This is a genomic window from Acinetobacter sp. 226, from assembly GCF_048147925.1.
In the GTDB taxonomy this organism is placed as follows: Bacteria; Pseudomonadota; Gammaproteobacteria; order Pseudomonadales; family Moraxellaceae; genus Acinetobacter; species Acinetobacter pecorum.
This window is the reverse complement of record NZ_JAYWYX010000030.1, coordinates 1-42376: the sequence shown is the minus strand read 5'-3', so window position 1 is coordinate 42376 and position 42376 is coordinate 1. Positions and strand designations below refer to the sequence as shown.

The following is a 42376-nucleotide window of genomic DNA, read 5'->3' as shown; positions in this document are numbered from 1 at the left end:
ACTGGTGCGATCTCGCTTAAAGAAGGCGTGGAAATGGTTATGCCTGGTGACAACGTTGAGATGTCAGTAGAGCTAATCCACCCGATCGCAATGGACCCAGGTCTACGTTTTGCGATCCGTGAAGGCGGCCGTACGGTTGGTGCTGGTGTAGTTTCTAAAGTAACTGCATAATCACTTGATTGAAAAAAAAGCGCTCCTTTGGGGCGCTTTTTTTAATTCTTATTTTTATAAAACCAAAAATAAATTGTCTGACAAATTTATTTAAAGCTGTCCTTAACTGATATTGGCCTGACCTAAACAGCGCTTATGTAAAAAAAAATCCCACGTAATATACAGATAAGAATATGAATATTACATTTTCAGGCCTGGACGGGCTTGATGGGAGTAGTCACATGAACGCTAAAGTAAATATTACCAATCGTGCGGGTGCAAGTTTTCCAGTTCGTCGCATGAACTTCGATTTTGATGCTGTACCAGAATACTGGATGAATGGTTCAGCCGGTCTTACTCATTTTATGACGGCATTATCTGCACTGTTTCCAGCAGGTGAAAAGTTTTTTATAGATTCAGTCCGCGCGGTGCGTAAACATCCTTCGATTGCCCACAATGAAGCCTTACAAAAAGAAATTTCCGCCTTCATTGGTCAGGAAGCGATGCATACTCACGAGCATATCGGCTTTAATGCTTCTGCGCAAAAGTATGGTCATGATGTCGATACGCTTGATCATTACACCGATAAAGTCATTCAAACAACGCGAAAGTTCATGGCAAAGTTGGCTAAACCTGTGGGTATTAGCCAGGAAATGATAGATTTAACCGCGACAACAGCACTTGAACACTTTACCGCAACCATCGCCTCACAGCTGTTAACCAATAGCCATATTCAGGAACTGATGACAGATGAGACCATGAAAACCATGTGGTTATGGCATGCAGTCGAAGAAAATGAACATAAGGCAGTCGCTTATGATGTCTTTGAGGGGGTTTTTGGCAAAGGCTTAAAAGCATATGCACTGCGTACGTCTTCCTTGGTCATCGCAATGGCCACCTTATTTGTGGTGCAAAGCTATTTCCTTGCACGATTACTCAAACAGGATCAGCAGCTCAATCTTGAATCCTTGAAGGCCATTTATAGCTATGCCTATAGTCCTTCCAAAGGCATCATTACCGGCATGGCTAAGGAAATGCTGATGTATTTTAAACCGGGATTCCATCCGAATGATCATTATACAGATCAACTGCTGGCGGGCTGGAAAGCAAAATTGGGTATTTAATAAAGATGAAGAGTGAAGAGCGACAGGAATCGCTCTTTTTTTTGCTCGATTTTTTTTATGAAGTTTCTATAATGCGGAGGTTGAATCTATATAAGATGAACGAAGATGATTCGTTTGATGCAAGCAGCGGATGTAGAGGCCGTTGTAAAAATTGAAAGATTGGTCCAATCACATCCTTGGACCTTAAAGCAGTTTCAGGATGCAGTGACTGCTTATCAAAGTACCGTGATTGAAGTGCAAGGGCAGGTAGCCGGATTTTGTATTTTACAACCGGTGCTGGATGAAGCCAATTTATTGCTGATGGCGATTGATCCGGCACAACAGGGCCAGGGCCTGGGCTATCAGTTGCTGGAGGCGTCAGTGGCGATGCTGAAAAATAATCCGGTGCAGATTTTCCTGGAAGTACGCGAGAGTAATCAGGCTGCGATCAAGCTATATGAAAAATCAGGCTTTCATCAGATTGATCTGCGCAAGAACTATTATCCAAATGCCAATGGCAGTCGTGAACATGCCATCATTATGGTCAAGGCATGTACGGATGATTTTGCCAGCCTGTTTAAATAAGAGAGACGGACCATCTTATTTAATAATCTGGTGATTCCATCCGCTAGGTAAGGTCGTCATTAATGAGTGTCCCAAATGCTGAATCTCTGTGGCACTCAAGGCATGATTTAAGCGTCGCCATTGTCCATCGATCAGTAATTCAAGCGGCAGGTATTGGGATTTGTAGTTCATCTTGGCTGAATGTGGAACCCAGTAGCCCAGATAAACAAATTTCAAACCAAGCTTTTGTGCATGTTCAATCTGTTTCAAGATTGCAAATGCACCCACTGAACGGCGATTTTCATTTGGGTCAAAGAAAGTATAAACGGCCGAAATGCCATCATCCAGCAGGTCGCAGGTGGAAACGCTGATTAAACGCTGATCCTGCCATAATTCCAGAAAGAAGCTATCAGTACAGCTTTGCAATAAAAATTTTTCAAACTGATCGCGAGTCGGAGGGAACATGTCGCCATCTGCGTGACGTTCGTTTATGTAGCGTTCATACAATGCATAATGTAAATCACCCGCCTGCTCTGGAGTGGTAATTTTCATCACCAGATCTTGATTACGTTTCCAGGCTTTTTTTTGTGAACTGTTCATGCGAAATTCAATAACAGGTACGCGCGAAGACAGGCATTGACGGCAAAGATGGCATTCAGGGCGATAGACGAAATCACCACTGCGGCGGAAACCGGTACGCGACAGCTCAGATAAAGTCACCACATCAATACGATGTGCAGGATCCAGAAAAACCATGCGCGCCGACTTATTGGGCAGATAGCTGCAATCATGCGGCGGCGTAATATAATACTGTAAATCGTTCAGTAGGGCCTTGGGCTGATAAGAGTTCATAACAACTACCCTCTGTTATTTTCATTCACTTAATCGCGCGTTTTGCGCTATTGTTTTACTTGAAAATACACCTTCCTGATACTTTTTCCAATCAATCGCCGGCTTTTTTACGATATCTTGTAACGAATTAAGATAGGCTTGGCGAGAAAGTGTACAGGCACCCAGACTTAACAGATGATCATTGACCAGTTGGCAGTCAATCCAGGGCAGCTTATTTTCTTGCCCAATCAACATTAAAGTGTAGAAAGCCATTTTAGAAACATCAGTTTGTGTACTAAACATGGACTCACCAAAACAGCCCTGACCGATGGTCACACCATAAAGTCCACCTACGATGCGATTTTCATCCCAGACCTCAATGCTATAGCCGTATCCTGCTTCAAACATGTCGCAATAGCCTGCGATGATATCTTCACTGATCCAGGTATCTTCAGCATAAGCACGAGGCAGGGAGCAGCAACGGATTACCCTTTCAAAAGCATGGTTGACTGTAATTTTATAATCCTGCTTTTTCATATTGCGTAGCAGGGATTTGCTTGGATGGTAATCTTCGGGGCGAATAATGCAACGCGGTTCCGGACTCCACCAGCAAATCGGATCACCTTCTGAAAACCATGGAAATAAACCATGCGTATAGGCTTCAAAAAGTGTGGAAGGGGAGAGGTCTGCACCAATACAAATCAGGCCTTCACCTTCAGGATCAACCTCGAGCGGATTGGGAAATATATACTGTGAAGGAGGAAGGAGATGCATGCAAAAATCCGATCTTTAAATAGGCTATTTTTATCATACATAAAAAAACCGCCCAAGATGGACGGCTTTTTATAGTTGCTGCTTAGTCCAGTTTGCCCATCGCATCAAGATATTTATCTGCGTCCAGCGCAGCCATACAGCCTGAACCTGCAGAAGTAATGGCCTGACGGTAAATACTGTCAGCAATGTCACCAGCTGCAAATACACCTGGTACAGAAGTTTGTGTTGCATTGCCTGCTGTACCGCTTTGCACTTGGATATAACCGTCACGAAGCTCTAACTGGCCTTCAAACATGCTGCTATTTGGCTTATGACCAATTGCGACAAACATGCCGGTCACGTCGACATTTTGAGTCGAGCCATCCAGGGTTGACTTAATACGCACTGAGGTTACGCCGGATTGTGCATCGCCCAGGACTTCATCGACCTGATGATTCCAGATAATACTGATCTTGCCTTCTTTTTCTTTAGCAAATAAATGCTCTTGCAAGATTTTTTCAGAACGTAATGAGTCGCGGCGGTGAACCAGGGTTACGTGAGAGGCAATATTAGATAAATACAACGCTTCCTCCACAGCTGTATTACCACCACCTACGACCATCACTTTCTGGTTTTTATAGAAGAAACCATCACAGGTCGCGCAAGCGCTGACACCTTGACCCATAAAGGCGGCTTCAGATTCCAGGCCGAGGTATTGGGCAGTTGCGCCGGTACAGATGATCAGGGCATCACAAGTAAACTCTTCCATATCACCTTTTAATACGAACGGGCGCTGGCTAAGATCCACTTCATTGATATGGTCATATACGATTTCAGTGCCAAAGCGCTCTGCATGGGCCTGCATACGTTCCATCAAGGCTGGACCGGTTAGGCCTTCAGGATCACCCGGCCAGTTATCTACTTCTGTTGTCGTGGTAAGCTGACCGCCCAGTTGCAAACCTGCAATCAGGGTAGGTTTCAAGTTTGCCCGCGCTGCATAGACTGCTGCACTATAGCCTGCAGGACCAGAACCTAAAATAATCAGTCGTGAGTGACGTGCGCTCATCAGCTGTATCCTTTTTTATTTAGAAATTTATTGAATTATACGTGAAACTGTATAACAGTGGTGTGAGATTAAAGTCGATATTATTGATCATTGAAATCGATTTGGGCTATATAGCATAAGTAACATTGTGCTTGCACAATAGTGCATCTTTTTTTATAGAACAGGTGCATAATATATAGATTATTGCGTCGCTTTTTTTAAGTATTAAAGCAAAAGAATATTCATGAAGAATTGGTTACAGGACAGTATATGACAGCGGTGTCGAGTGCCTATGCACAGCGCTTAATAATGACATTATTTTTAGTCTCATTTGGGATTTATCTGTTTCTTGCAACAGTGACCTATACGCCATTTGATCCGGGATGGATGCACATTTCCAGTGATACACAAACCGTTTCGAATGCGAGTGGGGTTGCGGGTGCCTGGATTGCAGACCTTTTGTTTGGCTTTCTCGGTTGGGCGAGTCTGCTGATTCCTGTCTATCTGTTTATGGAAGCAATTCAGGTCTGGTGGCCGCGCAGCTTCCTGAACCGGCCATTTCGCTATGCTGCCCAATTCTTCCTGTTACTGACCACCTCAGCATTGCTGTTTTTATTCTGGCAAGTGCCTGCTGATACGCTGGATAATTCTTCCGGCGGTATAATTGGCTATGAATTAGGTCAGAGTCTGGAACAACTGCTGACAGTATATGGTGCAGCATTCTTCCTGCTGGTGCTTTGGGTAGTGTTATTTACCTTGGCGTTTGGGGTGAAGTGGAACAAGACCTGGAGCAGCCTGAAAGCAACGCCTGCTTATTTACAAGACCTGTTTTACCGCAATGTGCCTGAAGGCATGTCTGACTTTGACCGTACTGCACCTGTTGCAAAAAAAGAGCCAGTCAATACTACGAAAAAAGTAGCGGTTGCAGTCACGCCTGCGCCTGAGCATCAACTGGTAGAAATAGATCCGGTAGTGCGTGATCAGGTGGCTGAACGTCTATTTGATGATTTTGCCGATAAAGAATCCCAGCAATCCCGGTTCGATGACGATATTCCTGAAAATGTGCAGCAGGTTGCTGAGGAGCCAGTCGAAACATTTAAAAAAGCACAGCAAGAGCCACCACAGTCTGATCGTGTGGTAGCAACAGGGCAGATATGGCGTGCCTTACATTCTACTGAGGATCAGCGCCATAAACAGGATATTGATGCCTTACTCAAAGCAGCCGAAGAGGAACAGCTTAACTCTTCTGTATCGCCTTTAGCTGCAGAACAAGCTGTTTCAGCGCAGGCGCCTTCTCAAACCAGAACCACATCTGCGCCACATACAGGCCTGGACTGGGATGATGATGAAATCTTTGACGAGCTTCTGGCTGCGGTTCCACAGGGCAAGACAGCGACGGATGTGCATAGCCCATTCAATCCGGTAACGGCTGAAAAGACCTCAAGAATTGTAGAGGATATGGTAAATGTTGCTCCGGCTATGGCTGCTATGGCAACGGCACATGGGGTGAAAAATAGCGCATTACAGGCCGATCTGGATGACCTGGGTGATTTGCTGATTGAGGAAGATGAACCAAGGCAACCGGTACGTGCATCGAGTTATGCGCAATCTTCTGCTTTTGTACAGGCCCCGATTCAGCATCAGGGTATAGAGCAGGCTAAATCTGCCACTTCGGCCAGCAATGCTGCAGTCCGGGAAGCATTATCCAAAGAAGATTTTATTGAAGCCTGGCATGAAACTGCTGGCAAGCCACAGGATGAAGACGAGTTTGATTTTGATGCGCCTTTAACTGATGCATCAGGACGTCCGATGTCACGTGCCATGCAGGTGGCAGAGCGCCGTAAAGATTTATCACCGCTTCCAGGTCTGGATTTACTGGATGAAGTCGATCCAAATAAAAAAGTGAATTTTACCGAAGAGCAGCTGGCACGTTTATCTGAACTTCTTGAAATCAAGTTACAAGAATTCAACGTCAAAGCCAAGGTGGTAGAAGCACAGCCAGGTCCAGTCGTGACACGTTTTGAACTAGATCTGGCGCCAGGGGTAAAAGCTTCTAAAGTGACGAATATTTCGCGTGATCTGGCACGTTCGATGTCGATGGCATCGGTGCGTGTGGTTGAAGTCATTCCAGGCAAGCCGTATATCGGAATTGAAGTACCAAACAGTACCCGTGAAATGGTCCGTTTAATCGAACTTTTGACCATTCCCGCCTTTACTGATCCGAATAGTATTCTCTCTATGGCAATGGGTAAGGATATTTCCGGTAATCCGGTAATTGCTGATCTGGGTAAAGCGCCGCATATGCTGGTGGCAGGGACCACAGGTTCCGGTAAATCGGTGGCGGTCAACTCGATGATTCTATCGATGTTGCTGAAATATACCCCAGATGAATTGCGTCTCATTCTGATCGATCCAAAGCAGCTGGAACTGGCAAACTATAATGATATTCCACATTTGTTGACGCCTGTAGTCACCGATATGAAAGATGCGGTCAGCGCATTGAACTGGTGTGTCAATGAGATGGAACGTCGTTATAAGCTGATGTCTTTCCTGAAAATCCGTAAACTGAGCGACTATAACCGCAAGGTGGAAGAGGCGATTGCCAATGGTGAAGACCTGATCGATCCAACCTGGAAAGCTAGCGATTCTGTTGTGGGTGAGCGTGCGCCGCGTTTGACGCCGTTGCCTTCTATTGTGATTGTCGCGGATGAGTTCGCGGATATGATCATGCAGGTGGGTAAAAAAGCCGAAGAAATGATTACCCGTCTGGCACAAAAATCACGTGCGGCCGGTATTCATTTGCTGCTTGCGACCCAGCGTCCCTCAGTAGATGTAATCACCGGTTTGATCAAAGCCAATATTCCAACACGTGTCGCATTGCGGGTTAACTCCAAGATCGACTCGCGTACTATTCTGGATGCGGGTGGTGCAGAAGACTTGCTCGGTCACGGTGACATGCTGTTCTTGGGTCCGGGTAAAATCGAACCTGAGCGTGTGCATGGCGCTTTTATTGCCGATGACGAAGTCAACCGGATCTGTGATGCATGGCGTGAACGTGGTTCACCAAATTATGTCGACGAGATCCTGACGCCATTTGATGAAGAGCCATCGAGCCGTGGTTTTGAAGACGGTGGCGACGGTGGATCAGACCGCGATGCGCTGTATGACCAGTGTGTTGCTTTTGTTTTGGAAACCCGTAAGGCTTCTACTTCATCCTTGCAACGTAAATTCAGTCTGGGCTATAACCGTGCTGCACGGATCATCGACCAGATGGAAGAAAACGGCATTGTCAGTGGTATGGGTGCTAATGGCAAACGCGAGATTCTGGTTTAGTAGTCTAGCTTCAATAAAAAAGCCTGCTTTGAAAGCAGGCTTTTTTATGTATTTTTGACTCAGGCAAACTTTGCCAAGACATCCAGAAACTCGGCACTTTGACGTGGGTAGGTGGCAATCACGTCATGAATGCGTTGGCCTTCCGGATTGGTTGCATTGACATTGCGGCCATCAGCAACAAATTTCGTCAACAGGCGTTCATAATCGAATGGACGCATATGTTTGAAAGCATGATACAGCACATGAAAATCCGCATTAACACCTGCAGGAGGAAGCTGGTTCAGGTAGGCAAATACACGCTCATCTGACCATTCTTCGTTAAAAGTTGCTGGTTGAGATAATGCCATCGCAATTTCCTTGATCTAATGTAGTTTTTTCGGCATGAAAAAAGGCAAAATATGAGTACGCAAGTGACAATGTCTTTAAAACGACGTTGTCTAGGCGAAGTCTCGTTACTCGTCTTGCGACTGGGTAAAGCAGAGCTTTATGACCAGCCTACTCGAAGCAAGTTTCTCGCCTTGCGGCCGGGTAAAATAATACTTGGTATATCTAGCTTACTCGCAGCAAAGCTTCTCGTCTTGAGCCTGAACAAAGCAGTGCTTTGTTCAGGCTCATATTTTGCCTTGAATCAATTTGCTTGACCAATCAAAAATCAGATTATCGTTCTTCAGGTAAATTGATATTCATTTCAAGCATTTCAATATTGGCTTCCGAACGTACCGACATTTGAATATGCTGCTCATCGACACCGCGGACATAACGATTGACCACCTGCATGATTTCAGTCTTCATCTGGTCAATTTTGTCTTGGCTCAAACGACGACCCAAGCCTTGTTCGGATGCAACGATGACCTTCAAACGGTCTTTAGCAGTCCGTGCACTTGATGGTTTATCCTCGCCACTAAAAAGTTTACTCCAGAATCCTGCCATGTCTACGCTCCAAATAGTCGTGCTAACCAGCCCTTAGGTTTCACCTCGATATGACGGTAAGGACGCTCTTCTCCAAGGAAGCGCGCAACCAGGTCATCATAGGCCTGACCAGCTGCAGCTTCAGTGAAATTAATCACTGGCTTACCTTCATTCGATGCCTGTAAAACGCTTGGACACTCAGGAATAACGCCTAAGGTTGGTACACGTAAAATATCCTTAGAAATATCATCAATGGTCAACATTTCCTGTTTATCGGCACGTTCCGGATTGAAACGGGTAATACACAGGTGCTTACGAATGCGACCTTCGTTTTGTTCTACTTTTTTTGTTTTGCTATCGAGCATGCCAATGATACGGTCAGAGTCACGTACTGAAGAAATTTCAGGGTTGGTCACAATGATCGCTTCGTCAGCATGGTACATGGCCAAAATAGCACCACGCTCGATACCGGCAGGTGAATCACAAATAATATAGTCAAATTCCTGCGAAAGCTCATCCATTACGCGTGCCACACCTTCATCGGTTAAGGCATCTTTATCACGTGTTTGGGAAGCAGGTAAAATATATAAGTTTTCAATATCTTTATCGCGAATCAGTGCTTGTTGTAATCGTGCTTCGTTATTTAAAACATTCACAAAATCATAAACTACACGGCGTTCACAGCCCATAATCAAATCAAGGTTACGTAAACCTACATCAAAATCAATAACAACAGTTTTGTGACCACGTAGGGCTAAACCTGTTGCAAAAGATGCACTTGTTGTAGTTTTACCTACACCACCTTTGCCTGACGTTACGACAACAATTTTCGCCACCGAATCCACTCCTGTTATGGTTCAAATCCCCTGTTTAAAATGGGGTTTTTGGTGTTTATTTATACATTAAAATTGTAGAGCTTCAAATACAAGCTCTAGTTGATCATTCAAGTAAATATGCACTGATTTTTTAACCACATGAGGTGGAATGTCATCCGCCACACAATAGGTTCCTGCAATCGAGATTAGTTCTGCTTCGAGGTTATGGCAGAAAATGCGTGCTGCAGTATTACCGCCAGCACCCGCAATCAGGCGACCGCGGGCACTGCCATAGACATGGATGTTACCCGATGCAATGATTTCTGAACCGCTGTTAAGACCGGCATTGAGAATAATGTCGCCATTATGTTGCACAATACATTGACCGGTACGCAGAATTTCATCATGGTATGAGGTGATGTGGGCAACGATTGGAGGCGCAGATGTTTGCTCATTATCCTCTGCAGCAGGTTCTGGCTTAACTTCCACGACCTGCTCTTTGGTGGCTTTAATTTCTTCTAGCTGGCGGTCAGGTGGCAGTACCGGGAACTGAATGGCACGCGCCTGATCGCCAAGTAAGCCTTCAGTTACGGCCATAGGCTGTACATCCAGACTGATTAACAGCTGGATTAATGCAATGAGTTCCTGTTCAACTGAACTTTCAATGACTGCCAAAGTGCCGGGTGGAAATGCTGCTTGTAATTTTGGGCTAAGTTGCTGGCGGATTGCATCATGATCATTGGTATCTAGGCTAATGCGTATCGCATTGACCATTCTGCCTTTTATCCGTATATCAGCCATAATTCTTCCTTAAATACTTCTGACGTGCTGGTTTTGTGTCGAAGCAATGTTGTAAATAGTGCAAATCCTAGAACAAATTGCAGTAATTCTCTAGCGATCTCAGTTATTTTTTTATGCGAACAGAACCGGACGGATTGATCCGATTCTGTACTTTAAAATTTACTTATCTATTGAGCTCTGATTTTGCTCATGTTCTTCTAGAATCTGCTGCCACTGTTTGACTTTTACCTGTTTTCGGATTGCTTCAAGTGTTTCAAAAACAGCCGATTCAACCAATTTATCAATATGTGGATTATGTTCAATCTGTATCTGGCTGATTTTATCTGAAATTAGGGTAAAAGTCGGATTTTCTTTTGTACCTGTATGGGTAAACGGCTCAATCAGGCCCTGAGTAATATTTTCGCCCAGGCGTTGACCAATACTTTGAATTTGCTGTTCAATCCGGCTGCCCACAATTGGAATCAGACGCAGCAGCTGAGTAAGTTCTGGAGTTTCTTCAATCGCCTGATTCACTACTTGTCCAACATTTTTAGCGATCATGGAACGTTGTGACTGTAGTTCCTTGCCTAAAGACTCCTGCAAGATATCTGCCAAGGCAATGGCCAGTAATTTACGGTGATGTTCCACCAAATCATCAATTAACTGTTTATGTGATGTGCTTGTGGTCAGTTCACGCTTGATACCGTCCAGTACGGTCAGGACCACCCGGCTGGAAAGCTCTTCCATCAGCATGTTGTAATAAAAATTGCCCTGGCGGTACCAGCGAGCGGGAATCACTTTATAACCATGGCTATGCAGGTTATAGCCAATCGCCACTGCACGCAGCAGACGCAGAAAACGCAACTGCGGGAGAATGGCTAAAATTTCATACCAGTGCACAAAAGGGAAGAACCACCAGCGTCGGTGATGACGCAGGACAATCGCAATGACCCAGCGTGCCAGTAATTCACAGATCAAAAAAGTGGTAAACCAGCCCTCGGTAATGATGACCCAAGGGCGTAATTCAGTTTTATAAAACTGCAATATTTCAGGTAAACGAATGAAGTCAAACAACCAGTGACCAAAATCGCTCATTAAAATGGCATTGGCACTGAGACAGAACAGGTTGATGATAATTAAAACCATCATGAAAATGTCGTAAATCAGTGCAATTTTCCAGCCCCAGGTTCCTTTACGAACAAATTTAAATGAGCTGGAGGTAATGTCTGGGTTGTCGTTGTTCATAATTACTCGGTTACAGATCCGATCGGGGCTTGGGCAAAGTTCTGCTGCATTTGTGCGATGAGCTGATCTTTTTCAGTCCAGATCTGATCTATCCATTTCTGGAAACGTGCGCGGTATTCAGCATCATCTTCATAATTGCCACCGAGCACCCAGTCAGGAATATCAATTTTTCTTAAATTTACCGCAATACGTGGCACTTCACCTAACCAGAATTCACCATAACCTGGAATGCCGTCAGGATAAACAATGGTCATATCGACCAGCGCATCAATTTTATCGCCAAGAATACTGAGTGCCAATGCCAGACCACCGGCCTTAGGCTTCAGTAAATAGGTATAAGGAGATTGCTGCTGATCATGCTTTTCCTGGGTAAAGCGGGTGCCTTCCAGATAATTTAACAAGGTAAACGGCTGACTGATCAGCTGTTCACAAGATTTACGTGCCTCTTCCATATCCCGGGATTTCAGCGCAGGATTTTTGGCAATCTGTTCCTTGCTATGTCGTTTCATCATCGGGAAGCCCAAAATTTTAAAGGCCTGACCAACAAAAGGAATAAAAATAAGTTCCCATTTGGTAAAGAAACGCGTCAGGGGCATACGGGATACGCCAAAGTATTGATTAACGGTCGTATCCACCCAGCTTTGATGATTACAGGTCATCAAATAGCGGCCCTGCATATTCAAATCCAGTGATTCATCTACGCTAATTTGCCATTGCGTATTTTTCAGCACATGTTCAATCAGCCAGTTGTTGACCCCTAACCAGCTATTAGTAATTTTGATATTGGTTTCATCTACTTTTGCGGATTTTTTAAAAAGTTTAGTTAAGCCCAAAGCCAGCACCGGGGGACCATGAAAAAAAGTACTGCCGGTCATGACTGAAGTGACCGTCAGGCCACGTGCCAGTTTTTTTAACGTCGGTTGCTTGTTGCTATTCGATGACATATCAGATCAGTCCCCCGAGATTAATCGCTTAAATTTTTTCATATTTTGAGTAATATAGAGACAGTTGAGCAAATAAAAAAGTCTGAATAGGAAACTATGAAGATATTGTGATGAAGTACCTTGAAATAGTTACATATAAACATTACAAAATATTACTAAACGATTTATTATTAACAAAAATTCAATGGTGATCCCATTCTATTTCATCCATTATCTCGCTTATACAACAAAGCATACAAAAGGAGGCATGCAATGCGTGCACTAGTAATTTCAGCAGCTGTAGCAGGGGCAGTAGCGCTTACAGGTTGTCAATCAACAGGGAATAACCTGGGTGGTGTTGAGTATGACAAAACTGCTTTAGGTACCTTGATTGGTGCAGCAGCAGGATACGGTATTTCTAAAGGCAATGCGAATACTAGCCGTCAAAACAACCGTGCTGCTGCTATTGGTGCAGTCTTGGGTGGTGCAACGGGTGTTTATCTAGATAACAAAGAGAAAAAATTACGTCAGCAAATGGCGGGTACTGGTGTAGAAGTTAACCGTAATCCAGACGGCTCTGTTGGCCTGATCATGCCAGGTAATATTACGTTTGATACCAATAAATCGAATATCAAACCGAATTTCTACTCAACTTTAAACAAGGTTGCACAAACGCTGACTGAAGACACCAAGAGCGGTATCCTGGTGACTGGCTATACAGACAGCACTGGTAATGACTCAATCAATATCCCGTTGTCTCAGGCACGCGCACAAGCTGTTGCAAACTACCTGATTGCTCAGGGCATTTCACCTACACGCATTAATGCGCAAGGACTTGGTTCAGCGGATCCAATCGCATCTAATGCGACTCCACAAGGCCGTGAGCAAAACCGTCGTGTTGAGCTAAGCATTTACGCAATCCAATAATTCTTTATGGATTGAACGGCGAATTAAAAAACCACCTTCGGGTGGTTTTTTTGTGCCAGAACCTTGACCATTAAAAACGTAATTTGCATTAGGCAAAGTGCTACAGAGATGACTATAATCGGAGCCGAATCTAGAAGAGGAAGCCGTATGTCACTCGCCAGTCAGTTAAATGACAAGCAACTTGAAGCCATGAAATACACTCAAGGACCCTTGTTAGTACTTGCAGGAGCGGGTTCAGGCAAGACTTCAGTGATCACGCGAAAAATCGCGTATTTAGTCAAGCATTGTGGGATTCCCGCACATCGTATTACTGCGATGACCTTTACCAACAAGGCAGCGCGTGAGATGAAAGAACGGGTCAGCAAATTGTTGACGCGTGAAGAAAGTAAAGGCGTTTCAGTTTCGACCTTTCATACCTTTGGCCTGAATATGCTGCGCCTGGAGTTGAAACATACCCCACTTAAAAATAATTTCTCGATTCTGGATGCAGATGACTGCAAGCGCATTCTGATGGATTTGATGCAGCGTGATAATTTGTCCGGTGCGGAAAGCAAAGAACTGATTGCCAAAGCCATGAAAATGATCTCGGACTGGAAAAATGATCTCATTCCACCCGAGCAGGCGCACACCACCTGTGAAACGGCCGAAGATGTCCAGTTTGCGCATCTATATCAGCTCTATGAGCGCAATTTGCGTGCTTATAATGCAGTAGATTTTGATGACCTGATTGTGATGCCAACGCGCCTGCTACAGGAAAATGCCGAAGTCCGTGACAAATGGCAAAACCGCGTACGTTATCTGCTGGTGGATGAATATCAGGATACCAACACAGCACAGTATATTCTGGTGAAATTACTGGTTGGCGTGATGGGACAGTTCACTGCCGTAGGTGATGATGACCAGTCGATTTATGCCTGGCGTGGGGCTAAACCGGAAAATATGGCTTTGTTGCAGCAGGATTTCCCGAATCTGAAAGTGATCAAGCTGGAACAGAACTATCGTTCAACCAGTCGTATTCTCAAAGCAGCCAACACGGTCATTGGCAATAATCCGCATATTTTTGATAAAAAGCTCTGGTCGGACAAAGGCCATGGCGAAGTGATCCGTGTGATTACCTGCCGCAATGATGATGACGAAGCAGAACGCGTGGTCAAAGACCTGATCACGCATAAATTGATGAACGGTAAAAGCTGGAAAGATTATGCGGTGTTGTACCGCGGTAATTTCCAGGCGCGTATTTTGGAAACCCATCTACGTCAGATGCAGATTCCGTATAAATTATCTGGCGGACAGTCCTTCTTCGCACGTGCCGAAATCAAGGACATGATGAGTTATTTGCGCCTCATCATTAACCCTGAAGACGACAGCGCATTCCTGCGAATTATCAATACCCCAAAACGGGCGATTGGTCCGGTAACGCTGGAAAAACTTGGATTATTTGCTCAGGAAAACAACCTGTCCTTGCTGGCTGCAGCAGCGGATCAGCGTCTGACCATGGCGATTCCGAAAAAGGCCACGACTCAATTGGCCGAATTTGCCGATTTTATTGAGGGCTTTACCCGCAATTTACTGGATGATGATGAACCGGTACCGATCATCCGCCAGATGATGATTGAAGCCGGTTATATCGATTACATCAAGGAAACTGCAGCTACGCCGGCACAGGAAAAAACCAAGCTCGACAATATCGAGGTGCTCTACAGTAGCATTCAGAGCCTGATTAACCGCGCTGAAGATGTTGATGAAAAAAATATTGAAAGTGTGATTCGTAAAATGGTGCTGCTGGATATGCTCGAGCAGCAACAGGAAGAAGAGGACACCGATAAGGTCAACCTGCTGACCTTGCATGCGTCCAAAGGTCTAGAATTTCCTTATGTCTATTTAATCGGGCTGGAAGAAGAAATTCTGCCACATAAAAACTCGATTGCTGCTGAAACGGTCGAAGAGGAACGCCGTCTGATGTATGTGGGGATTACCCGTGCACGTCAGGGACTGACCATTACTCTGGCAGAACAGCGCAAGGCAGGCGGGCAGATGAAGCAGATGACCCCAAGCCGTTTCCTGGATGAATTGCCGGAAGATGAGCTGGAATGGTTAGGTCGCAAGAAAAAGCTGGCTGGCAACATCGATCCAAAATTACAGGCACAGCATTATCTGGATAATTTGCGCAACCTCATCAAACGATAAGGTGCAGCGCTGTCACTTATTTTAAATGAAACAACAGGAATGAATAAATGAAAGTTCAGGTGAAAGTCCTTGACTCGCGTCTCGGTCAGGAATGGCCATTACCCACTTATGCTACGACGGGTTCAGCAGGGCTGGATTTACGTGCGTGTGTTGCAGAAACTACGATCATTGAACCAGGCCAAACGATTTTGGTAAAAACTGGTCTAGCCATCTATATTGAAGATCCTGCATTTGCTGGCTTGATTTTGCCTCGTTCGGGTTTGGGCCATAAACACGGGATTGTGCTGGGTAACCTGGTGGGTTTAATTGATTCTGATTATCAGGGTGAGTTGATGGTGTCGGTTTGGAACCGTAGCCAGACTGCCTTTAGCTTAGAGCCGGGTGAGCGTTTGGCACAGTACGTGCTGGTGCCGGTAGTACAAGCTGAATTTGACCTGGTGAATGAATTTGAAGCAACCGAACGTGGTGCTGGCGGTTTTGGTCATACTGGTAAAAACTAAGTTTTAATAGTGACTTAAATGACTTACATTCTTTAAATATGATGTAAGTCATTTTTATGTTGTTGAGAAAATATTAATGAATGGACTGATTAATATGCATTTAAACATTCAAGTCTATTTTATGGTCAGATAGATTTATTTAAATTTATATAAATTAGCGTTTGAATAAGGCGATATTTAAAATAAATATAAGTAAATAATCGCTATTTGATTACAAGAATCCTATACTTCTAAAGTTGTTGATTATATTTTTATAATTGATTGTTACATTGAAATCGTTTAAAAATGGCTAGTCTTAAAACAAAAACAAATGTTTAAAGTCATTATGATGAAACCATCATTTTATATCTCCTGATACTAACCAATTGTGAAAAGAATAGTTTATGGGATCCCTGAAACATCCTCTCCCTTTACATATTTTTCGTGCTTATGACATACGCGGTAAAGCCAGTGTGTTGGGTGCGGGAATTATTGATGCAATTGCCCACGGTTTGGCACAGCAATATCGGGCTGCGGGACAGGTGCGTGTCGCCATTGGTTATGATGCACGGCTCAGCAGTCCAGCTTTTGCAGACATTATCGCGCGTATTTTTAAAGATTATTCACTTGAGGCTACTATTATCGGCTGTTGCTCCAGCCCAATGCTGTATTTCACTGCACGTCAGTTCGATGGCAATGGCATTATGGTCACTGCCAGTCATAATCCTAAAGAAGATAATGGAATTAAATGGATCATCTGTGGTGAGCCGCCCTGTCCTGATCTGATTCAGCAGGTGGCGCAGCTGGCAGAACCTCACTGTAGTCAGCAGTTGCTGACATTGCCGGAACAGCCACATCTGATTATTCCAGAGTTTTGTCTCCAGTATCAGCAGGTAATATTACAAGATATTCAATTAAAGCGACCGTTTAAAGTAGTGCTGGATGGCTTGCATGGCTCAGCTGGGCGTTGTGCCAATCTGGTACTCAGAAAAATGGGCTGTGAAGTAATTGCTTTACGTTGTGAAGCCAATGGACATTTTCCGGATCATGCGCCGGATCCTTCACAAGACAAACATCTTGAAACCTTACGCCAAACTGTCATGCACCAGCAGGCTGACCTCGGTATTGCCTTGGATGGTGATGGCGATCGCCTGGTTCTGATCGATGAGCAGGGTCAGATTATTACAGCTGATCAGTTGTTATGCCTGTTTGCCGAAATCTGCCTGAATGATTCGGTGCCACGCCAATTTGTTTATGATGTGAAATGTTCGACTCTGGTTCGAGATACGGTGCAACGTCTGGGTGGCGAAGCGGTGATGATCCGTACAGGTAGTTCCTTCTTGCGGACTTATCTGGCGCAATCTCAGCAGCAGGCGATTTTTGGTGGTGAATATGCCGGGCATTATGTATTTAATGATGGTCGTGGCTGGGGCTATGATGATGGACTCTATGCAGCGCTCAGAGTCATGGAGTATCTAGACCAAACGGGACAAACTCTGGCACAGGCCTTGGCAGCTTATCCAAAACGTCATGGTACTGAAGATCTTTATATTTCCACACATCACGTGCCTCCTGTTGAACTTTTAAACTTCGTTGAGCAGCAATCTGAAAGAATTAATGCGCAAATCAGTAAAATTGATGGCATACGTCTTGATTTTGAGGATGGTTTTGGCATCATTCGAGCATCCAATACAGGTGAGTATTTCACGGTGCGCTTTGATGCCAATAATGCCCAAGCTCTGAATGAGATTCGTCATCTGTTTGTAGCCATGTTGCGTGACCGTTATCCAGAGATCGCTCAAGACATTTTAGATGCTCAATAAGGAGAGGCGAATGCCAAATCAACAAACAGGCATCGACAAAGCACAGATTTTGACAGAAGCTTTGCCGTATATTCAACGCTTTGCGGGTAAAACCCTGGTGGTAAAATACGGCGGTAATGCGATGACCGATCCTGAGCTGGAAAGTTCATTTGCACGTGATATCGTATTATTGAAAACAGTCGGTATTAATCCGATCGTGGTGCATGGTGGTGGTCCGCAAGTCGATTCCATGCTGAAACAGCTGGGCCGTGAATCTGACCGTATCGACGGAATGCGTGTGACAGATCCGGCGACCATGGAAGTGGTCGAGATGGTACTTGGCGGTAGCGTCAACAAATCTATCGTGAACCTGATCAACCAGCATGGTGGCCGCGCCATTGGTCTTACCGGTAAAGATGGTAACCTGATCCGTGCACAAAAACTGCTGATGGAAAAAGTGGCTGAAGATGGTTCGGTTCAGCAAATTGATCTGGGTCTGGTCGGTGAAGTTGTTGGTGTAAAGACCGATGTTCTGGAAATGTTTACCAGTAGTGATTTTATTCCTGTCATTGCTCCGCTGGGTGTGGACGAAGCAGGCAATACTTATAACATCAATGCCGATCTGGTCGCTGGTAAAGTCGCTGAAGCTTTGGGTGCAGAAAAACTGATTCTGCTGACCAATATCACGGGTGTTCTGGATGAAAATAAAAATCTGCTGACGGGCTTGACCACTCAGGAAGTTGATCGTCTGATTGAAACCGGCGTGATTTATGGCGGCATGATTCCGAAAGTGGGTTGTGCCCTAGATGCCGTAAAAGGTGGGGTGGTGAGCGCACATATCGTCGATGGCCGTGTACCGCATGCAAGTTTGCTGGAAATTTTCACTGATCATGGTGTTGGTACCCTTATTACCAACCGTGTAAATCCGCATCGTTCATAATCGATTTTTTGTGAAAAAGAGTCTCTATGCAGGCTCTTTTTTATTTGGATTTCTTATAGCCAGCTATTTGAAATGGCAGGGACAGTCATGCACAATAAGCTTCTAAGTGAAATAAAGAGCTGAAATCAGACCATGTGCCAACTGCTCGGAATGAATTGTGCTACGCCAACAGATATTACTTTTTCTTTTCGCGGGTTTTCCCAGCGGGCAGGCATTACCTCTGATCATGCCGATGGTTTCGGGATAGCTTTCTTTGAAGATAAAGCCTGCCGTCTGTTTGTTGATAACCAGTCGGCGGTTGAATCTCCGATTGCTGAACTGGTACGTAATTATCCGATTAAATCCCGCAATGTGATTGCGCATATCCGCAAAGCCACGCAAGGTAAAATCAATCTGGAAAATTCCCATCCTTTTAGCCGCGAACTCTGGGGCCGGCAATGGATTTTTGCTCATAATGGTGATTTGCATGATTATTTCCCCGCACTAAGTGGACGTTTCACTCCAGTAGGGAATACGGATAGCGAGCGGGCTTTTTGCTATCTGCTGGACCAGTTAGTGAAACGTTTTGGCTATCATGAACCAAAACTGGATCAGGTTTTTGATCTGCTGGCCGAAATTTCACCTGGAATCGCGGAACATGGTACCTTTAATTTCTGCCTGTCGAATGGTCAGGCGCTATTTAGCTATGCGATTACCAAACTCCACTGGCTGGTACGTGAATACCCGTTTAGACCGGCGCAGCTCATCGATATTGATGTCGAAGTAGACTTTAGTCAGGTCACCACACGTGAAGACCGTGTGGCAGTCATTACTACTGAACCTTTGACCCAGAATGAAGAATGGACAGCCTTTCAGCCCGGTGAAATGATCCTGTTTCAACATGGGGCGAAAGTGCGTTCTCAAGTGACGCATGTCGAACGTTTGGAACGTGAACGGCTGGATCCTTCCCTAAAACGCATCACGCGCGCTGACCAATATTAAAAATTGCATCAAGACGGAGTTTAAACTCCGTTTTTATATTAAAAAATAGAGAAAAATTTAAGAATAAATAATGGTTTAACACTCATTTTTGGTTAATTAATATCTTAGCTTTTTACTCAAGATAAATTATTTTTAACTATATATAACAGAAACTTAAAATGAAAATACCGGCTTTGGGCTGAAAGCCGACTAATTTGCTTCATTTTTATTTGAATCAATAAGCTATATGCTCATTTTCACGTTATAAGTCCTTAATATTTCTAGGTGGTCGTATGAAAATGAAATGGGTCCCAGATTATAATACTGGTATCGATGTGATTGACGATCAGCACAAACGAATTCTCGATTATATCAACGAAATTGATGGAATCGATGCAAATACCGAACGTGCCCGTATTAAACAGATTCTTGACAATATTATTGATTATACCCAGTCACATTTTACCTTTGAAGAATCTCTTCAGGAAGAAGCCGGGTATAAATACCGGGTGCCGCATAAACGTGTGCATGATCTGTTTATTAAGAAAATTGAATCTTATCGTGACCGTTTTGAACTAGGGCAGTCAATTGAAAATGAACTGCATGAAGTATTATCGAAATGGCTCATTAACCATATTCAGCATGATGATGCCGATTATGTGGGTGCAGTCAAAGAAAATATGATGGGTATCATTAAAGAAAAAGAACAGAAAAAAGGTAAAAACTGGTTCGCCCGGTTTTTCTCATAATAAAAAATTTCAGCAAATAAAAAGAATTAAAATTTAATTATAAATTTGGCGTGGCAAATCATCCTCATGATGGTTTGCTTTTTGTTTTTGATTTTCACTGCTTCACAAGGCAAAATAGCGCTAGATTTTTATAGGAATGCATCATGCAGGACAATGCTATGTCAAAATGGTTATCGCCGCTGATGGCTTTCTGTCTATCGTTTATTATCATCGCGACACTCGCACCGATAACCGGTATACAGATTGAACGTCAGCTGGATTTCTGGATGCTCTGGTTAGCCACCATGCTGATTCTGGCGCTTCCAGTCTGCTACTTGGAAATTGCTTTGGCCAAACGCTCCAAAACGACGCCATTACAGGCGCTGTCGTCGCTGACCCGTGAAGCTGATGCGTCACAGAAATGGCGTATTGTCGGTTGGTTAAGTGTGATTTTTATTCCGTTTTTGGCAGGTGCAATGCTGAACAATGCCAGTAATGTTCTGGCAGTGGCTGCCCTTGATCTTGCACCAAATCTTTTGTTAAGTGGATTGGCAATCGTGTCGCTAGCCCTGTCACTGCTACCGCGTCAAATTCTGTTAGTAATCACCACGATTGGAGTGCTGGCATCTTTGATCTTGGCAAATGTAATGGGAACTGCGCTACCTGCATGGCAAGTTACGCCAGTTGAGTTTTCTGAATGGGGAAATGCAACGGTATTGGCACTGGTTGCAAGTGGTCTGGGCATGGGCTTGTACTGGCAATCTAGCCTGAACACTGTGCGACAACAGGATATCGCCAGCAAAACGGTATTGCCGATCTGGGTTGCGCAGTTAGTTGCTGTTATTGCATTTGCCTTCTTCGCAGTACAAGCGCAAATTCCTGCATTTACTTTGGTCACCGCCATAGTGGCGGCTGCTGCATTAATGCTGCAAATGGCACGTGAACAGCTACAGCAACGTCAGCTTCATCCTGTAGTGCAATGGGCAATTGTCGCTGTAGTCACGCTGATCTGGGTTATTCCAAATCTAAGCCCAATTTTCAATGTGGTCTTACTCGTCTGGGGGCTGGTGATTTGTCTGATTTATGCACTGTTTGCCGGCTGGATTATGAAGATCAGTCATTTGCGCAAATCGATGAATTTCAGCTCTGAAGCGTTTTATAACATTTGGCGTATTGCAGTACGTGTAGTGTTGCCAGTTGGGATTATTCTGGCAATAGCCGCTGTTCTAGGACAATTCGTCTAATGAGTGAGGCGATGATCTGGGTGGCGTATGCGACGCCGCAACAGCAGTTTCATCTGGCTGTGCCATTTCAGCCCGGCATGACGGCACTGGATGCGATTGAGCAAAGTGGAATCCGTGAGCAGGTCGACTTGCCTGAACCGTTATCTTTGGGCATCTTTGGCGTGCGTTTGCAGGCTCATCAGCAACCACTGGTAGCAGGGGATCGGGTAGAAATATACCGGCCACTGACCATTAATCCCAAAGATATCCGGCGTAAACGTGCCGAGAGAAATCCGGTAGGACGTTATGCCAGAGGTAATCTTTTAAGAAAGCTGAAACCGTCTTCCGAGTGAAAAGCTGTTGTAAAGAACAGTGTACTCCATGATCTGCTCAATCAATCAACTTAATCAAAAAAGCCCCTGATGATTCAGGGGCTTTTTTATAAGGAACCGGTTATAGTGGCGGAGCATTTAAAATTGCTTCTTTTGATCCTGGTAAACCGGGTTGAGATTCCGGAATCGTTTCCAGACCTTCAATGCGTTCCACGATCCCAGACTGGTTAAAGTAGATTTTCAAATGCTGGCCTTGGGCCGCCGGGATCTTGGCTTTTTTCGCATAGGTCCCTGGGGTATAGTTATAGATGTAGTCCCAACGTAAAGGATTCAGGGGATCACTTACTGTTGGACTGCCCAGTAAGAAACGCACCTGTTGATGACTCATTCCCACCTGAATTTTAGCGGCTTGTGCCTTGGTTAAGGGAGTTCCTTGTGGAATATCTACTTTATAAACACCTAATGTCGAACAGCCGACGAGCAATGAAGTGACGAATAACGTCAGCATGATTTTTTGCATTTTGCTAAACTATCCCAAATTAATTATGATGCATTTGATCCAAGGATAGATCATACTGCATCTAAACTTTGTTGCATATTCCAACTTTGATTTTGTTGAGAGACCTTTTTACATGACTATTTCAAACCAAGATTTACGAAAAGCTGGACTGAAAGTTACCCTTCCACGAATTAAAATATTAGAATTACTAGAAAATTCAAGACAACATCATTTAAGTGCGGAAGATATTTACAAGACTTTACTCGATCAGGGTGAAGATGTAGGTTTAGCAACTGTGTATCGTGTGTTAACGCAGTTTGAAGCCGCGGGTATCATCGAACGCCATAATTTTGAAAATAATCATTCAGTTTTTGAAATTATGCAGGAAGATCACCACGATCACCTGGTATGTTTAAATTGCAGCAAAGTTGTTGAATTTATTAATGATACGATTGAAAAAGAGCAGCATGACGTTGCTGAGAAATTTGGATTTGAATTAACTGGTCACTCACTGAATCTGTATGGCTACTGCGATGCGCCTGCCTGTCAGGAAGTTTTCCGTAAAAAATAATTTGAGCGCTGGTTCAAACAAAAAAACAGGCTTCATGAGAAGCCTGTTTTTTTATGCCTTTACGATCATTAGCTCTGACCATCAAAAGTAATATTGGAATGCGCACGTAATAAGTGGCTGCCACCTTCTTCTGAGAGCTTGATTTGCAGACGCAGGTCGTTGGGTGAGTCCGCATGTTTCAGCGCATCTTTATAGCTGATCTGTTTGGCTTTATACAGATCATACAGCGCCTGATCGAAAGTCTGCATGCCCAGTTCACGGGAACGCTTCATCAGGTCCTTGATCTCATGCACATCACCTTTACGGATCAGGTCGGCAATCAGTGGTGAGTTAATCAGAATCTCAATCGCAGCACGGCGGCCATTGCCATCGATGGTTGGGATCAGTTGCTGCGCCACAATGGCTTTCATATTCAAAGACAGATCCATAAACAGCTGGTTATGCCGGTCTGCTTCAAAGAAGTGAATAATCCGGTCAATCGCCTGGTTGGCATTGTTGGCGTGTAGCGTGGCAAATACCAGATGGCCGGTTTCAGCAAAGGCAATGGCATAGTCCATGGTCTCGCGGGAACGAATCTCACCAATCAGAATCACGTCTGGTGCCTGACGCAAGGTATTTTTCAGAGCAATTTCAAATGAATCCGTATCAATACCGACTTCGCGCTGAGTAATAATACAGCCTTTATGCTGATGCACAAACTCGATCGGATCTTCAATGGTAATGATATGACCTTTGGAATTTTCATTGCGATAACCGACCAAAGATGCCAGCGAGGTTGATTTACCGGTACCGGTTGCCCCGACAAAAATAATGATGCCACGTTTGGTCATTGCCAGTTCTTTCAGAATTGGCGGTAACTTGAGTTCATCCATCGTGGGAATAACAGTTTCAATCCGGCGCAGCACCATCCCCGGTTCATCACGCTGCTGGAAAGCACTGACACGGAAACGTGCGGACTTGTCCGGATTGCTGATCGCGAAGTTACATTCACGCGTTTCGGCAAATTCCTTACGCTGCTTTTCGCTCATAATCGAGTTCAGCAGTTGCCCCACAGCCGGCCCCGGCAATTTCACCGAACCAATGGGTAGAATTTGACCGTTAATTTTGATAGAGGGTTCGACATCGGCTGTGATGAACAGATCCGAGGCCTTTTTCTCTACCATGTAGTTGAGTAAGCCGTTAAAGTCCATGATAAAACCCCAATAAAATGAATTTTTTTATAAGAATGATTCAGGCTGTTTTGCTGCAGTACGGGCGACTTGCGGGCTGATAATACCTTTAGACACGAGTGTTTTCAGGCTTTGATCCATGGTAGTCATACCATAATTGGCACCGGTCTGGATCGCAGAATACATTTGAGCCACTTTGTTTTCACGGATCAGGTTACGGATCGCCGGAATACCAATCATGATTTCATGTGCAGCTACACGACCGCCACCATTTTTCTTGAGCAGGGTTTGTGAAATTACCGCTTGCAGCGATTCAGACAACATGGCACGAACCATGTCTTTTTCTTCGGCCGGGAATACATCGATCACACGGTCAATAGTTTTTGCCGCTGAGGTGGTATGCAGGGTCCCGAACACCAGGTGACCGGTTTCTGCTGCAGTTAATGCCAGACGAATCGTTTCAAGGTCACGCATCTCACCGACCAGAATAATATCCGGGTCTTCACGTAACGCAGAACGTAATGCTTCATTAAATCCATGAGTATCACGATGTACTTCACGCTGGTTGATCAGGCATTTTTTGGATTGGTGTACAAATTCGATTGGATCTTCGACTGTTAAAATATGGTCATAGCGGTTGTCATTGATATAGTCTAGCATTGCAGCAAGCGTGGTCGATTTACCTGAACCGGTGGGCCCTGTGACGAGGACCAGACCACGTGGGTATTCGCAAAGATCTTTAAAGATTTGGCCCATGCCAAGGTCTTCAATGGTCAAGACTTTAGATGGAATGGTACGGAAGACTGCACCTGCACCACGGTTCTGGTTAAATGCGTTGACACGGAAACGGGCCACGCCGGGAACTTCAAAGGAAAAGTCAGTTTCCAGATTTTCTTCATAATCGCGGCGTTGCTTGTCGTTCATAATGTCGTACACCAGTTTGTGTACTTCTTTATGTTCCAGTGCAGGCAGGTTGATGCGACGGACTTCCCCGTCTACACGGATCATTGGTGGTAAACCTGCTGATAAGTGTAAATCCGACGCACCATTTTTAGCAGAAAAGGCTAACAGTTCTGTAATATCCATAAGGTCCCCGAGTTCATTAAAATGTTATTTATTTTGCTAGAATAATAAGGCTTTCCCACAGCTTAACCAACACTTAGTTCACGAGCAAGGGAAAAAAATCCGGACGAAATGAGAACCCCATCAATGAATATGCTGCAACAGTCACGAAATCAGGTTTTAGCTCAGATCCAGGCCGCATGCACTCAGGCTGGGCGTGAGCCGGATTCGGTACAACTATTGGCCGTGTCCAAAACCCAGCCGAGTAGTGTGCTGGCAGAGATGTATCAGACAGACCAGCGGGCCTTTGGTGAAAATTATTTGCAGGAAGCACTGGAAAAAATCACCGAACTGAAAAACCTGGAGATTGAGTGGCATTTTATTGGACATGTGCAGCGTAATAAGACCAAGCATCTGGCAGAAAATTTTGCCTGGGTACATGGAGTCGATCGCCTGATTATTGCCGAGCGTTTATCAAATCAGCGTGGAGATAATCAGTCCGCACTGAATATCTGTATTCAGGTGAATATTGATGGTCAGGATACCAAAGATGGTTGTCAGCCGGCAGAAGTTGCAGATCTGGTGGCACAAATCAGCCAACTGCCGAATCTACGTTTACGTGGTTTGATGGTGATTCCAGCACCGAATAATCCTCAAGCCTTTGCTGATGCCAAAGTTTTATTTGATGTAGTCAAAACACAACATGCTCATCCTGAAGACTGGGATACTTTAAGTATGGGCATGTCTGGGGATATGACCGAAGCGATTGCTGCGGGTTCTACCATGGTTCGTGTTGGCACAGCCCTATTTGGTGCACGGCCTAAAAAAGATGTATAAACTACTAATGTCAGTTTTTTGCAGCAAAGCGTTATCGCAGGGTTTTGGATAACGCTTTTTTTCTGGCTGGTTCGAGCCATTTAGCCATCAGCCAGGCAAAAACTATTAAGCTGCACATACTCGCAAGCAAGGCTAAAATTGCTCCGCCCAGACCATAGGCCAAAGTTGCCGGAATACACCCCAAAATAAATAAAAGTAAGGGGAAATGGGTGACATACAAGGTATAGGAAAAGTCTGCAGATTGAACCCAGACCAGATGATAGTGACTGCGGTGATGTTGGAGTTGTACCAGCCAGCAACTAAATGCCAGACCCAGACAGAAATTAAAAGGAACAAAATTCACAGCACGGTATTGCTGGGCCTCATCAATCACCTGAAACTGGTAAGCATCAAAACAGGCGATTAAAAATGCCAAGCCGAATAGGGCTAATTTGACCGATTGTAAGCAGTTTAAAAAACGTAGCTGGATATATCGAAATGAACAGGCAAAGGCACTAAGCCAGACCAGAAAATAAATAAAAAACTGGATGTTCAGTAATGATAGTATAGCCAGAACCATAAAAAATCCGATTTTGGCTATTTCCGAATTTTTTAAAAAAGGTAGGAATCCGGCCAGCACATAAAACCACACTTCATAGCTCAGGCTCCAGAGCGCAGCATTGGCTGAAACCGTTGGCGTCACAAAGCCATTTAAAAATAGCAGCGAACCAACAAATTCCATCATGTCTACACTATAGTCAGTCCGGATCATCATGCCAAAACTGTGTTGAAAAGCATGCGTGTGGCTGGCAAACAATAGTGGAGCGAGTAGATATAGAACCAGGGTCAACCCCATGGCAAACAGAAAGGGTGGTAAAATTCTGCTGCAACGCTGTCGAGCAAAACGGTGCAGATTGAACTGACCATACTGATGAATGTTGTGCTGAATCGAATAGCCAATCAGATAGCCACTTAAGGCAAAGAAAATCATGACTGCAGCCTGCCCAAGCAGGCGTATCCATGAATAAATGCTGGTATCGAAAGGCGCAATAAATGCCTGAAAGCAGTGACTGAACAGCACCACAATGGCACTGATCCCCCGTAGGCTCTCAAGCTGTAGGCTGAAATAGGGCGAGAGCGTGTTCGGGGCAGGGTGACTCATCGTTAACCTATAATCTGAATGGTACTGGCGCCTGCACCGACAGGCTTGACCTGAATTTGTACCGGAATCCGTTCATGCATTTCCTGTATATGTGAAATCAAAACGACTTTACGGCCCTGGCTTTGCAAATGATCCAGCGCATTCATGACCATATGTAAGGAGGCTGGATCGAGCGTCCCGAAACCTTCATCAATAAACAGTGATTCCAGTTTCATGGAGCCGGAGGCCATATTGGCAATCGCCAAAGCCAAAGCCAATGAAACCAGGAAGGTTTCACCCCCCGATAGGGACAGCACAGGGCGGACTTCACTATTCATGTCCAGATCAATAATCGCCAGACTCAGGCTTTCCGGAATACGGTGTAACTGATAGCGGGGTGCCAACGGTTGCAACTGCTGATTTGCATATTCCACCAGAATATCCAGATGATGTTCCTGGGCAATTTTCTGGAATTTGGTGCCTTCCTTATGTCCGATCAGATCGTAAATACGTCCCCAACGGTATTCTTCTGCTTTGATCTGCTCAATTTGCTGCTGATATTTGGCATAGGTGTTTTGATTATTGGCATTCATACGCAGTTTGGCATCAGTTTCATTGAGCACTTCCTGCTGCATTATTTTTTCCTGATGCAGCATGCCAAGCTTTTGTTCAATTTCCTCAAATTCATGTTCTGGCTGTAGTTTTAAATGGGCCTGATATTGTTCTTCCAGTAATTGCCAGGCTGTCCTGGCATTTTCGAGTGCCTGTTTCTGGTTGGCCAGATTCTGACGAATGCGTTGATGGGTGCTCAGATCAATACTGAGCCATTGTTCAATTTGAGCTGCCGTCACTTGCGGATGTGTTGCTTGCCATGCCTGAATATCTTGCTGATATTGAGCCAATTGCCGATCGATCTGCTGAAGTTGGCTGATAAATTCTTGAAGTTTTAAGTGGGTTTGATGCCACTGTTTTTCGGCCTGCGCCGTGCATTGACGCTGTTGTTCTAAAGCCTGCTCTAAGGTCTTGGCTTGTAGATCTAGTGCATCGCGCCATTCTGCAGCGATACGGTAGACTTGTCCTGCATGCTCTTTGGTCAGTTCAGCCAGTTGTTGACGCAGGTCTTTGCCTTGCTGAATTAACTGCTCTACAGACTGGCTTAATTGAGCAAAATTTTGCTGTTCCAATTGTAGTTGATACTGGCTCTTTTCCAATATCTGCTGCTGTTGATGCAGGTCAGATTCCAGCTGCTTTTGTACTGCCAACTGCTGCATGCGCTGCTCTAATTGTCGTTGCAACTGAGGTAAGCAGAGCATAGGTGGCTGCGACTGGTACTGCTCGGGCAGTACGCTTAAAACTGGATGTATCAGCTGGTCGAGTTGCTGACGTTGCTGTAGAGCCAGTTGTAATTGGTGCAATTGCTGTTGTTGTTGACGCCATTGTTGTAATGGTTGCTGGAGCTGTTGTTCCTGCTGTTGTGACAGTTCTAGCTGCTGGACCAGACTTTGAGTGTGATTTGCCAGTAACTGGATGAATGTAGGAAGATCATTGTGCTGCTCGGTAACCACTTCCAGTTTGAGTAGTTGAGATTTACAGTCAGCAGAGGATTGTTGAATCTGGTTTTGTAGGACCTGGCAACGCTGTTGCTGTTGCTCAATTACTGTTTGTGCTTTGGATATTTCAATGCGTTGCTGCTGCTGAGATTGCAGTTGCTGATCGAGCTGCTGTTTTGCCTGCCGTAACTGTTGCTCCTGTAACTGGCTCAGGCTCTGTTCCAGACGTTCATGGGCGGCATCGACAAAAGGATGGGCCATACTCCCACAGACCATGCATGGCTCATCCGGTTTTAACTGGGCACGAAGATCCTGCACACTTTGCGCATGCAATAAACGTTGCTGGGCAAGTATTTGTTCCAGGTGTTCATATGCCTGTTGTTCAGTCTGAATCTGCTGATACAGTGCCTGTTCGGCCTCTTGCTGGATTTTTAGTTGTTGCTGTTGGCTATTTACAGCAGATTGCAGTTGTTCAAATTCTTGTGATCGCTGAACGATTTGTTGCACCTGCTGTTGCAGCAGGTCGAGCTGACGCTGTTCGGTTTGGCGTTGCTGACGCATTTCCTGAATGGTTTTGAGCTGCTCTTCCAGCCGTTCCAGACTATGATGCTGTTGTATCCACTGGTTCAGATTTTCTGAAAGTGCTGTAACGGTTTTTTCCAGTTCAGGCAAAGGCTGCTTCAGGCTGTCCGGATTCTGTTGCTGCAGTTGCTGATATTGATGCATAAAGTCTTGTATGCGCTGCAAGGTACTTTGCGGCTCCAGATCGAATACATTTAAAAAGCCAGATTCAGCCAATTGCTGTGCCACCTTTTCTTGCCGAGCTTGTAGCTGATTCAAAGTCTGTTGTTGCTGTCGAAGTTGTTCTTCTAAAGGCTGTATACGAAGGGTTTGAAACTGGCTTTGCTCTGCGTGCAGTTTTTTGTACTGCTCTGATACCGTATCAATTGCATGATCCAGTCTTAAACCTGCTTCCAGATGCGGTTTCAGGCCTGCCAAGTGTTGCTGAAACTTTTGCTGCTTTTGTTGTAAGGCTGTAAGTTTGGCTTCTTCTGCTACAAAGCTCTGTTTGAGCGTTTCAAATTCCAGCGTAAATTGGGTGTGCTGGTGCTGAATCTGCTCTTTTTGAGGGGTTAGACGGGTACGACTCACAAACTGATCCCGGATCGACTGGAATTCATCCAGCTGCTCCAGTAGCTGTTGCTGTCCTGCAGATTTATTTACTGCATCCTGCTGTACATCGTAGACTTCTTTTTTGGCATGGACTTCTGCATAGAGTTTATGTCGGTCCAGATGCCATTGTTTCTCATTTTCCAGCAGTTTTTCTGATTGCTGCAAATTCTGAAGTTGCAAAGACAAAGAGCTCTGCTGCTGTTGTAAAGCGCTGATGTCTTCTTCAGACAGAATTTCAATATGCCCGATCAGCTTTTCCAGATCGTTGCGCTTGTTTTTGACTTCGCTGAATTTCTCTGCGGCTTTCTGACTGACCAGACTGAAAATCTGCGAATTGGTCAGATATTCCAGCAAGTCTGCGCGTTCATTATCTTTGGCTTTAAGAAAGGCACCGACTTCCGACTGTGCCAATAAAACTGCGCGGGTAAACTGCTCAAAACTTAAGCCCACCAGTTTTTCAATGAGGGGGGTGACTTCCGATATTTTTTGCGTCAGTGTCGTGTCATCATCCAGACATTTGACGTATCGGTCTACTTTTAGATTGCCATCGACTTTCTGGCGTGCCCGTTTAATTTCCCAGCGTGCCATATAGCGTTTGCTGTCGAGTGCAATAAATTCCAGTTCGGCAAAACCATGCACGCAGCCACGGCGCAGAATATTCTTGGAATCCTTGATGGACACATCCTGACCGCCAGTATCTTTCAGGCTGCCTGTGGCACCTTTTAGGCGGGGAATTTCATTATATAGCGCCAGGCACATGGCATCGAGCAGGGTGGATTTCCCGGCACCAGTCTTGCCGGTGATGGCAATCAGGCCGGCATGAGCCAAAGGACTCGATTCAAAATCAATATGATGGGTGCCGGTGAGGGAGGCCAGATTATTAAGACTTAGACGTAAAATTTTCATGGCCGATCCTAGGCTTGTTGTTTTTGTGCAAGTTCGTGTTGGGCTTCATTCAGTAATTCCTGAAAATCCCGTTGTACCGAATGATCCTGCTCATAGCCCATTTTTTTCCAGATATTGAAAAATAGCGATTCCGGGGTAGGGGGTGCCAGATCAATTTTAGACTGGCTTGAACTAAGGTCGACTTGCTGCTGGTAAATCCGGCTGATGCGTAGCAGTCGGTAACGGTTAGCAGGTAGGGCCTGTTCTATTTGCTGACGCAGGTCTACCGGAGGCGGCGCATCAGTGGTGTATTCCACTTCCAGAAAATGCCGTGCAGAAAGCTGCTCGATTTCTCCGGCAGGCAAGGCCTGAATTGTAGTGATTAAATTTTCCAGCTTTTCACGAATGCGGAACAGCTCGACAGTACGCGGAATGCTTAAGGCATCGTACTGAAAGCGGTTTTCCGGGTTTTGTTCGGGATCAATCCGGACTTCAACCACCTGATGCTGGTAATGGATTTCACTAAATGATAGCGGAATCGGGGAGCCACTATAGCGAATATGCGGCTGACCGACCTTTTGTGGTTTATGCAAATGCCCCAGCGCGACATAATCAATCACGTCATCAAACAGTGCCGTCGACAGGGCTTCTTCATTGCCGACAATAATCGGACGTTCAGAGTCCGAGGTCTCACCACCTTGCATGTGCGCATGTGACATTAAAATCAGTGCCTGATGTGGCTGTTTGCGGGCTCTGGCTTCGGCAATCAGTTGTTGATGCAGATAACTGATCGCGTTTTGGTTATTGCTGGTATATTCATTCAATCCGGTAATTTCGGCACTGCGTAAATAGGGCAGGGTCAGACACCAGGCGATGATATTTTTATCCTGATCATAAATAGGAATAAGCAGACGATCCAGGTTCAGGGTATTTTCTGCAGTGCGGCCTACAATTCCCACTGCTTTGGCATTGAATTTGGCCAGCAAGGGTTCAACCTGCTCAATCCGGTAACCGGAATCATGATTGCCTGCAATCATCAGGGTCTGCATATGTGGCGCCAGGTCGTGGGCATCGGCCAGAAACTGGTACAGCTGTCTTTGCGCACTGGACGCAGGATTGATCACATCAAAAATATCACCGGCAATCAGCAGGGCATGCGGTTGCTTTACTTTGATTTGCTCAAGTAGCCAAGTCAAAAACTGCGCATGTTCAAATTCACGGTCATGGTTATGGAAAAATTGTCCCAGATGCCAATCGGAAGTGTGAAGAAAATGAACTGCCATGTAATGAACCCCAAGATATCTGCCTTGCTACTATAGGAAAAAGCACAGGTAAAAATCTACTTGTAAAACGATATTTCAGCGAATTGTTGGTGATGCTTAAGCTGAATTTATTTTGATCAGTATGGATATTAATGGACGGTTGTATCCGGATCATCAGATATTAAAGGCTCTGCAAGCCCTCAGATGTTAAAAATAGGGATTTTAAAAAATAAAAACCGACGATTCGAGTGATGATGAAATCGTCGGTCAAATTTGTGTTACAGGAAGATTTTGGCTGCTATTCAAAATTTTCCTGTACACTAAGACTTATTGCTTTAGCTCTAAAGGTCAGCAAAAATTCGTGGATGCCAGTCCAAATTTTTGCCCCTTGTACTCTATATAACGTCACCCTCTAGTGGATGGTTGACAATAAAATGAAAAAAAATTTAATTTTTTTTATACTCACCTGTTGAAGATCACCGAGTCATGCATATGCTGCCACTAAGTCGTTATTTTACCTGGTTTTTCTTTATCTGTTTTGTTTTTACCTGTATTTGTGGTGTGGTGGCAGCCCTATTACCGATGGGTATGGGGGCAATCTTGACGATTATTCCCTATCTGGTAGCCATGATTTGGGTGCTTTTTAAATTTCTAAAACAGCAAAAACGTGCGCCGACCCAAGCAGAACGTAAAAAATTCACGCTCGGTTTTAGCCTGATTTATTGGGGCTATAATTTATTGTTTCTCTTGCTCGGTATTGTGATCGCCACCCGTTCCAATCCGAATGCCTGGCAGGACTTTCTGCTGTATCTACAGCAACCACAGTTTATGAGCATTGTGCTGATCATGTTTTTGATGATTGCGATTCCGCTGTATATGCTGACGTACTGGTTTTATGGCAAGCAGGCCCAGCGTATGGCAGAGAAAATGTTTGGCCATTCGCCTCAGTGAGTATTGATGAATCATTGTGTGACAGCCGATCTTCATAAATTAATTGAATGATGAAAGATACAAATTCTCCACTACAAAAATATTCCTGCTTTAAAAAAGCTGAAGATGAGTGGCGTATAATTTAAACCAAGAAAATAATAAGGCGAAGAATGACTGATGTATAAACCTGTAGTGCTGGTGACGGGAGCGAGTGGTTTTATTGGCAGTCATCTCGTACGGTTTTTATTGGATCGTGATTATCGGGTGATTGGTCTGACCCGTCAGAAAAATAAACCTGAACCACATCCGGACTTCCATTGGATCAATCAGCTGGAAGAATTACAAGAGCATCAGCTTGATTATGTGGTCAATCTGGCTGGCGAAAGCATCGGTCAAAGCCGCTGGACGGCAGCGCGTAAAAAGAAATTGCTGGATAGCCGTTTAGACACTACCAAACAGGTTTTTGATTATTTAGAAAAAAATCAGCTTAAACCGAAACGAATTATTTCAACATCGGCCGTTGGTTATTATGGCATTGACCCCAATGAGCGCTGGGAACAGGTCTGCACGGAGCAAAGTCCGCCACAAGATATTTTTATGTCTGAACTTTGTGCAAAGTGGGAACAGCTGGCCTTGTCCTATACTAACCAGAACACCAAGATTGTTCGCTTTGCGGTGGTGTTTGGCAAAGGTGGCGGGATTCTCCCGCAGATGCTATTGCCGATTAAATTGAATCTGTTCGGGCGGATTGGTCATGGACGTCAGCCAGTGACCTGGGTACATTTAGAGGATGTACTGCGTGCGATTGAATTCTTGATGCTTGAGGATACAACCGAGCAGATTTTTAATGTGGTCGCGCCAGAAAAAAGCAGTCAGGCCCAGTTTGCGCGAACTGCGGCCCAGATTCTGCAGCGTAAACCCTTACTTCTACTACCCGCATGCAGTCTAAAAATGATGCTGGGAGAACAGTCACAACTGGTATTGAACGGTCAGTATGTACAGCCCAAAGCCTTGCAGGAAGCTGGATTTCAGTTTCATTATCCAACCCTGAAAGAAGCACTGGATAATATCCTAAAGCACTAAGTGACTGGGCTCGAATAAACGGACTGGATCATAAGGATCCGGATCAACGATTGGCGTTTGTTCAAGGATGAGTTGAGCGAGTAGTTTTCCTGATGCTGGCCCCATGCATAAACCATTCCGGAAATGTCCAAAATTGGCCCAGGCATTTTGCAGCTTGGGAATTCTGCCTATATAGGGAATACCCTCGGGTGAGCTGGGTCTTAATCCGGCCCATTGCTTGACCAGCGGAAAATCTGCCAGTTTCGGTACCATCTCGATGCACGCCTGCAAAATATCCTGCCGGATTTCGCTAGAAGGCGAGGTGTCAAAACCGACCTGACGCATACTGGAACCACATAACACATGTCCGTCTGGTCGTGGAATCAGGTACATAACCTTATTCATGCACATGGTCGGCAGCCAGTTTTCTGGCGTTTTAAACAGCAGCATCTGGCCTTGCACCGGTTGTACCGGAATTTCCAAACCAAGTTGCTGTGACCAGTATTGTGACCATGCTCCGGTTGTGAACACATACTGATCTGCCTGAAAAAGCCGGCCATGTTCATCTGAGATACTTTTTACACGGCCTTGCTGAATATTGAGCCGAGTGATTTTACAGTCTTCTTGCCAGGTGACACGAGTATGCTGCTTCAAATAGCGAATGATCGACTGTAATAACCGTGGATTACGGATATTGGCCAGTTCAGGGAAATAAATCGCCTGTTTGAATTTGCTCTGATTAATTCTGGGATTGATCTGTTGCAGTTTAGCTTGATCAAGTAATTTTGCCTGTTGCTGCGGCTCTTGATGTGTTGCGGCATAACTTAAACCGATTTCAAAATCGGATTCATCAAAAATCAGCATACCTGTTTCATGAATCTGGAAATCGATGCCAGTGAAAGGTTGCAGTTTTTGATTCCAGTCCTGATACATGGGTTTGGCATGTCGGGCCAAAGCATTTACAGCAGCGGGATAACGCCAGGGATACATCGGGGAGAGGATGCCTCCTCCAGCCCAGGATGCAGCCTGTCCGGCGGCCTGCTGATCAAAAAGGGTAACAGAACATCCCTGTTCAAGCAGTTCCAGCGCCGACATCAGACCGGTGATGCCAGCGCCAATAATGGCAATATGCATTGCGCCGAAATCCTTTTACTTCATGTCTTTCAGTTTAAGCGCAGCTTCTTCAGCAAAATAGGTCCAGATACCATCTGCACCGGCACGACGACAGCTCATCAATGATTCTAAAATGACGCTATCAGATAACCAGCCATTTTGAATTGCCGCAGCCAGCATCGCATATTCGCCACTGACCTGATAAACAAAGGTCGGTACGCCAAAAGTGTCTTTGACTTCGCGGACAATATCCAGATAAGGCATGCCTGGTTTGACAATCACCATGTCCGCACCTTCCTGAATATCCAGCGCAATTTCATGCAGGGCTTCAGCACGGTTACCGACATCCATCTGGTAATTGTATTTATTGCCGCCTTTTAAGTTGCTGGCAGAACCGACTGCATCACGGAACGGGCCATAGAAACTTGATGCATATTTGGCTGAATAGGCCATGATCGAAGTATAGATATGACCATTTTGCTCAAAGGCCTGACGAATCGCACCGATCCGGCCATCCATCATGTCACTTGGAGCAAACACATCTGCACCGGCTTCGGCATGGCTCAAGCCCTGTTTAATCAGGCACTCAACCGTTTCATCATTTAAGACATAACCGTTCTCATCAATAATGCCATCCTGACCATGCGTGGTATACGGGTCTAATGCGCCGTCAGTAATCAGCACCATTTCTGGCAGTTCTTTTTTCAATAAACGTAAGGTGTTTTGCACCAGACCATCTTCACGCCATGCGGCTTCTGCAGTCAGGCTTTTATCTTCTTGTGGGGTGACCGGAAATAGCGCCAGTTTATTGACACCGAGTTCCAGCAGACGTTCTGATTTTTTTAACAGCAAGTCCGCTGACAGACGCTGGATATTCGGCATGCTTGGAATATTTTGGGTCTGGTTTTGTCCTGGCAGGACAAATACTGGATAAATGAGATGATCTGCCGCGAGATGGGTTTCACGAACCATCGAACGTAAATGTTCATTTTTACGAATACGACGCATGCGAGTTGCAGGAAACGCGGGACGATTGAACGTATAAGTCATAAAAATCTCAGTAATCAGTATTAAACTAGGCCTCTATTGTAGCCCTAACTCAAATTTTTGGGCATAAATTAGCGGTTTTTTATTGTGGTGGATTCGGGCAGAGTGATGAGTAAGACAGAGAGAAACTGGACGGGTAATATACATCTGGGCTCGAAAGTGGATATTGATGTAGTCCTGAACCAGCTGGTACATGCTTTTAATAGCTCTCCTTTTTTTAAGCATAACGGCATGACCATGCGGGTGGTTGAGGGCCAGATTGAAGCCTATGTAGAAATGCAGGATTTCATGATTGGTAATGTGGCTTTCCAGATTCTGCATGGCGGTCTGGCTGCAACTGTACTGGATAGCGTCGGTGGTATTGTGGCCATGGGCGAACTGTATAAAAAAGCTGAACCGGAAACGATTGCAGATACCATTAAAAAAGTATCGCGTCTGGCGACGGTCGATATGCGGGTGGATTATCTGGCGCCTGGACGTGGCAAATATTTTATCGCGCGTGCAGAAACCTTACGTTTGGGGCGTAAGGGCTGCACCATGCGCATGACCATGGTCAATGATGAAGATAAGGCGATTGCAACAGCGATTGCGTCTTATGCCTATTAATGAAATCGTGAACTGAGGGAGTTAAAAAGCACTGTTTAACAGTGCTTTTTTATGATGATCAAATATGAACCTAGAGGATTTAGAGATCAGATTTAGCCCGTTTCAAGGCATTTTTCCATTTGGCTAAATGCATTTCTCTTTCGTCATTTTGCATTTTGGGTTCAAAAGCACGGTCCAGCTGCCAGGACTGGGAAATTTCATCCAGGTTTGAAAATACGCCAGCTTTTAATCCGGCCATGGCGGCCGCACCCCAAGCAGTAGCTTCCAGCATTTTCGGACGCAGTACCGGTACATTCAGAATATCGGCCTGAAATTGCATCAGCATGTCATTGCTGCTGGCACCACCATCAACCCGCAGTTCTTTAAGTGGATGTGCAATATCAGATTGCATCGCACTGAGCACATCCGATACCTGAAAGGCGATTGATTCTAATGCTGCACGAGCGATATGCGCTTTGGTTGTACCGCGTGACATGCCACAGAGTAAGGCACGTGCTTCACTATCCCAATGCGGCGCGCCTAGTCCAGTAAAGGCTGGAACCAGAACCACGCCGTCACTATGCTCGACCTGGTGTGCCAGTTTTTCCACATCACTACTTTTTTGAATAATTCCGAGGCCATCGCGTAACCATTGCACTACAGCACCAGCCATAAATACGCTGCCTTCGAGCGCATAGGTAGTTTGGCCCTGGGCTTGCCAGGCGAGAGTAGAAAGCAGCTTGTTCTGGCTAAGCTGAATGTTATGCCCGGTATTGAACAGCATAAAGCAGCCAGTACCATAGGTGTTTTTAGCACTGCCCACCTCAAAACAGGACTGGCCAAAGAGTGCAGACTGCTGATCCCCCAAAATTCCGGTAATGGGAATATTGGCCCCAAGTAAGCCAGAAGCAGTGTCAGCGACATAACAATCAGAAGAGATAATTTTCGGTAAGACCGAAGCCGGGATATTAAACAGCTCGAGCAGCTCTTCATCCCACGACTGTTGCTGCAGATTCATTAACATGGTACGAGAAGCGTTACTGGCTTCAATGACGTGCTCTGCGCCTTGGGTCAGATTCCAGATCAGCCAGCTATCGATCGTACCAAATGCCACATGGCCTTGTTCAGCGAGTGCCCGTACTCCCTCGACATACTCTAAAAACCAGACCAATTTTCCCGCACTAAAATAAGGGTCAATCCGTAAGCCTGTTTTTTGCTGAATTTTGGACATTAAGCCTTGATCAATCAGCCGGTTACACCAGTCAGAAGTACGACGATCCTGCCAGACGATTGCCGGGGCAAGCGGTTTGCCATTTCTACGATCCCAGACCACCGTGGTTTCTCTTTGGTTGGTCAGGCCAATGGCTTTAATATCCTTCGCCAGAATACCTGCGGTAGCGAGAGCTTGCTGTACCACAGCAATCTGTGAACTCCAGATTTCCTGGGCATCCTGTTCTATCCAACCAGAGTGAGGGGTGTGGATCTGCGTTTCATGCTGCGCTGTGGCTTGGACTTGCCCGTGTTCATTAAAAATAATGGCCCGACTTGAAGTGGTTCCCTGATCCAGGGCCAGTAAATAGCTCATAATTTTTCTGTTATTCGGCTTGAAAAGTAAAATATTAGCGCAATAATGTAATTAAGCGCATCAAGTTGTGTAAATGTTCAGAAAAGGCATCGTAATTTTTGACATTTATGCTATGATTGCCTTGTACTTTGGGGGTGTTTCTGGCTTCGACGCTGGTGATGAAACTCATAGATGCATGCCGAGAGCGCATTTTCTCTCGTAAATCAAATTTGCATTTTTTAGTCGCAAACGACGAATCATACGCTCTAGCTGCCTAAGGGCAGCTTGTCCGCCTCTCCGAATACTTGTGGTTAGAGAGTCCGACTGAAGCGCACGCACACAAGTCCGTATAAAGCCAAGCCTCGGGGCTTTGTACTAAATTAAGAGGATCGCGATTTGTATCCTGTTCGTCGGGTCACAAAGAGTTAAAACAATAGACGATATCTAAGCATGTAGTATTCTCGAGCGTAATGCTGGCGGACGCGGGTTCAACTCCCGCCACCTCCACCAAATTCTTAAATTCATATGAAGTTACATAACTAAATATGACTAAAAAAGCCTTAAACATCAGTGTTTAAGGCTTTTTTTATGGATATACATAAATAGCGACGAATATGTATAGTCTTGTATTGTTTGTATGGTGCCATGTATATTGTGAGTTGTAATAAAATCACCATACAAGGCTTTAACTATGAAAAGAGTCGATATAAAAAAATATCCTTTATCTGATACTACTCTTGCAAGTTTAGAGCCTGAAGAAAAAGAGTACCGTGTTAAAGATAGCAATAATTTATATTTCACCGTTCATAGTAAAGGAAACAAACGCTGGGAATTAAGATACAAAAGACCAAGCGATGGTAAGTGGACATGGTTGGGTTTAGGAGGATATCCGTCAGTTGGTGGGAAACTTGCAAGAAAAAATGCAGAAGAAATGAGAAAATTAATTTCAGAGGGGGTAGATCCAAAAATTGATAGAGAAAATAAAAAGCAAGCCGATTTATTAAGCAAATCATTTACATTTGAGCAATTAGCTATAGAATTTTGTTTAACTAAAACATGGACAGAAGCGACTAGAGTTAGAAATGAAGGAGCATTAAAAAACCATATTTATCCAGTCATGGGAAAACTAGATTATAGAAAAATAACAAAAAAGGCATGGTTAGAGTTATTTCAAACGATTCAAAAAAAATTACACCCTAAAACAAAAAAACCTATTGTTGAAATGGGTAAAAGGTTATGTACATTATGCAGAGAGATTTATGATTTTGCAGAAGTTACAGGTCGTATAGATTACAATCCAGTCACTGGTATTACAAAATTTTTGGACAAACATGAAAAGCAAAATATGCCACATGTTTCAGAAAAAGAGCTGCCAGAATTATTGAAAAAAATAAGAGCATATCCAAATCGAATGACGGCTATTGGATTAGAATTGAGTGTTATGTTAGGTACCCGTCCATCAGAAATGAGGCAAGCTGTATGGGAAGAATTTGATTTTCAGGAAAATCTATGGTCTATCCCCGCACATAGAATGAAAAAAAGGAAAGAGCATATTATCCCTTTACCACAGCAAGCCTTATCACTTCTTAACGAGCTAAAAAGAATCACTAGTGATTCTTTATTCTTGTTTCCTAGCAGAAGTACCAAAAAACAACCTATTTCCAATAATACATTTAATAAAGCCTTAAAGTCATTAGGTTATCAAGGACGCCAGACTCCGCATGGGTTTCGGCATATTTTAAGTACTACTCTGAGAGAAAAAGGCTTTAGAAAAGAATATGTTGAGACTGCCTTAGCTCATGCTATTGGTGGAGTTGAAGGTGTTTATAATAAAGCTCTTTATTTGAAACAAAGAACTAAAATGATGCAAATTTGGGCAGACTATTTGGATGCATTAATAAATGATCAGCATTTTAATTTTGATACTGAGCAATTTGATGTCATCGATAATTTAAATACTTTGACTTCTGACAAAGTTAAGGTATCTCAATTAAAATTATTTATTCTTGATATGTTGAAAGATGAAAATGATTTAGCATCTTAGAGCGACGTGATCTATTTGTCTAAAATCTTATTGGCGCTATATCTATTCTAGTTTTGCATTCTGAATTCTATGGTCTAACATGATCTAAATTGTCTAAGCTCAAATTGAGGATTAGACAATTTAGACTTCATTAGATATCACAATCTACGGTCAAAGCCTTACCATGTATATATTTTAGTTGTTTTAGGCAATTTAGATGTTCTCAAGAGCTTTATTAGGCAATTTAGATGTTCTCAAGAGCTTTATTAGTCAATGAGATATATTCTTTTTTTCCGATTTCTTCAATATTGATATAGTCAGCTTCGATTAAGTATTTTAGGGCTGCATCTCTTAATTGAGCAGTTTTTACTTTCCTAACATTTTGATTAATGCTAGATTTTAAAATTACTTTATTTCCACGTTTATATTGCTCTTTAATCCAGGAGAATAGTATTTCACTATCTGTTTTTTCACCCTTATTATAATATATTAGCCATTGATTTAGAGAATACTTACATATATCAATAGCATTTCTCATGATTTTGGCATCAATTATATTTTTAGATTCAAAAAAAGAAAGAATAGCAGCAACTCTTAAAACATATTGTTTCGTTCGTTTTGCATTTGCTTGAATAGAATAATATAAACCATCTTTTTGAGATTCAAAATTAATATAATTTTCATATTCAATATGAATATCATCAGCTTCGTCATTTTTCATAATAACTTGTCTTTTAGCTGTATCAATAGCTAAATTTATTGGGTCAAGCAGTTCCCGACATAAGCTCCAATACATATTTATATCATTATCATCATAAGACTTTAATTTACGATTATTTTTTGTGATTTCCTTAAAAGGCAATGATTCAGGTGCAGCAAATAAAAATCTTGCAAAAAAACCTTGTTCTTTGCACATTTCATTTTCAAGAGATGGTCGTGCCACAACGTCTTGTACTGCTATATCTAGACAAAAACGTTTATTCATAACAAGAGTACTATCATCACCTCCTAAGTTTGTAGTTACTGTTCCTCGGTCAACTAAATCTGTTAATGTGCTTAAAGCATCTGATTTTGTATCACTTTGCAGAGAATAGCCGCCAAATAAATAACCTCCTTCGCCGGTGCTCCAAATAAAACTTGTAGAAGGACTAATACTCATATGCTTTAATACACCTTGCGTGGTTGCTCTTACAAAAATAGATTGAGGACTAATCGGACGTTCACCTTTATTTTTTTGATGCGCTATTTTCCATGCTGTTATTTCTTCATTATAACTTTGCATATTCGTATTATCGACTTCGATTGCAATTTTTGCAGCATCATCTTTGCATACATCTTTTCCTTCGCCTGACGCAAAAACTGTCAATACAGCTAGACTAGCTGGCTGTCCATTTTCTTTTTTATCACTTGGCGCATTAATAAATCTTTGTGCGATAAATGACATTTGAGCTAAATATGTTTGAGCCGCGACTGCAATAGGAACATGATGATAATAAGCAGATTTTTGAATCGCATTAGCAACTATTTTTGGAAACGCATAAATTGGATATTCTTCAATTTTTTCAATCAATTGATCTTTAGATAATTCAGATAAAAGAATATTACTCATTTTAATATTCCTCTCTTTCAGATTTTTTTAACTCAAGCCACTCCTGTAGCTCTTTAATATCAAAATATGCATGAGCTTGACGTTCTTTTGAAAATTTTATAGGTCGAGGAAATGATGGATCTTTCTGTTGTAACTTTGTCAGACCATCACGTGTAAGACTCAATAATTCGCAGACTTCTTTTTTTGTCTTTAGCATTTCAATTCTCATGGGCTTTGTTGCACAAACCTAGCCTATAAGGTTTATTCAGTCCTATAATTTCAAAATGAATAAACATACTCCTAAAAC

The 42376-nt window shown here is 44.0% G+C and carries 38 protein-coding genes, 1 other RNA gene and 1 pseudogene; 20 read left to right on the top strand and 20 right to left on the bottom strand.

The annotated features are described in order from the left end of the window. From VXP95_RS13465 to rimI, 3 genes and pseudogenes are all read left to right on the top strand, one after another. Positions 1–171 (top strand): annotated as a pseudogene (locus VXP95_RS13465) (elongation factor Tu); the annotation flags it as partial. Between the two features lie 221 nt (positions 172–392). After that, complete coding sequence (locus VXP95_RS13460; protein WP_416712208.1) at positions 393–1274, top strand: metal-dependent hydrolase; 882 nt, start codon at positions 393–395, stop codon at positions 1272–1274. A 105-nt stretch (positions 1275–1379) separates the two neighbouring features. Continuing rightward, the gene (gene rimI, locus VXP95_RS13455; RefSeq protein WP_064101642.1) at positions 1380–1838 is read left to right on the top strand and encodes a ribosomal protein S18-alanine N-acetyltransferase; all 459 of its coding nucleotides are present in this window, start codon (positions 1380–1382) and stop codon (positions 1836–1838) included. Positions 1839–1853: 15 nt separating this feature from the next. On the opposite strand, the gene VXP95_RS13450 is transcribed toward rimI, so the two are convergent. From VXP95_RS13450 to trxB, 3 genes are all read right to left on the bottom strand, one after another. Next, a complete protein-coding gene (locus tag VXP95_RS13450; protein ID WP_416712207.1) occupies positions 1854–2669 on the bottom strand; it encodes an arginyltransferase in 816 nt (271 codons plus the stop codon). A gap of 21 nt (positions 2670–2690) precedes the next feature. Next, positions 2691–3422, bottom strand: a complete 732-nt coding sequence (aat, locus tag VXP95_RS13445) for a leucyl/phenylalanyl-tRNA--protein transferase (protein WP_064095801.1) — start codon at positions 3420–3422, stop codon at positions 2691–2693. Positions 3423–3504: 82 nt separating this feature from the next. Next, positions 3505–4467 (bottom strand): thioredoxin-disulfide reductase, encoded by a 963-nt coding sequence (gene trxB, locus VXP95_RS13440; protein ID WP_416681222.1) that lies wholly within the window; start codon positions 4465–4467, stop codon positions 3505–3507. A gap of 249 nt (positions 4468–4716) precedes the next feature. Between trxB and VXP95_RS13435 the strand changes: the two genes are divergently transcribed. Beyond that, positions 4717–7779, top strand: a complete 3063-nt coding sequence (locus tag VXP95_RS13435; protein WP_416706111.1) for a DNA translocase FtsK — start codon at positions 4717–4719, stop codon at positions 7777–7779. 59 nt (positions 7780–7838) lie between these two features. Here VXP95_RS13435 and VXP95_RS13430 read toward each other — a convergent pair whose 3' ends face one another. The 6 genes from VXP95_RS13430 to VXP95_RS13405 all read right to left on the bottom strand — a co-directional run bounded on the left by VXP95_RS13430 (position 7839) and on the right by VXP95_RS13405 (position 12472). Further along, positions 7839–8126, bottom strand: a complete 288-nt coding sequence (locus VXP95_RS13430; protein ID WP_064095798.1) for a PA4642 family protein — start codon at positions 8124–8126, stop codon at positions 7839–7841. A gap of 310 nt (positions 8127–8436) precedes the next feature. Next, positions 8437–8709, bottom strand: a complete 273-nt coding sequence (gene minE / locus VXP95_RS13425) for a cell division topological specificity factor MinE (RefSeq protein WP_005096032.1) — start codon at positions 8707–8709, stop codon at positions 8437–8439. A 2-nt stretch (positions 8710–8711) separates the two neighbouring features. Beyond that, a complete protein-coding gene (gene minD, locus VXP95_RS13420; RefSeq protein WP_064095797.1) occupies positions 8712–9524 on the bottom strand; it encodes a septum site-determining protein MinD in 813 nt (270 codons plus the stop codon). Positions 9525–9590: 66 nt separating this feature from the next. After that, positions 9591–10304 (bottom strand): septum site-determining protein MinC, encoded by a 714-nt coding sequence (minC, locus tag VXP95_RS13415; protein ID WP_064095796.1) that lies wholly within the window; start codon positions 10302–10304, stop codon positions 9591–9593. 159 nt (positions 10305–10463) lie between these two features. Continuing rightward, positions 10464–11528, bottom strand: coding sequence for a hypothetical protein (locus VXP95_RS13410; RefSeq protein WP_064101637.1), 1065 nt, complete (start codon positions 11526–11528; stop codon positions 10464–10466). A gap of 2 nt (positions 11529–11530) precedes the next feature. Further along, positions 11531–12472 carry an acyltransferase gene (locus tag VXP95_RS13405; RefSeq protein WP_064101636.1) on the bottom strand — a complete coding sequence of 314 codons (942 nt, stop codon included), beginning with the start codon at positions 12470–12472 and terminating at the stop codon, positions 11531–11533. 252 nt (positions 12473–12724) lie between these two features. Here VXP95_RS13405 and VXP95_RS13400 point away from each other — a divergent pair, with 252 nt between their 5' ends. From VXP95_RS13400 to VXP95_RS13360, 9 genes are all read left to right on the top strand, one after another. Next, the gene (locus VXP95_RS13400; protein WP_064095793.1) at positions 12725–13378 is read left to right on the top strand and encodes an OmpA family protein; all 654 of its coding nucleotides are present in this window, start codon (positions 12725–12727) and stop codon (positions 13376–13378) included. A 147-nt stretch (positions 13379–13525) separates the two neighbouring features. Further along, positions 13526–15565 carry a UvrD-helicase domain-containing protein gene (locus VXP95_RS13395; protein ID WP_004730583.1) on the top strand — a complete coding sequence of 680 codons (2040 nt, stop codon included), beginning with the start codon at positions 13526–13528 and terminating at the stop codon, positions 15563–15565. A gap of 47 nt (positions 15566–15612) precedes the next feature. Then, positions 15613–16065 (top strand): dUTP diphosphatase, encoded by a 453-nt coding sequence (gene dut / locus VXP95_RS13390; protein ID WP_416681229.1) that lies wholly within the window; start codon positions 15613–15615, stop codon positions 16063–16065. A 383-nt stretch (positions 16066–16448) separates the two neighbouring features. Further along, positions 16449–17867 carry a phosphomannomutase/phosphoglucomutase gene (locus VXP95_RS13385; protein ID WP_416681231.1) on the top strand — a complete coding sequence of 473 codons (1419 nt, stop codon included), beginning with the start codon at positions 16449–16451 and terminating at the stop codon, positions 17865–17867. 10 nt (positions 17868–17877) lie between these two features. Then, positions 17878–18786, top strand: coding sequence for an acetylglutamate kinase (gene argB, locus VXP95_RS13380; RefSeq protein ID WP_064095790.1), 909 nt, complete (start codon positions 17878–17880; stop codon positions 18784–18786). A gap of 132 nt (positions 18787–18918) precedes the next feature. Continuing rightward, positions 18919–19767, top strand: a complete 849-nt coding sequence (locus VXP95_RS13375) for a class II glutamine amidotransferase (protein ID WP_064095789.1) — start codon at positions 18919–18921, stop codon at positions 19765–19767. Between the two features lie 272 nt (positions 19768–20039). Beyond that, positions 20040–20495: a bacteriohemerythrin gene (locus VXP95_RS13370; protein WP_064095788.1), complete on the top strand. Its 456-nt coding sequence runs from the start codon at positions 20040–20042 to the stop codon at positions 20493–20495. A gap of 143 nt (positions 20496–20638) precedes the next feature. Next, entirely contained in the window at positions 20639–21718 is a 1080-nt protein-coding gene (locus tag VXP95_RS13365; protein ID WP_416681232.1) for a hypothetical protein, read from the top strand. Next, the gene (locus tag VXP95_RS13360; RefSeq protein ID WP_416681234.1) at positions 21718–22050 is read left to right on the top strand and encodes an RnfH family protein; all 333 of its coding nucleotides are present in this window, start codon (positions 21718–21720) and stop codon (positions 22048–22050) included. Before VXP95_RS13365 ends, VXP95_RS13360 begins: the two co-directional genes overlap by 1 nt. A gap of 100 nt (positions 22051–22150) precedes the next feature. Here the strand turns inward: VXP95_RS13360 and VXP95_RS13355 are convergent, their stop codons facing one another. Then, on the bottom strand, positions 22151–22549 hold the full coding sequence (locus tag VXP95_RS13355; protein WP_064095785.1) for an outer membrane protein assembly factor BamE: 399 nt from the start codon (positions 22547–22549) through the stop codon (positions 22151–22153). A 112-nt stretch (positions 22550–22661) separates the two neighbouring features. On the opposite strand from VXP95_RS13355, the gene fur reads away from it, so the two are divergent. Next, positions 22662–23099: a ferric iron uptake transcriptional regulator gene (gene fur, locus VXP95_RS13350; protein ID WP_005096051.1), complete on the top strand. Its 438-nt coding sequence runs from the start codon at positions 22662–22664 to the stop codon at positions 23097–23099. 68 nt (positions 23100–23167) lie between these two features. Here fur and VXP95_RS13345 read toward each other — a convergent pair whose 3' ends face one another. Further along, the gene (locus tag VXP95_RS13345; protein ID WP_064095784.1) at positions 23168–24289 is read right to left on the bottom strand and encodes a PilT/PilU family type 4a pilus ATPase; all 1122 of its coding nucleotides are present in this window, start codon (positions 24287–24289) and stop codon (positions 23168–23170) included. A 27-nt stretch (positions 24290–24316) separates the two neighbouring features. Next, the gene (locus VXP95_RS13340) at positions 24317–25354 is read right to left on the bottom strand and encodes a type IV pilus twitching motility protein PilT (protein ID WP_064095783.1); all 1038 of its coding nucleotides are present in this window, start codon (positions 25352–25354) and stop codon (positions 24317–24319) included. A 123-nt stretch (positions 25355–25477) separates the two neighbouring features. Between VXP95_RS13340 and VXP95_RS13335 the strand changes: the two genes are divergently transcribed. After that, on the top strand, positions 25478–26167 hold the full coding sequence (locus VXP95_RS13335) for a YggS family pyridoxal phosphate-dependent enzyme (protein ID WP_416712206.1): 690 nt from the start codon (positions 25478–25480) through the stop codon (positions 26165–26167). A 31-nt stretch (positions 26168–26198) separates the two neighbouring features. On the opposite strand, the gene VXP95_RS13330 is transcribed toward VXP95_RS13335, so the two are convergent. Genes VXP95_RS13330 through VXP95_RS13320 form a run of 3 tightly spaced genes read right to left on the bottom strand, consistent with a single transcriptional unit; the run spans position 26199 to position 32178 of the window. Then, positions 26199–27308, bottom strand: a complete 1110-nt coding sequence (locus VXP95_RS13330) for an acyltransferase family protein (protein WP_416712205.1) — start codon at positions 27306–27308, stop codon at positions 26199–26201. A 2-nt stretch (positions 27309–27310) separates the two neighbouring features. Then, on the bottom strand, positions 27311–30916 hold the full coding sequence (locus tag VXP95_RS13325; RefSeq protein ID WP_416712204.1) for an AAA family ATPase: 3606 nt from the start codon (positions 30914–30916) through the stop codon (positions 27311–27313). Positions 30917–30924: 8 nt separating this feature from the next. Next, entirely contained in the window at positions 30925–32178 is a 1254-nt protein-coding gene (locus VXP95_RS13320; protein WP_416712203.1) for an exonuclease SbcCD subunit D, read from the bottom strand. A gap of 471 nt (positions 32179–32649) precedes the next feature. On the opposite strand from VXP95_RS13320, the gene VXP95_RS13315 reads away from it, so the two are divergent. Continuing rightward, the gene (locus VXP95_RS13315) at positions 32650–33108 is read left to right on the top strand and encodes an ABZJ_00895 family protein (protein WP_416712209.1); all 459 of its coding nucleotides are present in this window, start codon (positions 32650–32652) and stop codon (positions 33106–33108) included. Positions 33109–33264: 156 nt separating this feature from the next. Then, positions 33265–34170, top strand: a complete 906-nt coding sequence (locus tag VXP95_RS13310; protein WP_416712202.1) for a TIGR01777 family oxidoreductase — start codon at positions 33265–33267, stop codon at positions 34168–34170. Here VXP95_RS13310 and thiO read toward each other — a convergent pair. Continuing rightward, positions 34159–35283, bottom strand: a complete 1125-nt coding sequence (gene thiO, locus VXP95_RS13305) for a glycine oxidase ThiO (protein WP_416712201.1) — start codon at positions 35281–35283, stop codon at positions 34159–34161. The two genes, VXP95_RS13310 and thiO, sit on opposite strands and share 12 nt — an antisense overlap. 15 nt (positions 35284–35298) lie before the next feature. Continuing rightward, positions 35299–36312: a porphobilinogen synthase gene (hemB, locus tag VXP95_RS13300; RefSeq protein ID WP_064095775.1), complete on the bottom strand. Its 1014-nt coding sequence runs from the start codon at positions 36310–36312 to the stop codon at positions 35299–35301. A 105-nt stretch (positions 36313–36417) separates the two neighbouring features. Between hemB and VXP95_RS13295 the strand changes: the two genes are divergently transcribed. Next, positions 36418–36915 (top strand): thioesterase family protein, encoded by a 498-nt coding sequence (locus VXP95_RS13295; protein ID WP_004646146.1) that lies wholly within the window; start codon positions 36418–36420, stop codon positions 36913–36915. Positions 36916–36994: 79 nt separating this feature from the next. Here the strand turns inward: VXP95_RS13295 and glpK are convergent, their stop codons facing one another. Next, the gene (gene glpK / locus VXP95_RS13290; protein ID WP_416681252.1) at positions 36995–38479 is read right to left on the bottom strand and encodes a glycerol kinase GlpK; all 1485 of its coding nucleotides are present in this window, start codon (positions 38477–38479) and stop codon (positions 36995–36997) included. Between the two features lie 130 nt (positions 38480–38609). Here glpK and ssrA point away from each other — a divergent pair. Together ssrA and VXP95_RS13280 are read left to right on the top strand one after the other, a co-directional pair. Continuing rightward, positions 38610–38968, top strand: a transfer-messenger RNA (tmRNA) gene (gene ssrA, locus VXP95_RS13285). Between the two features lie 181 nt (positions 38969–39149). Next, a complete protein-coding gene (locus VXP95_RS13280; protein WP_416712200.1) occupies positions 39150–40502 on the top strand; it encodes a tyrosine-type recombinase/integrase in 1353 nt (450 codons plus the stop codon). A 223-nt stretch (positions 40503–40725) separates the two neighbouring features. On the opposite strand, the gene VXP95_RS13275 is transcribed toward VXP95_RS13280, so the two are convergent. Both VXP95_RS13275 and VXP95_RS13270 read right to left on the bottom strand, forming a co-directional pair. After that, the gene (locus VXP95_RS13275) at positions 40726–42090 is read right to left on the bottom strand and encodes a DUF3987 domain-containing protein (RefSeq protein WP_416712199.1); all 1365 of its coding nucleotides are present in this window, start codon (positions 42088–42090) and stop codon (positions 40726–40728) included. Between the two features lies 1 nt (position 42091). Beyond that, positions 42092–42286 (bottom strand): helix-turn-helix transcriptional regulator, encoded by a 195-nt coding sequence (locus tag VXP95_RS13270; protein WP_002047799.1) that lies wholly within the window; start codon positions 42284–42286, stop codon positions 42092–42094. Positions 42287–42376: the final 90 nt, after the last annotated feature.

Excerpts from the sequence above, each read along its gene's own strand:
- VXP95_RS13460 (WP_416712208.1), top strand. The coding sequence starts at position 393 with ATGAACGCTAAAGTAAATATTACCAATCGTGCGGGTGCAAGTTTTCCA.
- rimI (WP_064101642.1), top strand. The coding sequence starts at position 1,380 with ATGATTCGTTTGATGCAAGCAGCGGATGTAGAGGCCGTTGTAAAAATT.
- VXP95_RS13450 (WP_416712207.1), bottom strand. The coding sequence starts at position 2,669 with ATGAACTCTTATCAGCCCAAGGCCCTACTGAACGATTTACAGTATTAT.
- aat (WP_064095801.1), bottom strand. The coding sequence starts at position 3,422 with ATGCATCTCCTTCCTCCTTCACAGTATATATTTCCCAATCCGCTCGAG.
- trxB (WP_416681222.1), bottom strand. The coding sequence starts at position 4,467 with ATGAGCGCACGTCACTCACGACTGATTATTTTAGGTTCTGGTCCTGCA.
- VXP95_RS13435 (WP_416706111.1), top strand. The coding sequence starts at position 4,717 with ATGACAGCGGTGTCGAGTGCCTATGCACAGCGCTTAATAATGACATTA.
- VXP95_RS13430 (WP_064095798.1), bottom strand. The coding sequence starts at position 8,126 with ATGGCATTATCTCAACCAGCAACTTTTAACGAAGAATGGTCAGATGAG.
- minE (WP_005096032.1), bottom strand. The coding sequence starts at position 8,709 with ATGGCAGGATTCTGGAGTAAACTTTTTAGTGGCGAGGATAAACCATCA.
- minC (WP_064095796.1), bottom strand. The coding sequence starts at position 10,304 with ATGGCTGATATACGGATAAAAGGCAGAATGGTCAATGCGATACGCATT.
- VXP95_RS13410 (WP_064101637.1), bottom strand. The coding sequence starts at position 11,528 with ATGAACAACGACAACCCAGACATTACCTCCAGCTCATTTAAATTTGTT.
- VXP95_RS13405 (WP_064101636.1), bottom strand. The coding sequence starts at position 12,472 with ATGTCATCGAATAGCAACAAGCAACCGACGTTAAAAAAACTGGCACGT.
- VXP95_RS13400 (WP_064095793.1), top strand. The coding sequence starts at position 12,725 with ATGCGTGCACTAGTAATTTCAGCAGCTGTAGCAGGGGCAGTAGCGCTT.
- VXP95_RS13395 (WP_004730583.1), top strand. The coding sequence starts at position 13,526 with ATGTCACTCGCCAGTCAGTTAAATGACAAGCAACTTGAAGCCATGAAA.
- dut (WP_416681229.1), top strand. The coding sequence starts at position 15,613 with ATGAAAGTTCAGGTGAAAGTCCTTGACTCGCGTCTCGGTCAGGAATGG.
- VXP95_RS13385 (WP_416681231.1), top strand. The coding sequence starts at position 16,449 with ATGGGATCCCTGAAACATCCTCTCCCTTTACATATTTTTCGTGCTTAT.
- argB (WP_064095790.1), top strand. The coding sequence starts at position 17,878 with ATGCCAAATCAACAAACAGGCATCGACAAAGCACAGATTTTGACAGAA.
- VXP95_RS13375 (WP_064095789.1), top strand. The coding sequence starts at position 18,919 with ATGTGCCAACTGCTCGGAATGAATTGTGCTACGCCAACAGATATTACT.
- VXP95_RS13370 (WP_064095788.1), top strand. The coding sequence starts at position 20,040 with ATGAAAATGAAATGGGTCCCAGATTATAATACTGGTATCGATGTGATT.
- VXP95_RS13365 (WP_416681232.1), top strand. The coding sequence starts at position 20,639 with ATGCAGGACAATGCTATGTCAAAATGGTTATCGCCGCTGATGGCTTTC.
- VXP95_RS13360 (WP_416681234.1), top strand. The coding sequence starts at position 21,718 with ATGAGTGAGGCGATGATCTGGGTGGCGTATGCGACGCCGCAACAGCAG.
- VXP95_RS13355 (WP_064095785.1), bottom strand. The coding sequence starts at position 22,549 with ATGCAAAAAATCATGCTGACGTTATTCGTCACTTCATTGCTCGTCGGC.
- fur (WP_005096051.1), top strand. The coding sequence starts at position 22,662 with ATGACTATTTCAAACCAAGATTTACGAAAAGCTGGACTGAAAGTTACC.
- VXP95_RS13345 (WP_064095784.1), bottom strand. The coding sequence starts at position 24,289 with ATGGACTTTAACGGCTTACTCAACTACATGGTAGAGAAAAAGGCCTCG.
- VXP95_RS13340 (WP_064095783.1), bottom strand. The coding sequence starts at position 25,354 with ATGGATATTACAGAACTGTTAGCCTTTTCTGCTAAAAATGGTGCGTCG.
- VXP95_RS13335 (WP_416712206.1), top strand. The coding sequence starts at position 25,478 with ATGAATATGCTGCAACAGTCACGAAATCAGGTTTTAGCTCAGATCCAG.
- VXP95_RS13330 (WP_416712205.1), bottom strand. The coding sequence starts at position 27,308 with ATGAGTCACCCTGCCCCGAACACGCTCTCGCCCTATTTCAGCCTACAG.
- VXP95_RS13325 (WP_416712204.1), bottom strand. The coding sequence starts at position 30,916 with ATGAAAATTTTACGTCTAAGTCTTAATAATCTGGCCTCCCTCACCGGC.
- VXP95_RS13320 (WP_416712203.1), bottom strand. The coding sequence starts at position 32,178 with ATGGCAGTTCATTTTCTTCACACTTCCGATTGGCATCTGGGACAATTT.
- VXP95_RS13315 (WP_416712209.1), top strand. The coding sequence starts at position 32,650 with ATGCTGCCACTAAGTCGTTATTTTACCTGGTTTTTCTTTATCTGTTTT.
- VXP95_RS13310 (WP_416712202.1), top strand. The coding sequence starts at position 33,265 with ATGTATAAACCTGTAGTGCTGGTGACGGGAGCGAGTGGTTTTATTGGC.
- thiO (WP_416712201.1), bottom strand. The coding sequence starts at position 35,283 with ATGCATATTGCCATTATTGGCGCTGGCATCACCGGTCTGATGTCGGCG.
- hemB (WP_064095775.1), bottom strand. The coding sequence starts at position 36,312 with ATGACTTATACGTTCAATCGTCCCGCGTTTCCTGCAACTCGCATGCGT.
- VXP95_RS13295 (WP_004646146.1), top strand. The coding sequence starts at position 36,418 with ATGAGTAAGACAGAGAGAAACTGGACGGGTAATATACATCTGGGCTCG.
- glpK (WP_416681252.1), bottom strand. The coding sequence starts at position 38,479 with ATGAGCTATTTACTGGCCCTGGATCAGGGAACCACTTCAAGTCGGGCC.
- VXP95_RS13280 (WP_416712200.1), top strand. The coding sequence starts at position 39,150 with ATGAAAAGAGTCGATATAAAAAAATATCCTTTATCTGATACTACTCTT.
- VXP95_RS13275 (WP_416712199.1), bottom strand. The coding sequence starts at position 42,090 with ATGAGTAATATTCTTTTATCTGAATTATCTAAAGATCAATTGATTGAA.
- VXP95_RS13270 (WP_002047799.1), bottom strand. The coding sequence starts at position 42,286 with ATGCTAAAGACAAAAAAAGAAGTCTGCGAATTATTGAGTCTTACACGT.